Below are 57,671 nucleotides of genomic sequence, written 5' to 3'. Positions count from 1 at the left end.
GCCAGGACGGAGACGTCGTGGCCCTGGCCGATGAGGTGCTCGGCGAGGTCACGCACGTGGAACTGGACCCCACCAGGCACGTCGAACGAGTAGGGGCAGACGATCCCGATCCTCATGGCGTGGCCCCGGGACGTCGCGCGGACGGCACGCCCGATGCCGCCGATGCCGACGCCGACGCGATGGGTGCGCTCGCGGCCGGGGACGCCGGCGCGTCGAGGTCGTCGACGAAGACGCGTTGGAGCATGTGCCAGCTCGAGGTGTGCTCGCGGATCGTCACAGCGATGTGGTCGGCGCACTGCTGGACGAGGTCGGCCGCGCGCACCGCCGTGGTCCCCTCGACGCGCGGTACGAGCCGACCGCTGAACTCGATCCTCGTGCGGTAACCGCCGAGCCCCTCGCCGCGTCGCGCCGGCTCGTACCAGATGCGGGCCGCGTAGAGCGGTGCGCCGGTCATCAGCGACAGGACTGCGGGGCCCTTCGCCATCCGGGCCCGGTGCCCGAGCAGGTCGACCTCGACACCGCCCTGGGTCAGGTCGCGGTCGGCCGCGAGTGCGATGAGCCGCCCCCCGGCCCGCGCCGCGGCGAGCAGACCGTGGAAGGGGTCGGCGCCCCCGGTCAGCGGGATGATGTCCATGTCGATGCTGCGTCGGAAGGCCACGAACCTCTGGTAGACCTCCTCCGGCTTGAGGCGCTCGGCGACCGTCGTGACCGGCATGAGGTTGCCCGCCGACCAGGCCGCGCCGAGGTCGAAGTTGCCGAGGTGCCCCACGAAGACCACGCCTGCCTCGCCGCGGGCGCACAGCTCACGCACCTCCTCGTCACCGCTCGCCACGACGGCCGCGTCGATCTGCGCGCGGCTCAGGGACGGCAGGCGGAACGCCTCGCAGTAGTAGCGCATGTACGAGCGCATCCCCTGGTGCACGAGGGAGTCGAGCTCGCGCTCGTCGAGCTCGGGGCGCACCTTGCGGTAGTTGGAGCGCAGCCGCTCGACACCCGTGCCGCCGCGGCGGACGGCGATGTCGGCCACCCGGTCGAACAGGGCGTATGCCGCCCGCTCGGGCAGGGCGCGTACGGCTGACCAGCCGAGCCTGAAGCCGAGCACGCTCACCGTGTCGGTGGCCCGGCGAGCTAGCCCCGTCACGCGCCCACCTCACCGGAGGCCAGGGCCTGCCGGCGCACGGTCAGCATCCGCTGCAGGACCGTCACGAAGCTCGCCACGGCGAGCAGCCCGAGCACGACGCCGAGGAGCACCGTCGAGCCGAGGAGGTCGGCGAAGAACGCCGCGACGAGCACGGCGACGAGCCGGTCGGCGCGCTCCGCGATGCCGACGTCCGCGGTGTAGCCGAGGCCCTCCGCCCGTGCCTTGGCGTAGGACACGACGCTGCCGAGGATGAGGCAGGCCAGGGCGAGCCCGGCCATGAGCTGGTTGTTGCCCCTGCCGGCGTAGAACAGGACGAGGCCGCCGAAGATCGCGGCGTCGCCCATGCGGTCCAGGGTCGAGTCGAGGTAGGCACCCCACTTGCTCGACCGGCCGGACTCACGCGCCATGATGCCGTCGACGTTGTCGGAGAAGACGAACGCGGTGATGACGAGCACGCCCACCCAGATCTCACCCCGGGGGAAGAAGGCCAGCGCGCCGACGCACACACCCGCCGTGCCCACGATGGTCACGATGTCGGGGCTGATCCCGAGGCGGAGGAACACGTGGGCGATCGGACCGAGGATCTTGGTCATCGACGCGCGCAGGAGTCTGTTGAGCATGGTGGGGACAGCCTACTGACCGGTTGCGCGTGCCCGGTCACGCCGCACGGTCCGGCGAGTCCGTGCCCGGCGGCCCGCCGGCCCGGCGGCCCGTCACGTCCGTCGGTCAGTCGCTGGGCCACGCCGCGACGAGGCGCGAGCGGGTCTCCTCCAGCAGGACGGGCAGGGCCTTGGTCTGGGCGATGATCGGCAGGAAGTTGGAGTCGCCGCTCCAGCGGGGGACGACGTGCTGGTGCAGGTGGGCCGCGACGCCGGCTCCCGCGACGGCCCCCTGGTTCATCCCGAGGTTGAAGCCGTGCGGCTCGGACGCGCCCTGCAGGGCCCGGACGGCCTGCTTGGTCAGGGCGGTGAACTCGCTCGTCTCCTCGTCGGTGAGGTCGACGTAGAGCGAGACGTGGCGGTAGGGGCAGACGAGGACGTGGCCGGGGTTGTACGGGAAGAGGTTCATGACGACGTAGCAGTGCTCGCCGCGGTGGACGATGAGTCCCTCGGCGTCCGGCTTGGAGGGCGCAGAGCAGAACGGGCAGTCGGTGCCGGCGTCGTCGGTGGGCTTGTCCCCGAGGATGTAGGCCATCCGGTGCGGGGTCCACAGCCGCTCGAAGCCGTCCTCGACGCGGGCGAACCCCTCGACGTGCTCCGGTGACGAGGACTCCCCCGTGGACCTGGTGCCACTCGCCTGCGTCGTCATGGTGTCTGATCCTAGGACGCGGGCTCCCCCGGCGAGAGTGCCGGACCCCGGGGGCCGGAGCCGGTTGAATGGGCGCGGCCCTGCGATGTGTGAGATCGCAGGGTCTTCGTCGTCCTGGGAGGCACACGGAACAGCCCTGCGGGTGTGAGAGCCGCAGGGCCGAGGTCCTCGAGCACGCGCGACATCGACCGAAACAGGCGCGTGATGGAAGGTGAAGGCCCGGGAAGTATGAGTTCCCGGGCCTTCGATTCTGCATCGCCGAAGCGATTCAGAAACCGTCCCGCCGAAGCGGTTCGGTAAGGACAGTTCTAGCCCCGTAACCCGCTCGTGACAAGGGGTTCACCAAAGATTCTCTGGAACTCGTCCGGGACTGTCGGCGTGTCCCTGCAGTCGGCGGCGTGTCGACGGCTGCTGCGGCTGGGCTCAGCCCCGCGGATGCGGTTGAATGGTGCGCGAGGACCCCGCGGTGTGTGAGACCACGGGGCCCTCGTACGTTCGGGTGGCCGTCAGCGCAGCGACACGGCATACACCTCGAAACGGGTGTCAGCCGGCAGCGTGACCGACTGCAGCCGGCGGGCGGGGTCCGCCGGCACTGTCGCTCCGAAGAGCTGCACGGGTGGCCCGTCGATGCCCGAGCCGCTTCTGATCCGGTGGTCCATCGCGATGGCGACGGTGTTGCCGTTGTGGCCGCTGCCGGCCGCCCAGTCCGTCAGGGCGATGCGCACGGACTGGACGCTGCCGTCCGTGTAGGTCAGGCGCAGCGCGGTCGTGACGTCGCCGTTGTGGGTGGCCCCGATGACGCGCACCGAGGCGCGGGATCCGGCCTGGACGAGCAGGGTCTGCCCTCGGCCCTCGACGAAGTTCGGTGCGGTGCCCGAGGTCACGGGAGCGGCATACGTGACGCCGTTCCAGTCCCACGTACCGGCAGCAGGCAGCAGCGCCGCGTCGTAGCTCCACCCGCTGCCGTCGAAGTTGCCCTCGCTCGGTGCCGTCACGGTCGCCGTGCCGTCGTGGTTGCGGGCGGGGCCCAGGTCGACGGCACAGGCCTCCCCGTCGCCCACGCAGCCGAGTGCCTCACGGACCTGGACGGCGACCGTACGCGTCACCGGCTCGACGCCGGGTGCGGCCGCTGTGACGACGACCTCGTGGTCGCCCACGCCCAGCCCCGCCGGCAGGCGCAGGGTCACGGGGACGGACGCGCTCGCGGGCACGCCGTCGCTGTGCAGCACTGCGGCGCCCTCACCGTCCGGGCCGACGGTCGCCACCCAACCTCCGGGGACCGCGACCGACACGTCGACCGGCAGGCTCTTCGGCGCCTGACCCACGAGGTCGACGGACACGCGCGCCTCCCGGGCGCCCGTCGGGACGACGACCGGGCTCGGACGCACCGTCATCGACAGGCTGAGGCGCGGGTCACGTCCCGCCTGCACCACCGACGGCGGCACGTCGGCCGGCGTCGTGCCCCAGCCGCTCGGTGTCGTGCCGACCGTGTGGGCGAGCGTGCCACCGCGGCGCAGGTCGTCCCAACCCACCCAGCTCTTCGTGCTGGTGCGGCCGTTGACGGTCAACGTCTGTACGTAGCGCCGCTCGTCGGAGACACCGGGGGCGGTGACCGTCAGGCGACCGCCCTGGCCGGTGCGCACCCTCGACGGCGTCGCCACGTCGATGTCGACGCGCTCGAACTGCGGCGAGGAGACGACGAAGAAGTCGGCGCCGCTCATGGTCGGGTACAGCCCCCACGACGAGAAGACGTACCACGCGGACATGGTGCCGAGGTCGTCGTTGCCGGTCATTCCGTCGGCGCCGTCGGTGAACAGCGTGAACGCGGCGCGGGCGACCGTGGCGATCTTCGCCGGCTCCTGCACCCAGGCGTAGACGTACGGCGCGAAGAGGTCCGGCTCGTTGTTCGGGTTGTAGGTCGGCTTGCTGTAGTAGGCGTACGTCGCCTCGATCCAGTCGGTGCGAGCGGTGCCGGCGGGGTCGGCGAGCAGCTTCGGGTAGGCGAAGAAGTCATCGAGCCGCTGCTCCGTCGCGGCGCGTCCACCCATGAGCTTGACGAGCCCGGCGGGGTCCTGCGGAGCGAGCCACTGGTACTGGTACGAGCCGCCCTCGTGGAACGCGTGCGAGGCCTCGACGGGCTCGTACGGGTCGAGCCACGTGCCGTCGGCGAGGCGCGGTCGGAAGGTCTGCGTGCCGGCGTCCCAGAGGTTCTTGTACCAGCCGCTGCGCTCGGTGAGCATGGCCGCGTCGGCAGTGTGGCCCAGGCCTTCGGCCATGAGGGCGAGCGACGCGTCGGCCGCCGCATACTCCATCGTGGCGGAGGCCGGGTGCGCGCAGTCGTTGTCGCCGCCGTGCGACACGCAGTCGGTGCCGATGCTCAGCCCGAAGGGGATGTAGCCCAGCTTCTCGTACCAGTGCTGGCCGGAGCGGCCGTTGTACTGGCTGTCGGCCGGAGGTCGCTGGGTCGCGTTCTGCCTGAGCAACGCGTACGCCTCCGCCTCGTGCCCGGCGAGGAAGCCCTTGCTCCACCCCTCCACGAGGAACGGCGTCACCGGGTCGCCGGTCATGATGTTCGTCTCGCTGTTGACGAGGGCCCAGCGCGGCAGCCAGCCGCCCTCGCGCCCGATCGCCAGGACCGACAGGTAGGAGTCGCGGGCGACGTCCGGCGCGAGCACCTCGAGCAGCTGGTTCTGCGGGCGGTAGGTGTCCCAGAGGGAGAAGTTCTGCCGCGGCGTGTAGCCCTGCGCGACGTGCACCTTGCCGTCCCAGCCGTGGTAGCGGCCGTCGACGTCCGCGGCGAGGTTCGGGTGCATGAGCGAGTGGTAGAGCGCCGTGTAGTACGCGGTGCGTCGCTCCTCCGTGCCGCCCGTGACCCGCGCGCGACCGAGCTGCTCCTCCCAACGCTCCGTCAGCCGGGCGCGGGTCGCGTCGAAGTCGAACGAGTCGCCCGTCTCGGCCGACAGGTTGGCCCGCGCGCCTTCGGGGCCCGTGTAGCTCAGGGCGACCTTCATCGTCACGGACGTCGTGCCGCCGGGGAAGGTCAGGGCGGCACCGTTGCCGCCGTCGGCCGTCCGCGCCTCGCGGGCGCCAGAGGTGAGCGTCGTGCCGCTCCACGTGCCGAACGAGCTGAAGGGCCGGTCGAACTCGGCCCGGAACCACACCGTGTGCTGGTCCTTGCCGGCGCAGAAGTTGCCGTCGTGGATCCGTCCCTCGACGACGCGGTCACCGACGACGTGCACCTCGGAGTCGAAGACCCGCATGTTCGCCTTGCCGGTGTTGAGCAGGACGTTGGCCTGCTTGTCCGCCGGGAAGGTGAAGCGCTGCCAGCCGGTGCGGTCGGTCGCGGTCAGCTCCGCCTCGACGCCGTAGGTCTGCAGGCCGACGCGGTAGTAGCCGGGGCTCGCCTCCTCGTCGTCGTGCGAGTAGGCCGACCGGTACCGCGACGTGTCGACCGTCGTGATCGCCCCCGTCGTCGGCATGACGGGCAGCTCACCCACGACGGGACAGCCGACACCGGACAGGTGGGTCTGGCTGAAGCCGTAGATCGAGGACTGTGAGTAGTCGTAGCCGCCCTCTCCCCCGGTGTCCGGGCTGACCTGGACCATGCCGAAGGGGGCGCTGGCACCCGGGAAGGTGTTCCCGTTGTCCTGGGTGCCGACGAACGGGTTGACGGACTCGACGAGCGGCTCGGACGCCGCCGCGGTCGGTGGCGCCCCGGAGGGCAGGACCGGGCCGAGGGCGGTGGCGGCGAGGACGACGGTGCCGAGCGAGCGGAGCACGATGCGCATCTGGACGTTCCTTCACGGGCGACGACGATGTCTCGCCCGAGATTCGTGACGTCCGGTCCCCCGGGTCAACCCGTGACCGATGTCCTGTCCGATGGACGCGCGACATCGGACAGGACGGGCGTGTGCCCGGGGTCGGCTCAGACCTGGGTGCGCGACTCGATGGCGGCGACGATCTCGGCGATCGCGTCGTCGATCGGCACACCGTTCTTCTGCGACCCGTCGCGGAACCGGAAGGACACGGCGCCGGCGGCCCGGTCGTCCTCGCCCGCGATGAGGGTGAATGGCACCTTCGACTTGCTGGCGTTGCGGATCTTCTTCGGGAAGCGGTCGTCGCTGTCGTCGAGCTCGACGCGAACTCCCTTCACCTTCAAGCGGTCCAGGACCTCACCGAGATAGTCGGCGTAGTCCTCGGCGACGGGCACACCGAGCACCTGGACCGGGGAGAGCCACGCCGGGAACGCGCCCGCGTAGTGCTCGGTGAGCACCCCGATGAACCGCTCGATCGAGCCGAACTTCGCCGAGTGGATCATGACCGGCTGCTCGCGCGAGCCGTCGGCCGCCTGGTACTCGAGGCCGAACCGCTCGGGCTGGTTGAAGTCGTACTGGATCGTCGACATCTGCCAGGTGCGGCCGATCGCGTCGCGCGCCTGCACCGAGATCTTCGGGCCGTAGTAGGCGGCGCCACCCGGGTCGGGCACGAGGTCGAGCCCGGACGCCGTCGCGACCTCCTCGAGCACCTTGGTCGCTGCCTCCCACTGCTCGTCGCTGCCGATGAACTTGTCCTTGGAGTCGTCACGCGTCGACAGCTCGAGGTAGTAGTCGTCGAGGCCGAAGTCCTTGAGCAGCCCGAGGACGAACTCGAGCAGGTGCTTGACCTCCGCGGCGGCGGTCTCCTTGGTGACGTAGGAGTGCGAGTCGTCCTGGGTGATCATGCGCACCCGGGTCAGGCCCTGGAGCACGCCGGACTTCTCGTCGCGGTAGACGGTGCCGAACTCGAAGAGGCGAAGGGGCAGCTCGCGGTACGAGCGCTGGCGCGCCTTGTAGATGAGGTTGTGCATGGGGCAGCTCATCGCCTTGAGCCGGTAGTGCTGCCCGTCGACGTCCATGGGCGGGAACATGCCCTGCGAGTAGTACGGCAGGTGCCCGGAGGTGAAGAAGAGCTCCTCCTTCGAGATGTGGGGCGTGCCGACGTACTGGAAGCCCTCCTCGATGTGCCGTGCCCGGACGTAGTCCTCCATCTCGCGCTTGAGCACGCCGCCCTTCGGGTGGAAGACGGGCAGGCCGGGACCGAGCTCGGTCGGGAAGGAGAAGAGGTCGAGCTCGGCGCCGAGGCGCCGGTGGTCACGCCGCTCGGCCTCGGCGAGGCGGTCGAGGTACGCCTTGAGGTCGTCCTTGGTCGGCCAGGCGGTGCCGTAGACGCGCTGGAGCTGCGGGTTCTTCTCGGAGCCGCGCCAGTAGGCGGCGGCCGAGCGCATCAGCTTGAACGCGTTGCCGATGAGCTTGGTGTTCGGGATGTGCGGCCCGCGGCACAGGTCGCCCCAGGCGCGCGTGCCGTCGCGGCGGATGTTGTCGTAGATCGTCAGCTCTCCGGCCCCGACCTCGACCCCGGCGCCCTCCGCGGCCTCGTCGGCGTTGCCGCCCTTGAGCCCCACGAGCTCGCACTTGTACGGCTCGTGGGCGAGCTCCTCGAGGGCCTCGGCGTCGGTGACGACGCGGCGCGCGAACGTCTGCCCCTCGTTGATGATCTTCTGCATGGCCTTCTCGAGCGCCTTGAGGTCATCGGGGTGGAAGGGGGTCTCGACGTCGAAGTCGTAGTAGAAGCCGTCGCGGATGGGCGGGCCGATGCCGAGCTTCGCGTCGGCCCGCAGCTGCTGGACGGCCTGGGCGAGCACGTGCGCGGTCGAGTGCCGGAGCACGGCCAGGCCGTCCTCGCTGTCGACGGTCACGGCCTCGACGGCGTCGCCGTCGGCCAGGACGTGGAAGAGGTCGCGCAGCTGACCGTTGACACGTGCGACGACGACGGTGCGGTCACCCTCGAAGAGCTCACCCGCCGTCGTCTGCTCCGCGACCGATCGCTCGCTTCCGGCGACGGTGACGGTGATCTGTGCAGACACGGTTGGTGCTCCTCGTTCGACAGGGACCCGTCGACGGGGCGACGGGTCGGTGGTGGTGCCGCGCGGTGCGGCCGTGCAAGCGTATCGAGCGCGCTCAGCACCCAGCGACACGGATTGCTGCCACGGCCGAGGCGGTCGACCGCGTCGTGCTCACCAGGTGTTCTCGACGACGGCGTGCTCGACCTCACCCTTCGCGTCCTCGAGGACCGACAGCGTGCGCCCGCCCTCGAACGCGGTGCGCAGGCGAACGGTGGACGGGAGCCGCACGGGCTTGCGGAACCACACGCGGCTCGTGAGCCCCGCCCCGGGCAGCCGCGGCCCCAGCGACGCCAGCGTCCTGGCATACGAGTACATGCCGTGCGCGATCGCGGACGGGAAGCCGAGGGGACGCGCCGTGAGCGCGTGGACGTGGATCGGGTTCCAGTCGCCCGACACGGAGGCGTAGGCCCGCCCGGTCCCCTCGCCGAGCCGCCACACCGGGCCGCCACCGACGGAGGCGAGCGGCCCGACCGACGGCGGCTCCGAGACCGGCGCCTCGGGGTGCTCCTGACCACGTGACAGGTACGTGCTGACACCTCTCCACACCACCTCGCCGCGGACACCGACCTCGGACACGAGGTCGACCTGGCGGCCTCGACGGTGCGGCCGCAGGTCCTGCGCCCACACCGACACGTCGAGCGCCTCGTCGGTGCCGACGGGCCTGCGGACCTCGATGCGGTTCTCGACGTGGACGGCACCCATGAGGGGCAACGGGAACCGGTCGCTGCTCATGACGGTCATCTGCAGCGGGAACGCCACGAGGTGCGGGTAGGTGGCCGGCAGGAGCCCGTCGACCGGGAAGCGACAGACGTGGGAGTACGCGACGAGCTCGTCGAGGTCCACGCGTATGCCGGCGCGCGAGACGCGGACGTCGGGGAGCGTGTCGCTCGAGCTGCCCCGGCGCAGGGCCGCGGTCGCGTAGATGCGCCGGAGGTCCGGCGCCGACTCCAGGGTGATCTCCTTCGTCATCGCCTCATCACGCCCCGAGCAGGCTCTGGCCGCAGACGCGCACGACCTGGCCGGTCACCGCGGCAGTGCCCGGTTGGGCGAGCCACGCGATCGTCTCGGCGACGTCCTTCGGGTGGCCGCCCTGCTCGAGGGAGTTCATGCGTCGCCCGATCTCCCTCGTGGCAAAGGGGATGCGCGCCGTCATCTCGGTCTCGATGAAGCCCGGCGCGACGGCGTTGACGGTGATGCCGCGGTCGGCGACCTGGCGCGAGAGTGCCGACACGAGGCCGATGACGCCCGCCTTGCTCGCTCCGTAGTTCGTCTGGCCGCGGTTGCCGGCGATGCCGGCGATCGAGGCGACGCACACGATGCGGCCGCCGTCGGCGAGGCCGCCGTCGCCGAGGATGGCCTCGTTCATGCGCAGGATCGACCGGAGGTTCACCTCCAGGACCGTGCGCCAGCGGTCCTCGTCCATGTTGACGAAGAGCTTGTCGCGGGTGATGCCGGCGTTGTGGACGACGATGTCGAGGCTGCCGTGGCGCGACGTCGCGTGCTCGACGATGCGCCGACCGGCCTCGTCGTCCGTGACGTCGAGCTGCAGGGCGGTGCCCTTGACCTCGTTGGCCACGGCGGCGAGGGCGTCACCGGCGCCCGGGATGTCGACGGCCACGACGGTCGCCCCGTCGCGGGCGAGGACCCGAGCGATCTCGGCCCCGATGCCGCGTGCGGCGCCGGTCACGACCGCCACCTTGCCGGCGAGCGGGCGCAGTGCGTCGGTCTCCCCGCTCGTGGCCTCGTCGACACGGACGACCTGGCCGTCGACGTACGCGGAGCGCCCGGACAGGAAGAACTCGACAGCCGACCGGACTCCGTCGTGCGCATCGCCCTGTGCCAGAACGAGGTTCGCCGTGGCGCCGGTACGCAGCTCCTTGCCGATCGAGCGAACGGCCCCTTCGAGCGCGCGCTGTGTCGTCACCTCGGCGACGTCGGTGAGGGACTGCGGGTCGGTGCCGATGACGACGACCCGGCCGTTGCGCCGGAGCGCCTTGACCGCGGGCGCGCCGAGCAGGCGCAGCCGGTCGAGCTCCACCGGGTCGACGGCGGTGCTGAGGTCGAGGACGACAGCGCCCACCTTCTCCCCCGCGTCAGCCGCCGTCGACACCGTCGCCACGCCGACGCTCGCGAGCCACGACGCGATGCCGTCGGCGAAACGCCCACCGCCCGCGACGAGGACGGGGCCCTCGCACAGCGGGAGGCCGGGTTCGTAGCGACGCAGCCGGGTGGGCTGGGGCACGCCCACCTTCCGGGCGACAGGCGAGGTGACGAGCTTCGTGAACAGGTCGCTCATGGTCAGGCCTCCAGGATCGCGACGACGCCCTGCCCACCGGCGGCGCAGATGGAGATGAGTCCGCGCCCACCGCCGGCCTCCTTGAGCTGCTTGGCGAGCGAGGCGACGATGCGCCCACCGGTCGCGGCGAACGGGTGACCCGCGGCGAGCGACGAGCCGTTGACGTTGAGCCGGCTCCGGTCGATCGAGCCGAGGGGCGCGCTGAGTCCGAGCCGCTCGCGGCAGAAGTCGGGGTCCTCCCACGCCGTGAGCGTCGTCAGCACCGTCGCGGCGAAGGCCTCGTGGATCTCGTAGAAGTCGAAGTCCTGCAGGCTCAGGCCGTTTCGCGTGAGGAGGCGCGGCACGGCATACGCCGGAGCCATGAGGAGCCCCTCCTCGCCGTGGACGTAGTCCACCGCTGCCGTCTCCGCGTCGACGAACCACGCGAGCGGGGTCAGCCGGTGCTCGGCGGCCCACTCCTCGCTCGCGAGGAGCACGGCCGAGGCGCCGTCCGTGAGCGGCGTCGAGTTGCCCGCGGTCATCGTCGCGCCGTCGCCCCGGCCGAAGACCGGCTTGAGGGTCGACAGCTTCTCGACGCTCGAGTCGGGGCGCAGGTTCGTGTCACGAGAGACGCCGAGGTAGGGCGTGACGAGGTCGTCGAAGAACCCCCGGTCGTAGGCGGCGGCCAGCTTCTGGTGGCTTGCGGCGGCCAGCTCGTCCTGCGCCTCACGGGTGATGCCCCACTGCGCTGCCGTGAGCGCCATGTGCTCCCCCATCGACAGGCCGGTCCGCGGCTCGAGGTTCTCAGGGATCGCCGGGACGAGGTGTCCGGGACGAAGGCCGGCGAGCGCCCTGGCACGGTCAGCGGCCGAGCGTGCGCGGTTGGCGGCGAGCAGGGTCTGCCGCAGCCCCTCGCTGACGGCGATGGGTGCGTCGCTCGCGCCGTCGACGCCGCCTGCGATGCCGGCGTCGACCTGGCCGAGCGCGATCTTGTTGGCGACGAGGATCGCGGCCTCGAGGCCGGTGCCACAGGCCTGCTGGATGTCGTACGCGGGGGTCCTCGGGTCGAGCCGCGTGCCGAGCACGGTCTCGCGGGTGAGGTTGAAGTCGCGGCTGTGCTTGAGCACCGCTCCGGCGACGACCTCCCCGAGCCGCTCGCCGGCGAGGCCGTAGCGAGCGACGAGGCCGTCGACCGTGGCTGTGAGCATGTCCTGGTTCGACGCCTTCGCATACGGGCCGTTGGACCGGGCGAAGGGGATGCGGTTGCCCCCGAGGACCGCGACTCGACGCGGCGTGCGCGGGGTGGAGTGGGACGCCATGGATCTCTCCTGCTCTGGATGTCTGGCCTGTCGTTCCGGTCCAAGATAACCGAAACCGGCAGTAGTCGATACAGCCAGTACCTGTTACTTTCGACAGATGGACGATGAGGTCGACCACGCCGGCGTCGCACGCGCCACTCCCCGCGACGGCCGTGACGCACGATGGGAACGACATCGCGAGGAACGGCGAGCCGCGCTCGTCGACGCGACGATCCGCGCGATCCGCAAGCACGGCGCCGCAGTCGGGATGGACGACATCGCGGCCGAGGCCGGCACGTCCAAGACCGTGATCTACCGGCACTTCGACGACAAGGCCGGCCTCTACCGCGCCGTCGCCGCGCGCATCGACGGCCGGGTCGTCGGCAACGTCGGCTCCGCGCTCGGCGGCACGGGCACACCACCCGGCGACACCCGTGAGCTCGTCGCGTCCACGGTCGATGCCTACCTCGCGCTCGTCGAGTCCGACACCGAGGTCTACCGCTTCGTCGTCAACCGGCCGCTCGTCGACCGCCCGCTCCCCGACGACCCGGTCGGCGGCACCGTCGACCAGGTCACCGACCAGCTCACGGGGCTGCTCCTCGCCTCGCTCAGCGGGGCCGCCACCGACCCCACCCGAGCCCGCACGTGGGCCATCGCCCTCGTCGGCTCGGTCCGCGCGGTCGCCGACGACTGGCTGGCGACCGCGGAGTCCGAGCGTGCGTCGCGCGCCGCCGTCGTCGAGGCCCTCACCGACCTCGCCTGGCACGGCCTCGCCCCGATCCTCTCCCCCGACCAGCCAGCCCGGACCCACTGAGGTCCCCGACCACCCAGGAGCCGAGATGTCCACGGCTGCAGACACTCCCACCGCGCCCACTCCCTCCGGTGCCTCCGGTGCCTCCGACACGGTGACCGAGCACGAGCACCTCGAGCCGATCGCCGCCTCCGGGGCGCATGCCGGACCCGACCTGGCCGCGGCGTTGCGCAGCCACCTCGACGGCCCGTTCGCACAGGTGCGAGACCACTGTCGTGCCCTCGACGCCGCCACGTTCGGCGCCCCGGCCGAACCTCTGTCCATGGACGAGCACCGCGCCCGCGTCACGGCCCAGCTCGCCGCGCTCGCCACCCAGCCGTACGCCGCCTACGGCTTCCCCGAGCACCAGGGTGGACAGGCGCGCTTCGGCGAGGCGGTGGCCGCCTTCGAGATGCTCGGCCACACCGACCTCTCGCTCTTCGTCAAGGCCGGGGTGCAGTGGGGCCTGTTCGGTGGTGCGGTGTCGCTCCTCGGCACGCGCCGACACGACCACCTCGTGCCGCGGATCACCTCGGGCGAGCTCCAGGGCTGCTTCGCGATGACCGAGACCGGTCACGGCAGCGACGTGCAGAGCCTGCTGACGACGGCGACCTACGACCGCGGCACCGACGAGCTCGTCGTCCACTCACCAGGGCCCGCGGCGCGCAAGGACTACATCGGCAACGCGGCGCGCGACGGTCAGCTCGCGGCGGTCTTCGCCCAGCTCGTCGTCGGCGACGAGTCGCACGGCGTCCACTGTGTCCTCGTACCGATCCGCGATGCCGACGGCGCGCCCGCGCCCGGCGTCACCATCGAGGACTGCGGCCCCAAGCTCGGCCTCCCCGGTGTCGACAACGGCCGGCTCACCTTCGACCACGTGCGGGTCCCGCGCACCAACCTGCTCGGCCGCTACGGCGACCTCGACGAGACCGGCACGTACTCGAGCCCCATCGACCACCCGGGCCGCCGCTTCTTCACGATGCTCGGCACCCTGGTCCGCGGGCGCATCTCGGTCGCCGGCGGTGCCGGTGCCGCGGCGCGGTCGGCTCTGGCCGTCACTACGGCGTATGCCGCCCGGCGCCGACAGTTCGCCCCGCCCGGCACGGACGTGGAGACCACCGTCCTCGACTACCGCACCTACCAGCGCCGGCTCCTGCCCAGGATCGCGACGGCATACGCCCTGCAGCTCGCCCAGCACGAGCTCGTCTCCGCCATGGATGACGTCCTCGCCGGTCGCGCGACGGGCGAACAGGACCAGCGACGCCTCGAGACGCGGGCCGCCGGCATCAAGGTCCTGACGACCCGGCACGCGACCGACACGATCCAGGAGTGCCGCGAGCTGTGCGGCGGCGCCGGCTACCTGTGGGCCAACCGTCTCGCGGCGCTCAAGGCCGACACCGACATCTTCACGACCTTCGAGGGCGACAACACGGTGCTGCTGCAGCTCGTCGCGAAGTCGCTCCTGACGGAGTACCAGGCGACGTTCGGTGACCTCGACACGGCCGGCATCGTGCGCTTCGGTGCCCGCCTCGCGGCCGGCGCCGTCATCGAGCGCTCGTCGGCGCGCGGCATCATCCAGCGGCTGGTCGACGCCGCGCCGGGCCGCGAGGAGGACGTCACGTTCGCGATCCGCGGCACCCAGCTCCGGCTGCTGCGCGAGCGCGAGGAGCACATGCTCGAGGGGCTCGCCCGACGGCTGCGACGGGCGACCGCTCCGGGCGCCGACGCCTTCGCCGCCTTCAACGCGTGCCAGGACCACCTGGTCGACGCGGCCACCGCGCACGTCGAACGCGTGGTCGCCGAGTCGTTCGCCGCCTCGGTCGAGGCGTGCACCGATCCCGAGGCCAGGGCCGTGCTGGCCCGAGTCTGCGACCTGCACGTCCTCTCGACGATCGAGCGGCACAAGGCCTGGTACCTCGAGCACGACCGGCTGAGCCCGGCGCGGACGAAGGCCCTGACGGCGCTCGTCAACGAGATCTGTGCCGAGCTCAGGCCCCATGCGACGACGCTGGTCGACGCCTTCGGCATCCCCGACGGACTGCTCGTGACGGAGATGTCCGGGACGGCCTGACTCGGCTGCGAGGCACGAGCCCGGGCGTCGCGCCGTCGGTCGGTGGGGGCCGTCAGTCGGTCGGCCGCTGGTAGCGGCCACGGCGGTGGACGAGGGGCACGTCCTCCTCGCCGACGACGGTGTGCTCGATCGTCGCCTCGACGAGCACCGACCAGCCGACGTCGTGCCGGGTCTGCGGGTCGAGACGCACGCCCATCCACGTGGTCGCGCCGACGGGCCGCGGCCCCCACTCCGTCTGCTCCCACTCCGTGAGCCGGAACGGGCCACCCGGGGCGGGCATGACACCGGCGAAGGCGTCGGCGAGCATCTGGTCGCGCCAGCCGAGCAGGGTCACGACCGCGGTTCCGGTCTCCTCGAGCCGCTCGAGCAGGTCGGAGTCGGCGTGCACGAGAGCGACGACGCGAGCCGGGTCACCGGTCGCGACGAGGTAGGACGACACGGTGAGCCCCGCTCGGTCGATGCCCGCGCCCGAGGTCCACAACGAGACGGTCGCCCCGATGCGTCCACGCAGCCGGCGCACCTGGTCGCGCGCGTCGTCGGGCGTCTCGAAGGGGTGCTCGCTGTGGATCGTCACGCCACACTCCCCCAGGACCGCGACGGAGCGCTCACTCGGGCTCGGCCACGAGGAGCGTGTCGTCGACGGCGACGGTGCCGGGCGTGACGACCTCGGCGTAGACGCCCGCGCACTGCGACGGGGTCTGCGTGACGCTCAGCGTGCAGTCGCCGATGCGGACCAGGCGACCGACGAGCTGCTCGAGCACCGAGGACTCCACGTCGAGCACGATGTTCGCCTTGGGATGGGTCTCGACGTAGTCGTCGGCCGACACGAGGTGCACCGCATGCTTCTTGGAGCGGTTGCCCTCCGGGCCGCTCTGCGTCACCTCGACCGACTCGAGCTCCTGCCCCGGCGAGTCGGAGTCGGGGTAGATGAACAGGCTGGAGACCGTCGCGTTCATGGGCGACACGCTAGCCCTTGCCGGGCCCTCGGCGCGCCGGGCCGCAGGGCGAGTCGTGTCAGTCGTGCGGGGTGGACGTGAAGGGACTCGAACCCCTGACCTCTCGCGTGTGAAGCGAACGCTCTAACCAACTGAGCTACACGTCCGGGCACCCCTGTGCCGGCAGGCTGTCGGGGTGACGGAGGGAAACAATAGCCTGTGCCGGACCGGTGGCGGTAATCGCCCCTCAGGTGCGGCCCCACCGGCACGGGTCAGTCGATGCCGGGCAACCGGGTCAGCAGGTCCTCGCCCCACTGCGGCACGAACTGCGGGATGCCGGCCAGGGCGAGGTAGCCCCAGATGACGGCCCACACGATGAGCAGCGTGCCGAGCGCCACGAGAGCGCGCATCCACATCGACTGGTCCATGATCCAGTCGTTCCAGCGGCTGACGTGGCGCTTGCCGAAGTCGAGCCAGCGCTGCGCGAACTCGAACTCGCTCGCGAGGATCAGCAGCCCGAAGAAGACGACGAGCCAGCCCGGTCCCGGCGCCGGCACCATGATGAGGCCGGCGACGGTGACGACCGCTCCGACGACACCGACAGCCGTGCGCCAGACGAGGTGGGTGACGCGGTTCTGCCGCAGCCGGGCCCGCCAGGCCCAGCGGTCCTCAGCGGCGTCGAGGGTGACGTTGCGGTCCGAGTAGTCGACCTCGGGGCCCCGGGTGACACCGGGGGAACCGGAGGCGCCTGGGATGCCTGGCGCGGACTTGTCGTGGTCGCTCACGGGTCGGCGTCCCGTTCGGCGTTGCCGCGGAAGACGGCCTGGAGCTCGGTCGTCACCGGCCGCTCGCTCGACAGCTCGCGCGCGTCGACGCGGTGGATCGGCAGGACGTCCTTCGTCGAGCTCGTGATGAAGACCTCGTCGGCGGTCTGCAGCACCTCGAGCGGCAGGGCCTCCTCACGCACGTCGACCCCGGCGGCACGTCCCCACTCGATGACGAGCTCGCGCGTGATGCCGAGCAGCAGGCCGGAACCGGCCGGAGGCGTCAGCACCACTCCGTCGACGACGACGAAGATGTTGCTGCCCGTGCACTCGCACAGCTCGCCCCGCGTGTTGGCGAAGACGGCCTCCACGGCGCCCGCCTGCTTGGCCCGGGCGAGCGCGACGACGTTCTCGGCATACGACGTCGTCTTGAGGCCGGCCACGGCACTGCGTTCGTTGCGTGTCCAGGGCACGACCGTCAGGGCGCCGCTGACGGGGGGCCGGGCCTGCGGCCCGGCGAGGACGATGTAGGTGAGCGAGGCGTCCGCCCGGTCGGAACCGAGCGGTCCGACGCCGCCCGTGACGCTGTAGCGAAGGCGGCCGAAGTCGATCTCAGGTCCGTCGAGCACGGCCGCGATGCCCTTGTCGAGGAAGGGCAGGTCGAGCGGCGGCAGGCCGAGACCGGCCGCGGAGCGCTCGAGACGGCGGTGGTGACGCGTCAGCGCGAACGGTGCGCCGGCGTCGATCTTCGCGGTCTCGAAGACGCCGTCGCCGACGGTGACCGAGTGGTCGAGGGCGGAGACAGAGGGTCCGGTCGGGTCGACGAGGTCGCCGTTGACCCAGACGCGCGTGGTCGTGCTCATGGTCCCTTTCCTCGTGGCTCGGCGCGTGTCGGGGCGTGTCGGGGCGCGGCGCCGGCGGGTGTCCTCATGGTGTCACAGTGCCGGCGGCCAGCCCGATGAGCCTGGCCGCCTTGAGCTCCGTCTCGGCCCACTCCCCCTCGGGATCCGAGTGCCAGGTGATGCCGGCGCCGGTGCCGAAGCGAAGCCAGCGTCGACCGGCGTCGTCGTGCTCGGCCCAGAAGGTGCGGATGCCGACGGCGAGGTCGGCCTCACGGGCGTCCGCGTCGACCCAGCCGATCGCACCGCAGTACGGCCCGCGTGGCGCCGGCTCGAGGTCGTGGATCGCCGTGAGCGCGCTCGACTTGGGCGCGCCCGACACCGAGCCCGGCGGGTAGGCGGCGGCGAACACGTCCGCCCAGCCGACGTCGGCACGCAGCTGCCCGCTGACCGTCGAGACGAGGTGCACGAGGCCCGGGTGCGGCTCGACCGCGCACAGCTCGTCGACGGAGACGGTTCCCGGTTCGCAGACGCCCGAGATGTCGTTGCGCATGAGGTCCACGATCATGACGTTCTCGGCGTAGTCCTTGGGCAGCATCTCCCAGGCGGTCGGAGCGGTCCCCTTGATCGGCCGGGTGACCAGGCGCCGGCCCCGGCGCGACAGGAAGAGCTCGGGCGAGGCACTGACCACGTCGAGCCCGGCGTCGCCGCAGTGGATCCGAGCCGCATGAGGGGCCGGGTTGCCCTGTCGCAGAATGGCGTCGAGCCCGTCGAGGTCGGCGGCCGCGGGGAGCTCGTGACTGAGGACACGGCATACGTTGACCTGGTACACCGTGCCGGCAGCGATGCGCTCACGGACCTCCCGGACCGCCTCCACGTATGCCGTCCGGTCGAGCGAGCTGCGCCAGCGGCGATCGAGCGGCTGCCAGCCGACCGACGACGTGCTCGCCGCTGTGGGCGCCCGGCGTGCCACCTCGGCGAAGCGGACGGCGGTGACGTCACCCTCGAACGAGGCCACGACGGCCCAGAAGCCCTCGCCGGAGATGGCGGCGAGGGCCGCAGGGCCGTGCCGCACGTCGACGACGCCGTGGGCGTCCCGGTCGGCGAAGCGGGCGTGGTCCACCCGCAGATCGTAGGGCCTAGGAGGCCAGCGCCTTCTCGATGTCGGCGGCGAGGTCGGTGGGCTCGGTCGTCGGTGAGTAGCGAGCGATGACCGTGCCGTCCCGCGCGACGAGGAACTTCGTGAAGTTCCACTTGATCTTCTTACCGAGCAGCCCGCCCGCCTCGGACTTGAGCCAGGTGAAGAGCGGGTGCTCGCCCGAGCCGTTGACCTCGACCTTGGCGAACATGGGGAACGTGACGCCGTAGTTCTTCTGGCAGAAGGCGCCGATCTCCTCGTCGGAACCGGGGTCCTGGCCGCCGAACTGGTTGCACGGGAAGCCGAGGACGGTGAGGCCCTGCGCCCGGTACGTCTCGTAGAGCTCCTCGAGACCACCGAGCTGCGGCGTGTAGCCACACTCGCTGGCGGTGTTGACCACGAGGACGACGTCGCCGGCGTACTCGCCCAGCGACACCTCCGCGCCGTCGATGGCGGTGGCCTTGAAGTCGTGCAGCACGGTCACGGTCTCTCCTCTGTGGGTTACGCGGCAGTAACCCATCTTCGCCCGAGCGACGCCCGAACCGCGAATCGGCCGGGCGCCGCGAGTGCTCACGGCGCGTCCCTGGGGCTGTGGTATCTGCCCGGCCGGTGGGACGCTCTTGTCTCACGAGAGAACGGTCACGCCAAGGCCGTCTGCGAGTCCCTCTCGACGAGGAGGTGTGCGGCATGGCCGACGAGTACGCCGACTTCGACGTCGCCGTCGAGAACAACGGCAGCGCATATGCCGTGCACGTGGCCGGCGCGGGCGGACGCTCCGCCTCCACGGTCTTCACCCTCCCCTTCACGCCGACGGAGCTCGCCGACTTCATGGTCGCGGTCGGTCCGCCGAGGGTGGCCTCGCGCCGGCTCCTGCCCGCCGTCGAACGGGTCACCGACGTCAGGGACTACGGCACGAGGCTCGGTGCGGCGCTGTTCGCCGGAGAGGTCGGCACGGCGTTCACTGCCGCCCTCGACGCCGCCCGCCGCGACGGTCGCGACGTGCGGCTGCGGCTGCGTCTGGACGCAGTCCCCGAGCTCGAGTCGATCCCGTGGGAGTACCTCTACTCGGAGGCCCTGGGCCGCTTCATCACACTCTCGACCCGAACGCCCGTGGTGCGCCTGCTCGACGCCCTCGACCCGCCGCCACCGGTGTCCGTGCGAGCGCCGCTGCGGGTCCTCGTCCTCATCTCCAGCCCGACCGACGTGCCCGAGCTCGCTGTCGACCGCGAGGAGCAGCTGCTGCGCGCGACGACGAGCGACCTCGTGGCTGCGGGCCAGCTCGAGCTCGTCGTGCTCGAGAGGCCGACGCTGGTAGCGCTGCAGCACGCCCTGCTCGAGCCCTTCCACGTCTTCCACTTCATCGGCCACGGCGGTTTCGACCGCGCGAGAGACGAGGGCGTGCTCGTTCTGGAACGTGAGGACCGGACGGCCCACCGGGTGAGCGGCGCTCGCCTCGGCACGCTGCTCCACGACGCGCGGGACCTCCAGCTCGCGGTGCTCAACGCCTGCGAAGGTGCCCGCACATCCGGACGGAACGCGTTCTCCGGCGTCGGGCAGGCCCTCGTGCGTCAGGGGCTGCCCGCGGCCGTGGCCATGCAGACCGAGATCTCGGACCGTGCGGCCATCGTCTTCTGCCACGAGTTCTACTCGTACCTCACACGGGGACTGCCGATCGACGCGGCGATCTGCGAGGTGCGCAAGGCGATGGCGACCTCCGACGAGGCATCGGAGTGGGGCACCGCGGTGCTGCTGCGCTCGGGCGGCGCCCAGCCGTTCAGCTTCGTCCCGACCACCATGGCGACTCCGGTCCCCGAGACGCGGTGGCGCTCGTTGTACGACGCAGCCCAGGGAGCTCTCGCTGCCGACGCGACCGCAACCGCGCTGCCGATGCTCGAGCAGCTGGCCGCCGAACGACCCGACTTCGCGGACGTGACCGACCTGCTCGACCGGGTGCGTCCGTCGCGCACCCCGCTACCGGCACCGACCGGGCCGGCCGAGTCGGCAACCCCGACGCCGTCAGTGAGACCACAGCCCACGGCGCCCATGGGGCCGTCCTCCCCAGCCGCGGCTCCCACGTCAGCCGCCCGGTCACGCCGGCTGGTCGCCGGTGCGGGCGTCGGCGTGCTCGTCCTCGGGGCAGCCGTCGGCATCGCGGTCTGGCGCACCTCGGCGCCGTCGGGCCAGCCGAGCGGCACCACGTCGGCGGTGACGGGGCCCACGTCGGCGTCGACCGCGACGGGTCTCCGCGTCGTCGACCTGCCCACGACGGGCCCGCCCACCGGTGCCCTCGTCCTGCCCTACGCGGTCGACGGCGACTTCCACAGCGCGGCGGGGAGCAACCAGGTCGGCACCGACGGCGACGTCGTCGACGTGCTGCGGCTCCCCGGCGGCAACCGCGTCGTCACGGTCGTGCAGTCGGGGCGTACCCGGATGGCGCTCGAGGACGTCGGAGGCTCGACCCTGGTCGCCTTGGGCGACGCGGCCAGCCACGTCGAGGCCAACCGCGGCACCCGATTCGCCTACGTCGACGCCGAGGGGCGCCTCAGCATCCGCGACGACGCCGGCAGCGAGGTCGCGGCCCTGCCGGACGTCGGCCAGGACGCCCGGGTCGCGGGGTTCGCCGGCCGGGCCGTGTTCTACGCACGCGACGGCTCCACCTTCCGGTGGGACACCACCACGGCACGGACGGCAGAGTGGCGCCAGTCCGAGATGGTGGTCTTCAACGACTCGACGAGGACCGCGGTCGGCGCGACGCCGTCCGGCTGCTTCGCCGTGCTCGACGTCGACACCCCGAGCCAGGTCACGCGCCCGCTCGACTGCAGGGGCCTGCCCGTCACGGGCCTCACCGGCGATGGCCGCTTCGCGATCGCGGTCGGCCGTGCGACGGGCGCCGAGACGACCCAGGTGCTCCTCGTCGACACGAGAACGGGACGTCCGGCCTTCGACGTCCGTGTTCCGGCCGGGTCGATCGTCGTGCAGGCCGGCTACCGCACGGCGCCCACGCCACGGACCCTCGTGCTGAGCACCGTCACGCCCGACGGCCGCAACCGGCTCGTCGGCTGCGCGACCGACGGCGCGACCGACGGCGCGACCGACGGCGCGTGCGCGATCCTCACCGAGCCCCTCGCGACCTCCGGCGATCCGGACGCTCCGCCGCCGTACGTCATCTCTCGCGACTGACCCGTCGCGCGTACCGGGCCGGCCCGCCTCAGGCGCTCGCGTCCTCGGGCTCGGGCGGCACGTCCCGGCCCTCCCGCTCGTCACGCTCGGCCCACTCGAGCAGTGTGCTGAAGTCGAACACGGCGTCGTCGATACCGGCGTGCAGGTCGCCGAGCGCCGCGAAGCGCTCCGGCATCGTCGCGATGGTGAAGTCCTGTGGTTCGGCATCGTCGATCTCGTCCCAGCGCAACGGCGCCGACACGGTGCCCCGCGGGTTGCCACGGACGCTGTACGCCGCAGCGATGGTGTGGTCGCGGGCGTTCTGGTTGTAGTCGACGAACAGGTCGTCGGGCGCCCTGTCGCGCCGCCACCACGTCGTGGTCACCTCGTCGGGCAGGCGTCGCTCGACCTCGCGGGCGAAGGCGAGGGCACCACGCCGCACGTCCTTGAAGCCCCACGTGGGTTCGATGCGGACGTAGACGTGCAAGCCCTTGCCGCCCGAGGTCTTCGGCCAGCCGACGGCTCCGAGCTCGTCGAGGATCTCGTGCGTCACGTGGGCCGCGCGCCGCACCCGGTCGAACGAGCACCTGGGCATCGGGTCGAGGTCGATGCGCCACTCGTCGGGCCTCTCGGTGTCGGAGCGCCGGCTGTTCCACGGGTGGAACTCGACCGTCGACATCTGCACCGCCCAGATGACGTCGGCCAGGCGCGTGACGCACAGCTCGTCGGCGTGCAGCCCGTAGCGCGGGAAGTGCAGGCGCACCGTCTCGACCCAGGGCGGCGCTCCGGCGGGCAGCCGCTTCTGGTGCACCTTCTGGCCGTCGACGCCCTTGGGGAACCGATGCAGCATGCACGGTCGCTCGCGCAGGGCGTTGACGATGCCGGGTCCGACCGACTGGTAGTACTCGACGAGGTCGAGCTTGGTCTCGCCGCGCTCGGAGAAGTAGACGCGGTCCGGGCTCGAGAGGCGCACGGTGAAGTCGCCGACCTCGATCTCCATCGCTGGGCTCTTGCTCGACGCCGCCATGCCGCCAGCCTACGGACCACACGCCCACCGAGGCCGTATGCCGTGTGGTCGACGTCGCGGCGCCACGTGCGGAAGGGCCCGCCGACGCGTGTCGACGGGCCCTTCCTGACGAGCGGACGACCGGGCTCGAACCGGCGACCTCAACCTTGGCAAGGTTGCGCTCTACCAACTGAGCTACGTCCGCCTGCAGCCCTGCCGGGACCGAGGCTCCGTGGGTGCGAGGTAGACCATAGCGGACCGGTGGCCCGGTTGCGAAACCCGCTCTCCGCGTTGCCGTTCCGCTACTTCACGACGACCATCCCGCCGAGCTCGGACCACTCCCCTCCCTCGATCGTCGCCGCGACGATCCCCGACGGCCGGAAAGCGTGTCATGAAACGCGTCCCTCGTCGTCTAGGTAGATGACGGCGCCGACTCGGTGCCCGTCGTCGGCCCAGGGTTCTCGTGGAGGGGTGCCCGGGGTCCGCCCGTCGGGGGACGGGCAAGTCGAAGAGCCCCCGCTCACCTCCAGGCGAGCGGGGGCTCTCTGCTCCTCCCGCACTGCCGCATAGGTTGGTTCGCATGAGGGACCTGTCATTCGCGCATGCGCCGGCAGTCGAGCGTCTTGGCCGGCAGATCAGACAGACGGTGGATGCCGCTGCGTCGCTCACCGACCTGCAGCTGCTGGCTCCCTCCAGGTGCCATGGGTGGAGTGCGCTGGAGGTGGTCGTCCACCTTCGCATGGGTCTGCAGGAGATGGTGGTCGGAGTGGCCCCCAGCGACGACGAACCGGATCATGATGCTGCGTCGTACTGGGCGAGCCACCCTGACGACCGTGACGACGATCCGGTGCCACACATCCTCTGGCTGCGACGGGTCGCCAGCGCCTACGGTCGCCCGTCAGCGGCCGTGAGACATCTCGAAGACGTGGCCGAGGGCGCGTGCGTCGCCGTCCGCACGTTGCAGGAGGGGCAGGTCGAGTTTCAGGGGAAGTACCTGCGCAGCGGTGACTTCCTTGCGACCTGGGTCGTCGAGCTGGCCGTCCACCAGCTCGACCTGGGCATCGACGGTGACGAGCCTGTCGGGCTCGACTGGGCGCGCACAACCGTGGAAGCCGTCGCAGACGCCGACCTGCCCTCGGGGTTGGATGACCGTTCGGCAGTTCTCGTCGGCCTCGGACGCGTCCCGCCTCCGGCCGGCATACGACTGTCCGGCTCCTACCCGGTGTCGCTGTGACGCGGCGCGGCCGCGGCCGTGGCCGTCCTCAGCGCGCAGGGCGCGAGGGGCGCGGTGTTTGGCTGGTCACTCGCTGACGGTGTCACCGTGGCGGTGGGCGACCCGCCACTGCCCGCCTTCGCGGCGATACACCTGGGTGGCCCGCAACGTGTAGGTGCGCGGCTCGCCGCCGACCGAAGCAGTGGTGTGCTCCAGGCCGGCCGTGTAGGCCATGTCGCCCACCACGTCGTAGGACTGCAGCTCGAAGGCATAGGACGTGCAGTCCGAGAAGCTCTTGCCGAGAGCGGTGAAGAGCTCGTCGATCTCCTGCCGGCCGTACGCGCTGCGCCAGGCACCCAGCACGCTGACGGGCTCGTTGCGGGACCAGAGCGCCCGCCGCGGGGCGGGGTCGCCGTTGTGCAGGGCGAGCTCGGCGTCGTACAGAGCGCTCTCGACCCAGGCCCGGAACTCGTCTCGATCGGTCATGCCCTCAGCATGCTCCAGTCGGCTGCCCGTCACCCCCGCAGGATCGCCGTCATCTTCTTCCCCCGCGCCAGCTCGTCGACCAGCTTGTCCATGTAGCGGATCTTCTGCATCAGCGGGTCCTCGATCTCTTCGACCCGGTAGCCGCAGATGACGCCCGTGATGAGGGAGGCATTCGGGTTCATCCCGGGAGCCCCCGCAAAGAACGCCTCGAGGTCCACCTCATCGGCGACGGCCCGCTCCAGACCTGCGGCGTCGTAACCGGTGAGCCACGAGATCACCTGGTCCACCTCTTCCTTGCGGCGGTTCTTCCGCTCTGCCTTGTGCACGTAGAGCGGGTAGATGCTGGCGAAGCTGGTGGCGAAGATCCGGTGTCGCGTCATCGTCTCTCTCCCTCGTGCACGCCTGCCATCCCGCCGAGTGCGGACGCATCCGCACGTGTCACGCCTCGAAGGGTAGCTAGTCGGAGCGTGGGGTGAGGGCTCGCGATCCAAGCGGCTCGGCGAGGGGCACGCGGACCCGGAAGGTCCCGAGCAGCGCCGGGAGGCCGGCGCAGACCGCACCCGGGACCCGACCGGTCCAGACGTCGAGCCGCACGCCGGAGGATGTCTCGTCGACATCGAGGTAGGTCACGACGTCGCACGGTGGGCCACCCGCCTTCACCTCTACGACGACGCTCCGGTCCCGTCCTGCCTCGAGCAGACGCCAGGAGGCCCGGTGCTCGCGCAGTCCGGGTACAGGGGTGACCTCACCCGCGGTGGACGACGGCGTCGGGCCGCCGGACGTGGGTACCGGGCGCTGGCTCGGGGCCCGCGGCGGCGCTGACTGCCCCGGTGTGGCGGCGTCGCCACACGCACCGAGGGCGAGGACGAGGACGACGATCGCTGACCCGGCCGCGAACGCGCCGAGGGGCGCGCCCGGTCGGACCGGGCGCGCCCTTCGTGCTTGCGGTTGGGGCATCTCAGAGGTAGCGGCTGAAGTTGAAGAGGCTCCACGCGTCGTCGTCGAAGTACGGCGACAGCATGATCGTCGGGCCGGAGATGCGGTCGATGCGGCTGTTGACGCCGTTGAGCCAGCCCCAGTCGCCGTTGTAGCCGTTGAGCCAGCCGCCGCCGCTCGAGCCGCGCGTCATGTCGCACGGGATCTTGACGGTCTGGGACCACGTGAACCAGTAGTCCCACTCGGGCGAGGTCGTCCCCTGGCAGCGCATGAGGTTGCCGCCGTCGAAGGGCGTCTCGGCCGGGTAGCCGAACGCGTACTCGTAGACGTTCTTGCCCTTGTTGACGGTGAGTCCCTGGCCGCCGAAGTAGTCGGCGATGTGCCAGCCCCCGAAGTTCGTGTTCATCGTGGCCACACCGAAGTCCTGGGAGAAGTCGGAGCTGCCCGTCCACGCGGTGCGCGCCTGGAGCGATGCCGCGGACCACGTGCCGTACGGCCGCGGGTTGGCCAGGTCATCGTCGTATGCCGGGACGAACGTCCAGTTGCTGTGCCACGTGCCGCCCTGGCCGCCGTGGACGCAGTGACCTGCGGTCCAGACCGAGTCCCTGCCCTCGGTGTTGATGATCGTCCCGGAGCAGACGTAGCCGAGCCCGCCCTTGGTGAAGAACACCTTGCCGGCCGTGTAGGCCGTCGGAACGTAGTAGGGCAGGTTGGGGTTGTACGCCGCCTGCAGGCCGGACGCGAAGAACTTGCTGGGTGCGCCGTCGACGCTGCGGACCGGACCGTCGTTGGTGACGGGCTTCTTGCCCGCCTGGTGCAGCGCCTTCTGCGAGGCGACGTACTTCTCTGCCTTGGCGGCGAAGTCTGCCGAGCCGGCCACCGGGGTCGCGGACCGCATCCGCTCCGGCGTCCAGAAGGCCTCGAGCGCCTGGCTGTCGGTGGCCTTGGCCCCGAACTTGGCCTTTCCGGCGGCCTTGGCCTCGGCGGTGACGGGCACCGTGCTGGATGCGTTGGCGGCCGTCGCGGCCTGCTTGCCGTCCTGCGGCGCAGCGCCTGCGGAGCCGATCGACATGCTGGTTGCTGCGAGCAGGCCGACGCCGACGGCGACGGACTTCGCGCTGAGAGAGCGGAGTGCGCCCATGATGTGAGTTCCTTCCCCGAGCCAGCCGCCCGTTGCGGCCGATCTTCAGGCGTTCAGAGCAGGAACCACGTCTCCTGATACGGACCCGGCGGGACACGACTTCTGGCGACCGTGCAGATGCACGTGGAAAGCCGCTCCACGAACGTGGTCTCGGCGCGACGTGGGGTCAGAGCCTCAGGACGATCAGCGCGATGTCGTCGCGCAGGGCAGAGTGCGGTGGCAGCTCGGCCAGAAGCTGGTCCGCCAAGGACTCGACGTCCAGGTCTCGGAGCCGGACAAGGGTCTCTTCCAGCCGGCGGATCCCCCGGTCGAGGGGCTCACCGCGGCGCTCGACAAGGCCGTCGGTGTACATCACGAGCGTGTCGCCCTTGGACAGGGTCGCCGTGCCGAGGGGCCTGGTACCGATCCGCTGGGTGACGGCCAGCGGCGGCCCGAGTGCCTGGTCCAACGCCTGGACGGTGCCGTCCTCGCGCAGGATCAGCGGCGGTAGGTGGCCGGCGCTGCTGTAGATGGCCAGGTCGAGCTCCGGGTCGATGACGACCTTCACGGCGGTCGTGGCTGTTGCGTCGGGGCTGTGACGCGCCACCTTGTCGAGGGCGGTCATGGCCGCGGCGGGACCGACATCTGCGACGGTCAGTGCACTCAGGGCGCTGCGGAGCTGGCCCATCACTGCCGCCGCGCGCAGCCCATGACCGACGACATCACCGACGGCGCACGCCAGGCGACCCTGACCCAGGTCGGCCACGTCGTACCAGTCTCCGCCGACCTGGAGCGCGTCCGACGCCGGCCGGTAGCGGACGGCCACCTGGACCGCCTGGGTGACGCTCGCGGGAACCTCCGCGGGAAGCATGACTTCCTGGACGGCGACGCCCAGCTGCCGCTGCGCCTCCAGGGCCAGGTCGAACATCTGGCTCTGTTCCGCGACCGCAGTGGCGGCCACGACCGCCGCCCTCGCCTGGAGGCCGCCGAGCTCGAGGGATCCGCTCAGGGCGGCTCCCAGATGTGGCACGAGGGCGGTCACGTCGTGAATGTTGTACAAGACGTCCGTCACCACGCCACCCGGCCCCGGCACGGGCACCGCGGTGCCGATCCAGTAGTGCCGCCCCTCGACGCCTCCCGCGGACCGCTGCCCGTCGACGTCGTAGCGCTGCAGACCGACCACGACCGTCCGACCGGTCGTGAGCGCAGACAGGACAGCGCGGCGAACGGTGTCGACAACCGGCTCAGTCCCGGGTGTCGCCCTGGGCAGCGCTGCGAACAGGTTCCTCCCGACCAGCTCGGTGCGGGTCCGACCGGATACGTCCACGTAGGCGTCATTGCAGTCACGAACCATCAGGTCCGCATCGACCACGACACAGGGGGTCGGTACCGCACGGAACAACGACGGGTAGTCGACGTCCACTGCTGAAGGCGCGCCGACGGAGTGGGGCGCCGACGCCGCAGGTGGCTGGCGCGCCGAGTCGGTTTCATGGGAGGGCACGCGCTCACGGTAGGCGCGGCTCGCGTCCCACGCGGGCCACTTGGCGAAAGACGGGCCCGATTTGGGACGACTCGTCGGCAGCGTGGCACGGCACTGACGTAACCGCCTCACCTCGAGAAGGTAAGCCCCTGGCAAAGGTTGCGCGAGATGCGTAGCTGCCCCCCGTCCCGCTGCCATGCCTTGGCCGCGCTGGGCCTTCGTCGCCGGGCGCGGTTGGCCACCGTCGTCGGACGGGCTTCCGCAAGGATTCGAGTGGAAGGGGCGGGCCCCGGCGGTTCAGGCGACAGCCCCACCTGGTCAGGTCAGGAATCTCGTGCTCCACCTCCGGGTCAGGGGCGAGGGTCAGTTCGACGCAGTGCGCATCGGGTACTCCGACCCGTCGGGTCACTACGTCGGGGACACCACCACGCAGTGCGGTTCCGGACCAGGTGCTTCTGAATGGCTGTGCGTCGCTCGGCCTGGCTCGGCGTCCGGCACGAGCCGGCGGCGCGCTGGTCTCTGCTCGAGACCCCTTCCGTCCTCGCCTTCCTCGGCGGGGCCCAGTGGTCCGGCCGGCTTCAACCGGCCGTTGGGGAACCGGGGTCGAGCAGGGGCTCCCACGCCCGCGTCGCGACACCGATGGCGTTCCAGGCGTTGATGGTGACGATGAGCGACAGAAGGGCGCCGACCTCGTCGGGCGACCAGTGCTCGGCGACGGCGTCGTAGTCAGCGGCCGGCACGCGGGTCTGGGCCGCCAGCGTCACCGACTCCGCGAACGCCAGCGCGGCGCGCTCACGCGCGCTGAAGAACGTCGACTCGTTCCACACCGCGACGGCTGCAATGCGTTGGACGTTCTCCCCCGCGACGACAGCTGCGGTGGTGTGGAGGTCGACGCAGTAGGCGCACCCGTTGAGCTGGGAGGCACGCAACCGCACGAGCTCGCGGAGGCCGGCGGGGAACCCGACTCGGTCCAGCTCGTGCGTGGCCGCGCTGTCGAGGCGGTTCATGGCCGAGGAGAACTGCGGTGTAGCCGAGGAGAAGTCCAGGCGCTCCCGGATGGTCACGGTCGTGCTCTCTGAGGTGGTCATGGGACCATCCTTCGTCATCGTCGTGGACCAGCGACAGAGCCACAACTGACGCATCTGACTAGACCACTGGCGCGCCTACTCCGGGACGCAGGCGACGCGTTCGAGCGTTTGCGGAGATCGCTGGGCACCGGACAGCGGGCCCTTCGCTCGCGTGGCGTGACACTCACGTGAGCAGCTGAGCGGGAACCGCCAGATCATCCCTGTCGAACAGGTGGGCCAAGGCCACGGGATCGCCCTGGGAGCAGACCTCGGCGACCTCGTCGATGAGGTCGTCGTAGTCGGGTCCTGTCCTGCCCTCGTACGCCTCGGTCATCCGGCCCCATTCGTCCCAGTTCAACATCTCCCAACCCGAGAGCGCAGCGAGATCGCGGACGCCGTTGCCGCTGATCTCGGCTGCGCCCCAGGCGTGGTCGACCCCGGCCACCCCGAACATCCGCCCCTCGACCATGCCGCTTCGGTACAGGGACCACGCCTCACCTCCGCTCAAGAACTCCCCCGGAGCAAGGTCCTCAGGGTGCTCGACGTACTGCTTGCCGAGGTGCTCGGTGTCGACGCGGACCCAACGGCGCGCGTCGCCGTCCCAGTACTCGGTGATCCAGTGGTCGACGCCGCGGCCCTCCAGGAAGTAGGTCCCGAAGCCGCACCGCGCCCGGGAGGCGATGCCGCGAGCCCGGAGGAACGCACAGGCGATGGAGGCGAAGTGGCGGCAACAGCCGACCACCCGTGTCTCAGGCGTTCGAGGCAGATGCAACGGAGACGGATCCAGCGCCGTCAGCGCGGCGATCAGCTCGCTGACCGGCCGGATGTCCTTCTCCGCCAGCCGGTCACCCACGATTCCTGACGCGGCGGCATCCGCGGGCTGAATGACGAGACCCTGAGCGGCGGCACAGATGCCGACGGGGTCGTCCGGCAGGTCCTCGATGAGCCGCAGCTGCGCCGCATCCAGGCGCGTGAACGGTCCAGGTTGCGAGTAGTCGAGGAGGGCATGGGCCATGGCCCGGATGGTAGGTGGCGGGTGCGACATCGGGCCCGCGCCCAAGCCTCCTGCGCTTCTACTCACCGACGCCCCTCGCACGTAGGCTCTGGGTGCGCAGGTCGACCAGGGGCGCGCGGGGCTCGTGTCCCTAAATCGGACGAAAGGAGCTTCCGCTGTGCCGCATGCTCAGGAGGCTGAAGTCCTGGCCCGGATCGCCGAGGGGCTTGTCTACACCGAGTCGGAAGCCGCCTTCCAGGGCCCGCGGCGCCGCACCGAGCAGATCTTCGAGTACAACCACACTCCACCGAGCGAAACGGAGAAGCGTCGGTCGCTGCTGGAAGCCATCTTCGGCTCGGTCGGTGAACGCACGGTGCTGCTGCCTCCGTTCCACGCCGGGTTCGGCAGCAACGTCCACATCGGCGACGACTTCTTCGGGAACGTGAACCTCACGTTCGTCGACGACGTGGACATCCGCATTGGCGACGACGTCCTGATCGCGCCCAGTGTGACGCTCACCACGACGGGACACCCGACGCATCCCTCACGACGTGTCGACTTCGGACGGTTCTCGGAACCGATCGTGATCGAGGACAAGGTGTGGATCGGTAGCAACGCGGTGGTCCTGCCCGGCGTTCGCATCGGATACGGGTCGGTCATCGGCGCCGGCAGCGTCGTCAGCCGCAGCATTCCCCCGATGAGCGTCGCAGTCGGCACGCCCTGCCGGGTGGTCCGCCCCATCACGGACGAGGACCTCACCATGCGTACTGCTGGGCACTAGGGGTCTTGGCGGTCATGGCGGCTTTGCGGCCCCCTCGCGCCCCCCACGTCATCGGTCAGACCGGGCAGGTGGCGAGAGGTGGTGAGCAGGTCCCGCGAGTGGTGGGCAGTTCTCGAGGGCTTCGGCACGACCACAGTGGGAGCCGTCGAGCGCATTGTGGAACCTCACGACTGGGACCTCAGCACGTCGACCTCGCAGCCGGGTGAGGTCGGGTCGAAGCCGTGCTCGACGAGCCACCGGATCGCCGTCAGGCTGCGCAGGGACCACCAGGCGCCGATCACGTCGAGATCGACGTCCGCGCCGTAACCAGCGACGACGTCGCTGAGGTGGTCCGGGTGTCCGAGCGTCAGGCTGGCGAGGTCGTACATGGCGTCGCCTCGACCCGCCTCGGACCAGTCGACCACGCCGGTGATCTCGTCACCGTCAACGAACACGTGGGCGACCTGCAGGTCGCCGTGCATGAACACCGGTGTCCACGGTCGGAGCGCAGCCTCGGCAACCCGGCGGTTGCGCGTGACCAGCTCTGCAGGAAGGACGTCGTTCGCCAAGAGCCACGCGCATTCGCTGTCGAGGCTCGATGCCTTCTCGTCGAGGCTCGCCCCGGGCCACGGCGGCAGCGGCGCGTCGTGCAGCACCCGTGCGGTGGCACCCGCCGCGGCCCATGCCGCTGCTGAGGCGGTCGACGGTTCGCCGAGACGGCCGAGCGCCCTCCCCGGAAGGGCGGCCAGCGCCAGCACGTGCGGCTTCCGCCACAGGACTTCCGGCACCGGGATCGGCGCCATCGTCATCGCCTCGAACTCGGCTTCGGTGCGCGCCGGGTCAGCGTCGACCTTCAGGAACACGTCGCCGACGCGCAGGGTCGCGCGCTCGTGATGGGCGACGACGACCTCGACCTTTTCCACGTCGGTCAGTGTCGCGCAGGGACCACGAAAGCCCCATCGATTTGTCGGGCGCGACGTCGAGTCGGGGCTCATCACTCGTGGGACGAGGAACCCCTTGGGATCGGGACGAGCACGTACGTAAGTGATCCCGCGAGCAGAGAGGCCACTGACGCTGCGTTGGGGCTGAAGAGATCCTCACCCTGCGGGGGCTCACCTGCTCCGTGTCGCCGCGGCCACAGAGCCTGCACATTTTGCACACGGCCGCACGAATTGCCCATCCCGAGGGCGGATCAAGCCGTCACGGCCGGCGACACCTTCTTCCGCCCGTTCCAGCCAGTCACGATGTTGAAACTCAGCTTGCCGCCGTTTCGTTCGCGCCCCGGCGCCCCAGGCGCACCTCACCCTGCACGCCAGGAGGCCTTCCTCTCGCGATGTGGTGAACCGTCCAGCGGCTGGAGTCGTGTATGTAACGAGAGTTGTTCCGCCTTGACCGAACCAAACGAAGAGGAGATCACCATGCTCGCCCGAATTCTTGCCGCTTCGACCCTTGCTCTCCTTGGCCTGGCCACGTCAATCGGTGCTGCGCAGGCCAGCACCCAGCCGGCCGATCTTGGGAACGTCCAGAACGTCGACCGCGGCGCTAGCGCTCCCGGCCCCCACTGCCACTACGTGCTCGCGGCGTCAGACAAGGGCCCCTTCGACCTCATCATCACCGGCGCTGCACACCAAGGGCACACCGAGACGGGCCTGCCCACAGGGACCTTCCAAGCGACATCCTGCCCCTAGGTCACCGGCGACCTAACTCCCAGGCCGGCGTCCGACAACCCGGCGGTGGCGGACAGAGGTCCGCGAGAACACCCTGATACCGCCGCGTCAGCTCGGCCGCATGGGCGCCCATTCCGCCCAGATAGACCCGGCATCCTTACCCATGGGCTGCTCGGGACTACCAATAGCCGGATCTAGGCTGGATGGCTTCAGGCGGACCGGACCCGCAGTGCCAAGCGGGCCTTGGACGCTGAGGGCGTCCGCGGCGAGTTGACGGGCCCGTGGGCCGGCAAGTACCTATGCTCCGAGGATTCCGATGGTGTTGGGCGCGACGCGCTAATGTTCCCAAAATGAGATCCGATCGAACACATGTTCGATAGTCTGAGCAGATCCTCAAAGCCGAAGGACGTGGCATGGACATCCTGGAACTAATCCAACGCGGTGAGCAGAACGTGGCGAGCCACGACTACTCGAACTGCTTGCGCGAGGCGGCCGAGAGGTTCCTCGGGGCGTACGCGCCGTTCGAAGGATTCTCCGTCGTCGCGGCGAGCCCTCAGGCCGAGCGCGTTCTAGGCGCAGCGATGATGCTGAAGCCAGACCTTTGCGCAGGAGGGCAGGGCAGAACTGTAGTGCTCGACGTGAACATCGCGAGCGGAACACTCCTCGCCAGAGCCGCTCGCCGGCTCCGTGACCGTGGCAACGAGCAGGTGCTCGTCGCCGTCGCCCTATACACGCTGGCTTCTGATGCTCACGAGTGGGAGGTACCGGACGTCAGCCAAGTCGTAATTGCTGGCAACGACGAGTCTCAGCAATCAGCTCTTTGGGAGTGCGCTGAGACCGGCGACCACTGCGTCGTGCTTGCCGGCTGACAGGGTCTTAGCTATGGCGACTAGAGCATCCTTCTTTTCGCCTGTGAGCTTCGCGAAGGACTGCGGATCGCCGGTTCGAATGGGCTTCCCCAAGTGCTCCCGAAGCACGAACAGGATCGCCCCCTCGGCGTGAGCGCGAGAGAACTGCGCCTTATTTCTTCGCGCCACCGGACCGGCCCCTGCAGTGCGGAGGACGGCGTCCTGGAAGGTCAAACCTGGCAACTTGGCCAGCAGCAGCCGCGCTAGATCGACCGCCTGCTCGGACGCGTCCGTGTCCGTCGCTCGCAGTTCGAACTCATGGTCGAGCACAGGAGCCGCGACAGTGCCGCTGACGAGAACGCCGTATAGCCGAGGCTGCCCGGAGGACGGATTGACCGATATCCCCAAAATGCTCATGGACGACCGTACCCTGTCGTTCATGCCCTCAGTCCCGGTCTACCCACCGGGCACCACGATCAACGACCGCTACGAGCTCCGCCAGAAACTTGGAAGTGACGGGCATGTCTATGAGGCATTCGACAGGACGCTCCAGCGCGTGGTCGCCCTCAAATTGCTGCATCCCGAGAAGTCGGGTCTGGCCCAGCCGTGGGATGAAGCGCAGCGTTTGGAGCACCTTCGCAGTAGGTTCCTGATCGACGTCCTCAACGCCGACGTGATCGTCCAGAGCGACATCCGATACATCGCGACCCCCCTCGTAACCGGCGGAGACCTCGAGGCTGCGGCACGGCCCTGCGGCCTCTGGTTTCACGACGCTGTGCGATTTGCCCAACAGGTCGCTTCGGGCATCGACCGCATCCACGCCGCTGGGATGGTGCATCGCGACATCAAGCCGGCGAACGTGCTCCGGAACGGCGACAACATCTTCGTCTCTGATCTTCAGTTCTGCGAGATTGTGGCTGCCGACGGACGGGCCGAGCGGAACGGCAGTTGGTGCACCCTGGCTCCCGAGACGGCGGCCGACCATGGCTATTGCTCGGTGAAGTCAGATGTCTACTCTCTGGGCGCCACAACCTTTTATCTGCTTAGCGGCGAGTATCCAGTCGATCACCGGCTACCTCTCGGGGAACAAAAGGACCGGATCGAACGAGGAGAGTTAAGAGAGATCCGGATTGTCGCACCTCATGTGTCCCAAGCCGTCGGAACGGTGGTACGCAAGGCGGTGCATTTCGATCCCGATCGTCGGTTCGAGTCAGCGGAAGCCTTCGCGAACGCGTTGGCGCACGCGGCAGGCGACACGCGGAACTGGCGGCGAGTCGAGCATCAGGGCCACGTGCACTGCTGCGAAGGTGACGCACACCGGGGCCGTGCGGCGGTGAGGGTGTGCTGTGTGCCCGCCGGAGATGCGGTGACGGTAGAGGCTCGACAGGCTGAGTCTGGTCGACGAATCGCTAACCTTGCGGACGCGTCCGTGAGCAAGGCCAAACTGGCGAACCACCTGCAGCGGCTGGTCAGGTCTCTTGGATGACTGACTGAGCTTCTACACAATCTCGATACCAGCAAGGTGGTGTAACTCCACTGGCTTCGGGGAGTTGCCGACTCGCGATACGAAAACGATGCGTCACTTCGCGGCGCAAGGCACCCAGTAGGCCGAGCGTCGCAGCACCCCTACCTACGCGGCCCTCACGAGACGTTCCACCCTAGAAGCGGGCTGGCTGTTGGGGTTCTGGCCATTCACCTTGAAATGCAGGCGACCTTCAACGATATCCTCCGCAGCACCGGATCAGGCAAACTTCACCTATGCAGCCGAGCCACGTCGCATCCCCAACTTTTCAAGGATTGCGGACGACCCTGCGCCCGCCCCGGGCTGTCGTGGTGTTCAACGGTGACGGGGCCTGGCTCAGCCACGCTGCCCAAACGCTCTACGAGTGCAGGCGCGTTTGGGGTGGAAGCGGGTTCATCCTGATTCCTCATCACATGGGCAACGTCCTCCCTGCGCTCGTAAGGCTCGCCGCCGCCTACGACCCGGACTACGTGGTGACGGCCCAGACCACCATCGGCCAGCACGAGGCCATGTACCCCGGGGCCTTAAGGGTCAAGGGCGAGGACGGCGAGATGCTGGGCGGGGAGCAACGGACCAATGCACTGCGCTACTCGCTCGACAGCACGATGGGCGACCCGAACGCGCGCGCCGCTCGAGACCTGATCGCCGCCGCCTGCACCCCGCACCGATACATGATGCCGCGCGACGACGGCGGCGAAGAACCGCACGAGCAACTGGAGGTCCTGAGCCTGCGAGACGAACGGTTCGGCGGCCACCAGCCCCTGTCCCGCACGCCGGTGGCGTTGGATGCGGACGCGCGGCTCAATACAGGGGTCCCGGCCGATATTCAGGGCGCCTGGGGGCTTGCCGCGGCTGTGCGCTACGGCTTAGGTGACCCGCCCGTGCTGCCGTTCGAGGACGCATCTCCCATACCGTTCAACACCGCGAAGTCCGTCATGAGGCGTGCTCTCCCCTCTGGGCGGAGGTACGGGCCGTTCAGCGACGAGGGCGACACCTGGACTTCGGCCTGGGAACCGAGCGAGTCCGCCACCGTCCGCGTCCAGCCATGGCAAGCGAGCCGCAAGCAGCACCTCGTAGTTGTCGGCTGTTCCGCCGACGACTTCGCATTAGCTCAGGGCTGGCACGTCCTGTTCGGCAACTCATTCTGGATTCCCGAAGACCCTCCGTTCTCAGAGAAGGTCACCAATCTGGTCCTGTGGGGCTTGGGCCAGGACATGCTCTCGGACATCGAGTACCACCACCGCCAGGCCGTCCTCACGAGCACCACCTTGAACAACGAGCAGGTCCAAGCGGTCGCTGACAACTGGGTAGAACGACGTGTGCGGGTCGTTACTTCCTGGGTGACCGAGGACGGCGAGACCGTCCGCGACGAGTCGGGCGAGAAGGAGTCACCGGTTCCGCGCCTGCTGAGGCCTGACGACCTCGACTTCGCGGACGGCGGTCTCCTGGTCGTGCGCGACCAGTACGACGTTCCGCTCGCCCTCCCAGCGACGACGGACGAGTACGGCCAGATCAAGCTCCTGGTCGATCTCCCACCGTTGGCGCCAGCCCATCCTGACCTCGACGCCATCCCGGAGATCACTTGGCAGATCGATGTGGACACACCAGACTTTCGAGCTCCTCGGATGCGCGGGGTGTCACCACAAGTCCTCCAACACGGGGAGAACTCCCGCGAGTCCTTTGTTCGGTCATCGCGCAACGGGCTGTCCTGCTACTCGGCGAGCTGGGGCCTCGTCATGGCCGGCTCAACGCGCACCCAGGCGATGGCGAAACCTCGCCTCCAGTTCCCAAGCATGGTCACCTGGGCCGGCGCGATGGCCTCTGCCCACGGACTCTCCACTCGCTTCTCCCCCGCCGGTCAGCGGGTTGAGGTTCTGCGCAGACTGTGGGGCAGTCGCCGCCATTTGACGCAAGACTGGTCAGGGCCCCTACGCCCGATGCTTCTGGCCTTTCACACCAAAGTGAAGCGAACTTCCGATGCCTTCCCCGCGCACGATGGCATGGTGCTGCGAACTCCCGACGCCTACCTGTCCTTCGCCGCCATGTCGCGGCTCTGCTGCACAGCCGGCCAAGAGGCCACAGTCGAACTGCGAGGGCACGTCGACCGGCTCTGTGTCCTCGGGGTCTTACGCCGCGGGCTCATACTGCGCTGTGGGTCTTGTTTCGTGTTCAGCTTCATCACGGTGGATGACCTCCGTTCGACCAACGCCTGCCATCGGTGCGGCGCTGCCAACCCGTTGATGCGTGAGAGATGGGGCACGCCACTCGACGAGCCAACTTGGTGGTACGACCTGCACCCCGCCGCGCGGGAATTGCTCGCGGCAGACGCGGGAGTGGGCCTCTTGGCAGCCGAGTACCTAAGGAGTAAGGCGCGCTCGTACGACGACGTGAGCGAACTGGAGTTCGTGCGCGGGATGGATCCGGTAGCCGAGGCCGACCTGCTCGCTGTCGTGGACGGGCGCGTCGTACTCGGGGAGGCCAAGACCACCCCGAAACTAGGTACGCGGAGCGAGCGTGCAGCGAAGGCGAAGAAGCTCGCGACGATCGCCGCTGCCGTGCGTGCCGACGAGCTGCTGCTTTGCACCACGTCGTCGACCTGGTCGGCCGTCGACGTTGCGGCGATCTCGACCGCGCTCGACGAAGCCATCCCCGAGGTGGCGATGCGACCGTCCATCCGAACCATCGTCGGTTTGGGCTCAGTCCCGCTCGAGGAGTGAAGTTCTCGGACGACAGATACGTAGGGCTCCACTCGATGGACTCTCGGGGTGACTCCTTCGCTCATTCAAATGGTGGACCAGGCGCGTCAAACCGCCGCTTGTCGGAGCGCACGGTTGCACCCACATGCCGATGACAGGAAGCGAAGAAAATCCGGGGAAGTCGCGGATAGGGCCTGCTGATACGTGGCAGGCTCCGTGGATGACTGTCACTGTGACGATCCGCCCTAACGGAGTTCGTACTGAAATCAGTGATCTGCCATGGGAAGGCCGGGGTGCGGGCTATCGCATAGTCGGCGCAGCGATTGGCGCCACTCGCGAGGGTCAGGTGCAGCACATCGGCCGCGGCGTCTTCACCGTATCCCGGTCGCACACTCCGCGGCTGATCGAAGCCTTGGCTGGGCGATACGGGCGCATCCGTGTGATCCAGCACGGCGGACAGACGAAATGCGTTGAAGCGTGCTGGAAGAGTCGACATCCTGAGAAGGCCTGGGAGTGCTCGTGCTCGTGTGCGGGCGCCAATCACGGTAGCGGCCAGCCGCTGGATCTGGTCGTCGACGACGCCGGACCCGCCGGGGCACTCTCAGTGTCGAGGGCAGCAGTTCGGGAGTGGTACTACCCGGCATAGCGTCGTTAGCCTACGCCGTAAGGCGGGGGCCGAATGCGAGGTGCTGCCGGGTTGGCGGTGACCAAGAGATTGGCGGAGCCCGTGCCAAGTTCCGGTTTGGCTGTCCTTGGGTCGTGGGTGATTGCGCCAGGACGAGCCTGTCCGCCATGAACCGGGCCCCCGAGAGCGCTGACGTCCTTACCGTTCGCGAAAAAGTCCGAAACGGACCACAGCCCGCATATCCGGTGGTAGGCGTTGACCTGTTGACCGCTGAAGCGCAACGGTCTGTCTCTCGCCGCCAATAGCCCGAGCCCGAGCCCAACATGTCAACGGGGACATCGGCGCCTCGCAGGAACGGCGGCTTTCGCTAACCCTCGCCCTCACCCTGGGCACGCCTGCGCTGTGCTTGTTCGTATGCGTCGGCTGCCGCTTTGTATGCGGCAGCATCCTGCAGGTCGGGGCTCGCCTCGGAGCACGGCAACATGTTCCAGTGATCAGTGACGGGGGCCTCATGCCGAAGCTCCGCCCCGTACTTCCTGGCAACTCCGTGCGCGAACAGCACCGTGCCCGTCAAGTGGGAAAGAAGACCGCTGACGAACAGGTAAAAGGCGCTGAACTGCTCACCCTCGCGCTCTCGGAACAACGTCGGATACAGCGGCAACTCGTCGTCGAACGCGGTGTGGCGAGCCGTCATTGGGTGGCCGGTCTTGGGGTTAGTAGTAGCAAAACTGACGTAGCCCACACCCAGCACGACTAGAGCGTTGACCAAATGGGCCCGGGGAAGCTGGCCGTTGATAGCGACAAAGCGGTGAACCAGATCTTCCAGATCCTCGTCCTTCGCGAGACCGCCTGCGACGATGGCTGTGAACACGCGCGAAGGATCATCGGCGCTGGCAAACGCATCACCGCGATTCTCGACTACCCGGTTGAGCGACGGCGACGGATCGACGTGGAGCCGACTTACGCTCACCAACTTCTGCATCGCGGCCTCTAGAGATCCGGCGCTCAGGCTCTGCTTGGCTTCAAGCACGCCGTACACCCCGTCGATCGGATAGTGCCAGCGCCGAGACTCCCCAGTCGCACCGGCCTTAATGGCTGGAAACCAAGTGGCGTTGTAGATGACCACGTCGCAGTCGCCAGCCGAAAAGCCTACAGAGTCGGAGACCACTCCGGCCCTCACCGAATACCGGTCAGGAAGCAGCCGCGCCACCTCGTCACGCAAGATGTCCTCAAACCCAGGACCGGAGTCGAAGTTGTCGATGTTCATGCGGCGCTCCAGATCCGCACGCAGCATGAGGATGCGTTCAACTCCAAGGCAGCGCTGGAAGAAGGCCTGCTTCAGCGAGTCCTTAGTGAGTGGTCTTGGGAACCAACCCTCAGAGTTGGGATCGCCCAGTGGGGGGTCCCATCCTTCTTGTTCCTCTTGTGCATCTTCCACCATGCAGTCAGCGTAGAAGGCTCGTAGCGATTAGCGGGCTATCTCAACGCCACCTGATTGCGACGAACGGCGCGGTCGTGCCGAAGAGCGCGCCCTACCCAAAGACCCCTGAGACGGCCAAGTTCATCGCCGCCTCCGCAGCCCCGGACGTTGCTGCCGCGAGAGCGCCAACTCCGACCTTGGCACCCAGCGCCTTAAGTCGCTCGCCCTTGGCCTTTACCTCGTCGGCATCCAGCTGGTCCCGGCTCGCAGCCTCCTTGAGGTCGTCCACCGCGTCCAACAACTCTCGGCGGGCGCTCTCATCTTCGACGGCATCGGCGTATGCCTGAACTTTGCCAAGCACGAGGATGACGTCGTTCAGGCTTACCCCCTCCTGCTCCGCCTTCGCGCGTTTGCCGACTGCCACCGGCCCGCTGGGCCCGGCGATGTGTGTGTTGTACGTGTCACCCATATGCATCACCTTCGCGGCGAACGCGGCATCCACCGTCGCACGAGTAGGCAGTTCCGTCAGGGGGACGTCCGAAGTCAACTCGGCGACAAAGTCCACGAGCGTGTTCCGAACCCGACCCAGGATCCCCGCCACGAGGGCCGGTGACAGCGCCCAATACATCCGCAGTACTTCTTGAAACGGGCCGAGCTGTTGGGACCACATTTGAGCGGCAGCCGGCATCATGCCGCTGCTCATGGTGATCGTTTCGTCCTTGACTACCCACGCCTCAAGTTCGTCTACGGGCTGCCGAAGTAGCAGCTCCTCAGGGATGAACTTCCGGACACCCTGAGGAATCTGAAGATACGACAGAGCCTGTTGGGTGCTGTGCCAGCGCCCGCTCACTGAGTCGATCGAAATCGGAACTCTGCCTACGTTCCTGTAGTCCGGCAGGACGTCCTCGTCGCCGTAACCGTTCAACTCACGGCGCGCCCAATCGCGCAGTGCATCAGAGCCGGTCTCCGCACCGAGCACCAAGCACTTCCGGAGGAGACCGGCGAGGGACTGAGACTCGTCTAGCACGTGCCCTCGCAGCGACTGAAGCAACGTGTCCACCATTCGCGCAGGCTACGCCAAGGAAGTGGCACGCAGGCGGGGCCGACGTGGGCACGTCTCAAGCTCAGACGGTGACGCGGGACGTCCGACCCTGCCGCGTTGAGGACGGGACGTCCGACCCTGCCGCGCTGAGGGCGGCTACGCTCGCCCGATCATGCCCCTCCGCGGGTGAGGCTCGCACCCGCGAGTCAGCGTTCGTCGAGATGAAACTGCTCACGCAATGCCTCTGACTGGCTTGCGTCAAAGCACTCGATCCGCATCGATCGGCCATCCCACTTCATCCATCCCTGAGACTAGTCGTTCAACTCGTCGCTCAGAGCTTCGTCGCTAAGCCAGCTGTCCGTCTGAAACCCGTCGCTCATAGCATGTGCAGAATCACGAACTCCTGGGGTTCAGACCAGCGTCGCCACCAGAGGCGGCCAGCGACCAGCCGGCGTTCGCGAGCAACTTGAACAAAGACCCGCATCACTGGCTCACCATTGTCGGAAACCACAGCACCGCGGTCGCGGTAGGGGTCGATGCGGTGATCGACCACCGCTCCGTCGAAGTCCGAGGGCCGCCAGGGCATGCCCGCAGTCTCGCATCGCGGCCGTATCGCTGATGACCGACGAGGAGGCGCGAGAAGAGGGCCGCTCCCATCTTGCGAAGTGTCAAGACGCTCTCGCGATCCCTGAGGGCAGACGCGTTCAACTTGGCTCCATCGACCCGGGGACGACCTGTGTACGAAGACTTCAGCGGGACGCATCGTCGCTTTGACTGTCACCGCAGCACCTACACCGAAGCTGGTGCGCTTCAACGTGATGGTGTGCAACAAGGCCTAAGCCAGTCCTGTCGCCCCTTCAAGTAGCCTCAGCCCATGCCCTTCGCCGCCCACGTCATCAAGGTGTTCATCGCCTCGCCTGGTGACGTCACGCCGTTCCGCGATGCCATCGAGCGCGAGCTGCACGAGTGGAACAGCGAGCACGCCGAGGACTTCGGCATCATGCTCTTGCCCATCCGTTGGGAGATCGACGCCGTGCCCGGCCAGGGCGGAGACGGCCAGATGCAGATCAACCACCAACTGGTCGATGAGGCCGACATCCTCCTCGGCGTTTTTCACGCGCGACTTGGGCAGCCGACCCCTCGCGCGGTGTCGGGAACAGCGGAAGAGATCGAACGCATGGACGCGGCGAAGAAGCCAGTGCACCTGTACTTTTGCAGCGCGCCGCTCCCGAACAACGCTGACGTCAAGCAACTCGCCGGCATGCGAGAGCTCAAGACCAGCTTGCAGGCTACGGGACTGACGTTTGACTTCCCCGACGTAGAAGCGCTCCGCCGACTCGTGCGCAGGACGATGACTAGCGACGCACGTCAGGTGCGGAGGGCAACCCAAGCAAAAGTCGCAGTGGGTGCCAGAGCCGAGCCGAAGCTCTCTCCCGTCAAGCAAGACCTGTTTAACGACCTTCGGCTGCCGGTGCCGGAAGAGCTCGAAACTGATGATGGGAATGAGTTCGAACTCACACTCATCCGTGAGAAGGGTTTTGGGCCAGACGGTTCCCCGCGAATCGAGGCAGAGCTTTTTGTAGCCAATGGCCTCGGCGTTGCAGTTCACGGGCTTCGCGGCACGCTACGTACTCGCCAAGGCAACGAACCATTCATGAGCTTCGAGCTACACCGTCTTGCCGCGCAAACCGCTCACGGCGTGACGCTCGAGTACCGGCCGGAGTTGCGAGACGCGACCGCGGATCTCGTCTGGCATCAAGACGATTCCGTGGGCTGGCACATCGCCGAGAACCTGCCAGTTACTCTCGGCAACTAGGTGCCGTAGTTCCCCGCCGGGCGTCTACCCCAGACTGGCCTTCCAATCGTCACGGCTCTTCAAGACGCATGCCCGCATCGGATTCGTGTTGGCAAGCGCGACGACTCGGTCGCCATCCCGGTGCTCGCACTGCACAGACCAGTCGACATAGTTCTGTCGTCCCTCGCGCCGCATCTGCAGCCCAAAGTCGACATCCGGCCCAGCAGTCTCGATCGGACCGGACGCTGGGACGTCAACTGAGTACAGCGATCCACATCCTCCATACTGTGCCGGTCCGCTCTTCCCCAGACATCCGGACATCAACCGCTAAGCGCGCTAGGCCCGCGATCACGCTCAGGCTGCGTGGGGCGTTGGTGGAGCCGGCATGGGGCAGTTCCAAGGTGCTCAGCACGCCTCGCGACTCGACTCGGTTCGAGCGGCTTTACCACCGCCAGCGCGCGGGCTTCGGTCCACGCCTAACCGATGACGCGTTGACGTGGTCACTGCTGGCCGTTCCAGGTCTCGCCTTCGTCACCGTGACGCTCGTGCGCCCACGACCCCGCGTGCCCGCCTCGCTGCTCTGGTCGGGCCCGTGGTCGCCCCTGCCGAGCCTCGTGATGCGGCTTCTGCGGCCCTACGATCCCGGGTTGGCCGGCGCCGCCAGCATCGCCGCGGCCTACCTCGGGGCTGGCTGGTCACTGCTGCGCGGGGCGGGCCAGGGCCTGGGGCCGCTGCTCATCGGGCCGGACCCGTACGTGGACTGGACACTCCTTGTCCACGGCGTGCGATCAGCGCCCTGTTCGGGTTTCTGGTCGTCCTGGTGGTTGTGCTTCCCCTGGGAGCCGCCCTCGATGCCCGACGGGCCTGGGTGAGCGACCGACTGGAGGCACGCCGGCTGCTCGCCTTCGCGGTCGCGGTGCTCGGCGTCGTAGTGACGATCGCGTCGCTGGTCATGGTCAGCCCAGGCCCCGGTAGGGACGATACTCAGCCAGCCCGGAGCCGCCTGGAGAACATGGCCTGGGCGGCACGCGCTTTCGCGAGCCTGCTCGCAGGGACGTTCGACTCACCCGCTTCCACACCGGCAACGTGGGTTGCACGCGCGGGCTTGGCGCTCTTGCTGGCATCCCTCGCCCTGTACTGGTGGCCAACCCGGAGACGCACGACTTAGGCACGCGCGAAGCGCGGGCTGCGTAGCGATCTGCCACATCGCGCTCATGCGGATCGCGCGAAGCCGGCGGGATCCCTAACTCCAGAGCCGCGGACAAACGCCCCGTGATGCTTGACTCGCCTCGTGGATACCGCGGACCTGGCAAAGCTTGCGCCAGAACTGATGGAGAGGCATCCGGGACACACGTGGTCCGTGCAATCCGCCGGCGGTCCGCGTACGGACCTTCGCGCCGAGGTTCGGCTCATAGCGGACCCGTAGCGAGTTGCTGTCGTGCACGTCCACGCCGGCGCCGAGGTGTACCACGTCGACTTTGAGGGTCACACCGACACGGACTTCGCCTACGAGGACAGTGATCGCATCGAGGCCTTCCAGGGTCGGATCGATCTTGCCGCAGCTGCCACGCGAGGTCCCACACGGGTGACCTTGCGGTTTGCTGACGGCGTCGTGGTGTACTCGCAGCTGGTGCTCGACCCGGACGGACCCAACCGACTCGAGGGACGGACCACCTCCTGGCCTCTGCGGCGCCTGAAGGCACTTGTGCAGGGGCACCGTCTAGCTGAGAAGGTCGTCGACCTACCGGCGGTCCAAGGCTGACGCGCACTACTCATGACGGCATCGCGCGCTCGCGCAGTCTCGCGAGCCACTCCGCTTGCCTGGTCTGCTGGAACGCTTGACCGCCCTCGTGGTCGTTGTACTCGTAGACCACGATTTCCTTCGGCCCGGCGTATGAGTTGAACGCGGCGAAGACCGTCGACGGCGGGCAGGTCTGGTCCATGAGGGCCACCGAGAACAAGGCTGGTGAGGTGGCCTTCCGGGCCAGAACCGCCGCGTCGAAATAGCTGAGCGTCCCGAAGACGCGAGCCGTCCGATCGCGGTGGGCCTTGAGGTAGCGCACGATCTCGCCGTACGGGTCGCCCGGCGCGATCCGTGTCGCCCGCCGGAAGTCGCAGAGGAACGGCACGTCGGGCATCACCGCCATCGGCGTCTTGGCGAGTGCGGCCACGGCCAAGCTGATTCCGCCGCCTTGGCTGCCACCGGTCACCGCGACGCGGTCGCGGTCCACGATCGGCTGTTCGCGCAGCACCTCAAACGCGCGTACTGCATCGACGTACACCCGCCGGTAGTAGTAGTTCGCCGGGTCCTCGATGCCGCGCGTCAGGTGGCCCGGCTGCGACGGTGCCGAGCCCACTGGGTCGGCAGTGTTGCCGACAGCCCAGCCACTTCCTTGCCCGCGCGTGTCCACGACGAGAGTGGCGTAGCCGGCGGAGGCCCAGAAGACGTACTCGTGCGGAAGTCCGCGACCGCCGTTGTAGCCCTGGAACTGCAGAACGGCAGGGAGAGGGGTGTCGTCGCGCAGTGCCGTGGCCGGGAGGTGAAGCCAGGCGTTGACCGTGTGACCACCCCATCCTCGGAAGGAGAAGTCGAACGTCTCGACGGTGACCAGGTTGGACGTTCTGCGCGTCACTGAGGCGTCGAGGTCTTGGTGCCCGGCCTCCGCCAGGGTGTCCTGCCAGAAGGCGTCGAAGTCTTCTGGGACGTGAAGGGGTGGAAGGTAGTTGCGAAGTTCTTCCAGCGGCAGGTCGGTGTGCGGCATCAGCGCTTCGCCCCCGGCGTTGGGGCGCGACGCAAGGACTCGAGTCTGTGGTGGGCCACGACAGCCATCAGCGCCTGCATGTGTCACCGCGAGGCGGTGTCGAGATCGTCGACCGCCCGGTCTTGGACCACGCCGATCTGGAGTACTGCGTCTGGGATTCCCTCGGCTCGAGCGGTCACGGTGACCTGGCCGGCTGCCCCGGTCGCGCGAATGGCCGCGAGGGCGCGCCCCTTGTATGCGGTGGCGGTGCGCCCGAGAAAGCTGTCTTCTGTTGCTGGGGCTCCGGTACCGAATCCCTGGAGGACTGCAGGGCCGTCGACCTCGATCGTGATGCTCCTGTCTCGGTTGGGGTTCGGAACGCCGTGTTCGTCGACGAGCGAGATGTCGACGTAGGCCAGCTGTTGGGGGTCGGGGCGCAGCTCGGTTCGGTCCGCGTCAAGCTGCAGGCGCGTGGGTTCGCCGGCCGTGTGAAGGGCGGAGCGACCGACCTCCTCTCCCCCGCGGTAGGCGACGACTTCCAGGGTGCCGGGCTCGTACGGCACCTCGGCCTCGGCCACGAAGCTCCTTTCCGCACCGATCGGCACGGTCGCGACCGTTGTGCCGTTGAGTCGGAACTCGGCCTCGTCGGCGGCACAGTATGCCTCCACGTGCAGCGGTGATCCCGCCGCGATGTCGAAGGTCCAGCTTGGGACCACGTCGCTCCAGGTCCATGCCTTCGGCCTGATGATGTACCCGTCCTCACGGGGTCGTCGAACGGCGACGTAAGGGTCCCGGCGGAGGCCGTAGACGACCTCCCGGTAGTAGGAGATCGGCTTGCGGTGCCCGGTGATGTCCAGGTCCCCGCACTCCGCGGTGAGCCAGGGGTAGGGGGCGCGGTGTACCTGCTCGTCCTCGGGGTAGATGTGGCGGCCGGTGCCGACTTCGCCGAGGAAGTCCCAGCCGGTCCAGGTGAAGTCGCCGATGACGTGGGCGTTTTCGGTCACGAGCTTCCAGAGCTGGTCGATCTTGGTCGGGAACGTCTCGGAGCCGACGACGACGCGGTTGGGGAAGGCCGCGTGATCCTGGACGTAGCGGCTCTCGCCGTAGTTGAGTCCGACGACGTCGAGCACCGACGCGGGCTCGATGAGCCGCTCGCCCACCACGTCTGACGCCATGAGGGCATCGATGAGGTTGGTCAGCTGGCCGAGGTAGTCATTGAGGCCTCGGATCTCCTGGTGCTGCTGCGTCTGCGCCTTGAGTGCGGGGATCTTGTCGCGGGCGATGTACATGCCTTGCAGCGCATGGGTGACCGGGCGTGTGGGGTCTTGTGCACGTACGCGGTCAGCGAGGCGCCGTCCCCAGCGGGCACCGTGGGAGGTTCCGGCCTCGATGATCTCGTTGCCGATTGAGTACATGATGACGCTGGGATGGTTGAAGTCTTTCGCCACCATCGCGTCGATGTCTCTTTCCCACCACTCGGGGAACCGGCGGGAGTAGTCGTCGGCGGACTTGGCGACGGTCCAGACGTCGAAGGCCTCGTCCATCACGAGCATTCCGAGCCGGTCACACGCATCCAGCATGGCTCGGCTCATCGGGTTGTGGGCCGATCTCAGGGCGTTGAAACCTGCGGCCTTGAGCAGACGCACCCGGCGTTCGGAGGCATCGGCGAAGTCGGCGGCACCCAGGATGCCGTGGTCGTGGTGTACGGCAGCGCCGCGCAGCTTTACCGTCTCGCCGTTGACCCGCAACCCCCGGATGGGGTCGACCGTGACGCTGCGGATGCCGAATGCCGTGGAGGCCTCGTCGCCTGGGTCGGCGTCTTTGTTCAGGTGCACGGATGCCGTGTACAAGGTCGGCGAGTCGACGCTCCACAAGCTGGGGTTGTGGATGTAGGCGCGCTGGCGGGCGGTGATCCGTTCCCCGGGTAGGAGTGTGGCTCGCGACTCGTCTGCAGCGACGACTTCTCCGGCAGCGTCATGGATGTGGAGATTGATCTGCACCGTCCGTACTGCGATGCCCTCGTTGACGATCTCCGTCGCCACGACAACCGTGGCCAGATCCGAGTCGATGTCTGTCGTCGTAACCTTCAGGCCGGCGGGTGCGATGTGGACCAGGTCGCCAACGAGCAGGTGAACCGGTCGGTGGATGCCTCCACCGGAGTACCAGCGGGAGTCCTCGTGCGCCTGGGCATCGACGCGGATCGTGTTGGTTTGGCCGTACGTCAGGTAGGCGTCGGCGCTGATGTAGAAGGTGGAGTACCCATTGGCCCACTGGCCGGCGAAGGCTCCGTTGATGTAGACCATGGCGTCGCGGTAGACGCCTTGGAACTCGAAGGTGACTCGTCGGGTTCTCCAGGCCTGCGGCACCTCGAACTGCTTCTCGTAGGTCCACTTGCCGTCCCGGAAGTAGCCGGTTTGCGGCCCGCCGGAGTGGTCGGCTGATCGACCCGCGCGAAGCATGGCGTCGTGGGGCAGCGTGACGGTTTCCGTCCCGGCGTCCACGACCGCAATGGCTTCGTGTACGGAGGTAAGTGGGCCGACGCGCCAGCCATCGTTGAAGGGTATGCGAATCAATGGACTTCCTTACGTCGTGGTGTGAACGACCCGAGCCTCGATGGCGTGGCGAGGGCAGGCCTAGAGCTCTTTGACGACTTCGGCGAATCGGCGCATGCCTTCTCGCAAGGATGCCTCGTCCGTGGCGAACGAGAGCCGGACGTGCCCCTCACCCGAGGGGCCGAACTCGGAGCCTGCGCGTACGAGGACGCCGCCTTCGGCAAAGCGGCCCGCCAGCTGTCCCGACGTCAGGCCGCTGTCGATTCGGGGAAACGCATAGAAGGCACCCTGCGGCGGCACGACGCTCACGGTCGGCATCTCGTTCAGAAAGGACATCACCAGATCTCGGCGGCGTTCGTAGGAGCGTGCCAGCTCTTCGAGCTCATCGTCCTCGATGTCGAGGGCGACACGGCCGGCATCCTGCACAAACGTGTTCATCGGCCCGTTCAACGTGCGGTGCACGAGGTTGATGGAGGCGGCCACCGCTGGCGCCGCACACGCAAAGCCGAGCCGCCATCCGGTCATCGCGTACGACTTGGAGAAGGTGCCGACGAGCACGACGCGATCGATCACATCCGTGAGGCTCATTGCCGACGTGAAGGGAACGCCGTCGAACACGATGTCCCGGTAGGCCTCGTCGGAGAGTAGGAAGAGGCCGGGGTTCGATGCGAGGATCGCGCCGAGACCCCGCACGTCGGACTGCCCGAACACGGCTCCGGTGGGGTTTACCGGGTTGCAGAGCACGATCATGCGAGCCTTGGGGGCCTCGGCTGCGATCCGCTCCAGATCCAAGGTTCCGTCCGGCAGATTCGAGATCCACACGGCCTCGGCGCCCACCATGGCGAGGTGGTCGACATACAGCGAGTACGTCGGCTCGGGAACCAGCACTCGATCCCCGGGGCGTACGAGCGCAAGGACAGCGGAGGCCAGGCCCGCGCTACCGCCATGGGTGACGACCACGTTGCGGTCGTCCAGGGCCAGCCCACTCTGCTTCGAGAGCCGCTCCGCGAGTGCTTCACGCAGAGGAGCGGAGCCGGTGATGGCCGCGTACCGGGTTCGGCCATCCGCCAAGGCTTTGACGGCTGCATCGCGAATGCGTGGGGGCGTGCCGGCATCCGGCTCCCCCATCGCCAGGGAGATCGCCCCGCTCACGGTGGCCCCGAGCGAAGGCGGCCGGCGGGACGCGCGTCTGATGCGCTCGGGCAGGGACTCAGGCGGTTGCATTGGGCGAGTTCTCAAGACGGTCTCCACCGTTCGTCATCAAAGGGCAATGTGTCGAGGAAGGAACAGAAATCTCACAGGTGCCGGCACGCTTGATCCGGTGGCCGGTCAGGAACCACGTTGTGCCACGGAGCTTTTGGCCTGGTGTCGCATGTCGTTCTCACGTTGCGCGATCTGCGGGAGCTCGGCGGCGGTCCGCCGGGCCCTTGAAAGGGGCACCACGACGATGCCGTCCGCGTCTGCCACAACGATGTCGCCGGGGTTGACGACCACACCTCCGATGGCCACGGGTGTCGCGACCGCTCCTGGGCCGTTCTTCCACGGCCCCGCAGGGACCACGCCGCGGGACCACACGGGAAAGCCCTGCTTCCGGAGGTCGTCGCGATCCCTGACTGCTCCGTCCACGATGGCCCCGACCGCGCCTCGCTCCGTGAAGTAGTGGGCAAGGATGTCGCCCATGAGTGCTCGACCCTGATATCCGAAGCCGTTGATGACAACAAGGTCGCCGGGTTGAACATGCGCCACGGCCTCGATCACCGCCAGGTCATCTCCTGCGACCGTCAACACTGTCAGGGCGCCGCCGACCGCGCGGCAGCCCTCCCAGATGGGTGAGAGCCCACCATCGGGCATTCCGAGCCTGCCCTGCGCATCACCGACTTGGGCTGTCCCGTACCTTGCGAACTGCTCCACCAGGCCAGCGTCTGGTCGCTGCCACGGGGCACCGATCTCCACGTTGCCTTTTGGGGATCCATCAGCGTCGCCCGTCGTGGTCAGGGCGTAGTCCATGGTCATCATGTTTCACCCTCCTCACGGCAGGCCGCATGAATCTGGTTGCGTGTCATTGCTGCTCCCTTGGTCTTCGGGTCGCCGGACGAGCTGCCCGCGCCCTCTGTCACGCGCTGCTACTTGACGCTTCCTTCGGCCAGGCCAGCACGCCAGAACCGCTGCAGGCTGAGGAACGCGATGATGAGCGGCAGGACTGAGAGGAACGCGCCCGTGATCGTCACGCTGTACGGGATCCCGCCGTTGACCTGGTCTCGCCAGTTCGCCAGACCCACGGTGACCGGCTGCAGTGTGTCGCTGTTCAGCATGATCAGCGGCAAAAGGTAGTTGTTCCAGATGACGACGAACTGGAACAGGAAGATGGTCACCAGCGCAGGCGCCATGACACGGCCCGCGATCTGCCAGAAGATCCGCGCCTCGCTGGCGCCGTCGACACGGCCGGCCTCGAGCAGCTCATCGGGCACCGAGGCAGCGGCGTACACGCGGGCGAGGTAGACCCCAAAGGGACTGACCACGCTGGGCAGAAAGACCGACCAGTACGTGTCGACGAGGTGCAGCTGGCTGAACATGAGGTAGAGCGGTAGGGCGAACAGGATGTGTGGAATCAGTACGGCGCCGAGAACGACATTGAAGATCAGGTCCCGGCCGCGGAAGGCGTACTTCGCGAGTGCGTAGCCGGCCATTGCCGATAGTGCGGTGCTCACTGCGGCGCCGCCGACGCTGTAGAAGATGCTGTTCAACACCCAGCGCGCGTAGATCCCATCCTGCTGGGCAAAGACATCTTGGATGTTCTGCCACAGGTCGAAGTGCGAGAACCACAGGCCGTTCGTGGTGAAGAGGTAGCTCCTGTTCTTCGTTGAAGCCACGAGCAGCCACCAGACGGGCACGAGCGTGTAGAGCGCAAAGAGGCCCATGACCGCCAACGCGACTGGTCGACTAGCAGCGACGGCGACACGTTCTCGTCTGGGCAAGCTCACACGCCGAGCAAGCGGGTCCGTGGAAACCTGGGATGTCATGTGAGCGACCCCTTTCGCTGCGTGATCTTCAAGATCGTGAAGGACAGGGCGAACGTCAGCACAGCGAGGGCGATCGACTGCGCGGCGGCGTAGTTGTAGTTGTTGAGGTCCGCTGCCTCTTTGACGGCCATGATGGGCGTGAAGTGGGCCGTGACGGCCGGGGACACCTTCTGCAGGATCGCTGGATCATTGAAGAGCTGAGCGATGCCGATGATGGAGAACAGCAGGGTCAGGACGAGTGCAGGACGCACCAACGGGATCTTCACGTACCACGCGAACCGCCACCCGGTGCAGCCATCAATCGCGGCAGCGTCGTGAAGCTCACTGGGAATGGCTTGCAATGCGGAATAGAGAATCAGCATGTTGTAGCCGGTGAAACCCCACGTGATCATGTTGCCGATCGAGGCCAGCACCAGCTCGCCGGACAGGAAGTTCACCTCGAGGCCCAGACGCTGCAGCGGCTCGGTGAACGGGCTGGTGCTCCGGGTGTACAGAAACGACCACATGATCGCCGCAATGACGCCGGGCAACGCGTACGGCAGGAAATAGATGAGACGGAACGTGCGCTTGAGCGGCGCGGCCCTCGAGTCCAGCAGGAGAGCGAGCGCCAGGGCCAGGCCCAACATGATTGGCACCTGCACGATGGCCAGCATGAAGACCCGCACGATGGACGACAGGAACTTGTCGTCGTGAAGCGCCGTCGCGTAGTTCTCCAGCCCAGCAAAGACGTCTGTCGGTTCCTCGAGCCCCAGTCCGCTGCGCTGCAGCTTGAACAAGCTCTGGTACAGAGCCCATCCGATTGGGGCGAGCATCGTCGCGGCGAACACCAGGCCGAACGGTGTCAGGAACAGAAGCGCGGAGCGTGCGGGCTGCCTCCGTTCAGCGCGTCGCGTCCCTCGCCGAACCGGAGCCGGATGAGGAGCTGTGCCTCGATACAACGTTGTGGCCATGTCCCTTCCCATCATCGAACCGTGGGTCGCGGGCCCGGCCGGCAGAGCCGGCCGGGCAACCGGTCCTCATCGAACGTGTGCGTCACTTGGCGACGGCGAGGCCTTGGCCCGTCATCGTCGTGACGGTGTTCGTCTGCAGCGTGGAGACGGCCTGCTGCATGCTGCCCTGTCCCGCGGCGGCCTTCTTGAGCTCGTCCTTGAAGTCGCTCTGCACCTGCGTCATGGTCGGTCCCCAGCGCCAGTCGGTGCTGATGTTGCCGGCGGCCGCCTTGAACACCTGGTAGATGTCTTGCCCGCCGAAGTACTTTGACGGCTGGTTCGCAGCGGGGAGGTCCATGCCGCTCTTGGCCGCGGGATAGATCCCCGTGTTCTGGATCAGACTGGTCACGCTCTCGGGGTTGCTGTTGAACCAGACGGCGAACTCGGTCGCCTCCTTCGGGTTCTTGCACCCCTTGAGCACAGCAAGGGCCGATCCGCCTCGGTTGCCGGCCGCACTGCTTGCCGCCGTCCACTGTGGCAGCGGCGCGACGGCCCACTTCCCGGCGAGGTCGGGCAGGTTGCTCGAGATCAGCGGGACGGCCCACACGGCGCCGACCAGAGACAGGATCCGGCCCTCCTGGACACCCTTGAACCAGCTCGTGTCGAAGGGCGGCTCAGTCGCGGCGAGCTTCTTGTCGAGCAAGCCCTGCCAGTAGTCCGCGACCTTCTGCGTCTCAGCACTGTCGATCGTGACCTGCCACTGGTCGTTGGCGGTGCCGAACCACTTTCCACCTGCCTGCCAGGTCAACGCCCCCATGTCGTAGGCATCTTGGGGTGTCGCCGCGAGATGCGTCGTCGGGCTGGCGGCGTGGACCTTCTGGGCCGCAGCAGCGAACTCATCCCAGGTCTTCGGTGGGGTGATGCCGAACTTCTTGTAGAGGTCCGCTCGGTAGTACAGGGCCATCGGGCCGATGTCGGTGGGGATGCCGAACACCTTTTCCCCGACGCTGGCCATCTGCCAGGCCCACGGCACGAACTGGTCCTTGCTGGCGTTGGCATACTCCGAGACATCAGCGACGGCGCCCGTCGCCACGAAGGTTGGCATCGTGTCGTACCCGACCTGTCCGAGGCAGGGTGCGTTCCCGGCCTTGACGGCGTTCTGCATCTTCGAGTACCCGCCGGAGCTGCCGGGGGGAATCTGGCTGTACTTGACCTGAACGTTCGGGTGCGACTTGTTCCACAGCGCCACCGACTTGTCGAGCCCGATCGCGGCCCCCCAGAACTCCACGGTCACCTTCTCGCCGCTGGCTGATCCCGCTTCACTGCTGCCTCCACCGCAGGCAGTCACCGAGACCAGCGAGGCGGTCGCCGCGGCCACGCAGGCCGCCTTGCTCCATCGTGAAGCCATTGGAACTCCTTCCGCGGACCGCTGTTGCTCAGCGGTCTGCATTCCTCGAGCACGTCTTTGAGCCGGAATGACACTATGTGCGAGATGAGTCCTACTTAAGCGGCCCAGAACGGCCAGTTCGACGATCCCCCCCAGCGTGCCGCCGCTACGAGAATGAGCTGCCCCGCTGCGGCTAAGTACGACTACGCTCTCACTTTCAGCAACTATGGGCCCACCGCAAGGCCGCTGTCAAGATGTAGTACCGGCATCGGTCTCGCGGCCTGCCCATGCAAAGTCGACCCCCTCGGTGCATGGCCGTCGGGCGGGCGGCATCACGCCGTTGGCATTTCGATCACGGCGAGCGAGTCGTCGGCGCTACGGCACACCGGCAGAACAGTCGAGGGCGCCGGATGTGAAGGGGGCCGCCGCCCGCCTGATTCGCTTTGGCGAGGCGGCTGGCCCCCGGCCGTGGCCTGTCAGCCGTTGCTAGCTGCCGTCGAGATGGCGCCTGCCTTGCGGCGCGCGGCTTTGCCCCCGACTGCCTGGAGGCGCGGTTCGGCCCACCCCTGGAGCGCGCCATAGTAGGCACCGATGAGACGGGCGACAGCCTCGGACTCCTCCATGCCGGAGTCCATCAGGTCAAACAGCTCGCGGGGATCGAAGAGCACGTTGTGCAGGAAGAGCGCTGAGTTGAACTGTTCGTCGCCCAGCTGGAGCTGACGCAGGACTCCGCGGATCGGCCTTTCCCAGGCGTCGCGGACGACACCGATGAGCTCGTCATTGTCCATGAGCCGCCGCAGGAACCCTTTGTGTGACCGCAGCTGAACGATCGCCGGCCCATGAACTGTGAGCGAACGCGCCCAGTAGTCGACGACGTCCTCGAACAGCGCCGCACCGGTCTTGGGGCAGTCATGGCTGTAGTCGCGCAGCTCCACCACGAGCTCTCGGGCGTAGCTCGTGAGCAGTTCCTCGAGCGAGGGGAAGTACCGATACGCGGTGGCCACGGACAGACCAGCCCGCTCGGCCACAAGGGGCATGGTGACCGCTTCGGGTTCAGTGGCGAGAACCTCGCCGACTGCGTCGAGCAACGAGCGCCTATTACGGAGCGCGTCTCGGCGCGGCGTGCGATGCCTACGCCGCACTTCTGCGGGTCCCGAGGGCACCTCAGCGCCCATTACGCCGCCCACAGATCAGAGAGCCCGCTCTCAATACCATGGCATCGAAAGTAGCACGCCACGCGTGCCGAGTCCGCGGCATGGTCGGCCGAGCGAACGCCGGGACGACCAGCGCCAAAGGTTGGGGCGGCCTCTTACTTTGCGCGTACTTTGCGCGCTGCGCCCCGCGCGCGCCACGCGTAGCATCGACTCCTTGGCGCATCGGATCTTCAGCCGGACGCGTGCTCATCCAGCACGACCAGAGCGCCGGCGACGACGCGCAGCTACGTGGTTCCAACACGCATCAGTCCCATAGCTACGATTCCGCCAGCGTCGGTGGGCCGCGCGCGATCGTCGTTCAAGACGCGGGGGCCGGCCGCGTCTTTTCGCCGCCTGCCGGGCGACTCGATATGGAAGACCAAGTCACGCAAGAACCCGCTTGATTGCAGAGCCTGACGCGGCCCGTGGTCCTCGCCGGCGACGGGCGCGCGCGGCCTTGACAGCGTGGGGACCAAGGAACACTGAACGTCCGCAATCGGGAGTACCTTGCCGACATGTCCGACTACACGATCAGGGCACTCACGCCGGAGACCTTCGGCGACTTCGCCGCTCTCGTCGAGCGAAACAAGGGCATGTTCGCCAGCTGCTGGTGCACCTGGTTCCACCCCGAGGACCGGGAGCCGGACAGCACTGCCGAGGACAACCGGGCGTTCAAGAAGCGTCGCGTGGGCGAGGGAATCGCACACGCGGCGCTGGTCTACGAAGGCGACCTCGCCATCGCCTGGGCTGAATACGGAACACCCGAGGAGCTGCCCAACATCCACCACCGCAAGGAGTACCTCGCCACCGCCGAGCGACTCCCCGACTACCGGGTCACGTGCATCCAGGTCGAACGCGCCCATCGAGGTCATGGCCTGGCGGCGGTCGCCCTGCGCGGAGCCGTCGAGCTGATCGCACAGGCCGGCGGAGGACGGGTCGAGGGCTACCCCCATGACACCGGCGGTGTTAGGAAGAAGAACTCGTCGTTTCTCTACAACGGCACCCGCGCGATGTACGAGCGCGAGGGCTTCACCTACGACCGGCCCAAGGGCCTGGGGAACTGCGTGATGGTGCGCGAGGTCGCCCCGAACACAAGGGACTGAAGTGATCCGGCACCCTATGTGGAGACGACTGCTACCCGCCACCGGGCCGTCTCCAAGAGGTGCGCCGCTTCGTCACGATCGCACCTCCGCGTCGGTCGATACAGCTCCTCGCCGCCGTCCGGGCGGTGCGTCGTTTCGCCGCAAGCCGGGCCCCGGCTTCCGGGCGTTGTTTACCGGATCTGCCGAATAGCGGACGTTGCCCTTGGGGACGTGGACGTGGCGGTCGTGCCCATGAGCGCGGGTCGTACCTCATCCGTCAAACCATTCGGAGACATCTGCCCCATTACGCAACGATCAACGCGGACACCTTGTCTATCAGGCATGCTGCGTGTCAGTTCAGCTTCAACCGGCAGATCCACGCAGGAGGCCTGAACGGAAATGGTTGTCTGTTCAGGAATCGGCTACGTCGGCGGCCCCATGTACGACGTTGACAACTAAGCCGGCGAAGCTACTGCGGCGACCACCGGCAAGATCGGCCAGTACCGAGAGGAGTGGGTCAGTGAATCGAGGGCTCGGTGTCGCGGCTGTGAGTGGCCTGATCGTAGGTGCCGGTGTCGCGGGGTGCGGGACGTCGGCGGGTGCCGCGCCGGGGTCAACGGCCGGTTCCGTGGTCTGTCCAACTACAGGATCGGTCAAGGCGTCCGATCTGGGCCGGCTTGCCCCGTGCGACCTGTCAGGCATGGAGATCGTGATGGACGTCTGGACGCACGGCCACGTCGGTGGGGCGGTCCAGAACGTCGGCGAATGCAGTTCGGCCAGCGAGGGCACCCCGGTTGTGGTCTGCACCTTCGCGGGGCCCGTCGGCACCGGCGGCTACGTCGGAGCTGGTTCGGCCAAGGTCTGGTTCGGAACAGAAGCAGCCATCACCGAGGTGAAATCCAGCGCCAGGTAAGAGGCCGAATCTCGCTTGGGAACGCCGCCGCGAGTCCCCTCTAGGACCGGTGCAACGGGTACGGCTGCCTTCGCATGGCGACGGCAACGCGCGGACAGGCCGCATACAGCGCGATCCTGCCGATATGCGGTCTTAGGGTCGGGATCCGTCCGGCAGGGCGGTCGCCGGAGCCGCCGGCGGCAGGACGTCCGGGGGGTGTTTCGTCGGGTCCTTGAGCCCGTTTGCGACATGAGCGCTCTGATCTGCCCCCGTTGGCAGCCCCGTGTGTCGCAATCGGTGTCCGACAAATCCGCGCGCCCATCTGCCCCCCGTCCGCCCGGCCGGCGATGCCCAAGACTCGGCGTCTCGGATTGCCATTAGTGGACGGCCACGGACGGCTATGACGGGTCAGTCCGGCCGGCGGAGTTCGGCCTGCAGGCGGGCGGCGAGATTCACCGACGACTCGATCTCAGCACGCCGGATCGAGACGCTCTCGACGTTGAGCCCGAAGGGGACGCCGAGACGTCGGCAGTAGGCAATCAGCTCACGAGCCATCGCCAGCGCTTGCTCGAAGGACGCGTCGAGGGTGTCGTTGGCATGCCGAAGTTCGTTCTGGATCCAGCGCGGTACGTCGACGCCGAGCCAGCTGAGGAACTCGAGTGTCTTCATCGACCCGCACACCGAGAAGGTGAACACGATCGGGACCGGATCCAGGCCTCGAGCGGCACACTCATAGCGATAGTCCGAGACAAGGTTCTTCGCCGCGTTGACGTCGTAGACCACTTGGGTGACAAAGAAGGCGCAGCCGGCTGCCTGCTTGGCGAGCAGTCGCAGATGCTCATCGCCATGGCGCGTGTGGCGCTCAGGGATCGCGACCCCGCCGAGCAAGAGGTCAGGCTTCACCTGGGACCGCAGCTCCTGGGCGCGCCTCAAGGACGTCGCAACCGGCTTGTCGCGTGACGAGGTCCCGACGAAGACCGACATGACCCGATCGGGCTCCTGTGCGTGGAGCCATGATCGGAGCTGGGGCTCGGCGTATTTGCCGACCGCGCGGTAGACAACAACCGGGACGCTCCAGTCGTTGAGGTGCCTGGAGAGGTACTCCGCCGGGTCCATGGTCGGCAGAAACGGGAAGGGCCGCTGCTCTGGGTTTCGGTCGCTCTCGTCGTCGATGTCGTAGAGCACTAGGCCGTCCAGGTCCAGCGCCTGAAGGCGCTTGGCCGTGACGTCGGCGATCTCTTGGCTCTTCTCCGGGGAGGTCGCTCGCCGTGGCGGTGTGAGCGCGAAGAGGAGGAACTCGCCCTGACGTTCGACGATGCGCCGCTGAAGATCCACGCCGCGACCGTAACGGACTGAGCGTTGGCGCCGTCCCGAACCGGACGGACATGCCGCGAGTCGCGCGGTTCGGAAGCCGCGTCATATCGGCTCCCTTCTGTTGTCAACCGGTGGCGTCGAGTGTGTTGATGCGGTCGGTCTTCCGTGGCGTGGGTGCCGGGCGTAGCGTCGGTTGTGCGGGTCCGGGAAGTGGCTGATCCGAAG

At 68.3% G+C, this 57,671-nt stretch carries 48 protein-coding genes, 2 tRNA genes and 1 pseudogene (1 of these 51 running past the window's edge); 13 read left to right on the top strand and 38 right to left on the bottom strand.

Features of this window, described 5'->3' with window-relative positions; translation table 11 throughout:
* The 9 genes from ACFQU3_RS00255 to ACFQU3_RS00215 form a co-directional block, all read right to left on the bottom strand.
* Positions 1–116, bottom strand: the 5' portion of a protein-coding gene (locus tag ACFQU3_RS00255) for a glycosyltransferase family 4 protein (protein WP_385904747.1). Its footprint begins 1,051 nt before the window's first position; the window shows 116 of its 1,167 coding nt (coding positions 1–116); its start codon is at positions 114–116; its stop codon lies off the left edge, out of view.
* On the bottom strand, positions 113–1,141 hold the full coding sequence (locus ACFQU3_RS00250) for a phosphatidylinositol mannoside acyltransferase (protein ID WP_385904745.1): 1,029 nt from the start codon (positions 1,139–1,141) through the stop codon (positions 113–115). Before ACFQU3_RS00250 ends, ACFQU3_RS00255 begins: the two co-directional genes overlap by 4 nt.
* Positions 1,138–1,761: a phosphatidylinositol phosphate synthase gene (pgsA, locus tag ACFQU3_RS00245; RefSeq protein WP_385904742.1), complete on the bottom strand. Its 624-nt coding sequence runs from the start codon at positions 1,759–1,761 to the stop codon at positions 1,138–1,140. Before pgsA ends, ACFQU3_RS00250 begins: the two co-directional genes overlap by 4 nt.
* A gap of 106 nt (positions 1,762–1,867) precedes the next feature.
* Positions 1,868–2,449 carry an HIT family protein gene (locus ACFQU3_RS00240; protein WP_385904739.1) on the bottom strand — a complete coding sequence of 194 codons (582 nt, stop codon included), beginning with the start codon at positions 2,447–2,449 and terminating at the stop codon, positions 1,868–1,870.
* A gap of 506 nt (positions 2,450–2,955) precedes the next feature.
* The gene (locus ACFQU3_RS00235) at positions 2,956–6,237 is read right to left on the bottom strand and encodes a GH92 family glycosyl hydrolase (RefSeq protein WP_385904736.1); all 3,282 of its coding nucleotides are present in this window, start codon (positions 6,235–6,237) and stop codon (positions 2,956–2,958) included.
* Between the two features lie 137 nt (positions 6,238–6,374).
* A complete protein-coding gene (gene thrS / locus ACFQU3_RS00230; RefSeq protein ID WP_385904733.1) occupies positions 6,375–8,351 on the bottom strand; it encodes a threonine--tRNA ligase in 1,977 nt (658 codons plus the stop codon).
* A 150-nt stretch (positions 8,352–8,501) separates the two neighbouring features.
* Positions 8,502–9,359: a MaoC family dehydratase gene (locus tag ACFQU3_RS00225; protein ID WP_385904730.1), complete on the bottom strand. Its 858-nt coding sequence runs from the start codon at positions 9,357–9,359 to the stop codon at positions 8,502–8,504.
* A gap of 7 nt (positions 9,360–9,366) precedes the next feature.
* On the bottom strand, positions 9,367–10,686 hold the full coding sequence (locus ACFQU3_RS00220) for a 3-oxoacyl-ACP reductase (RefSeq protein WP_385904727.1): 1,320 nt from the start codon (positions 10,684–10,686) through the stop codon (positions 9,367–9,369).
* Positions 10,687–10,688: 2 nt separating this feature from the next.
* Positions 10,689–11,984 carry an acetyl-CoA C-acetyltransferase gene (locus tag ACFQU3_RS00215; RefSeq protein ID WP_385904724.1) on the bottom strand — a complete coding sequence of 432 codons (1,296 nt, stop codon included), beginning with the start codon at positions 11,982–11,984 and terminating at the stop codon, positions 10,689–10,691.
* A 97-nt stretch (positions 11,985–12,081) separates the two neighbouring features.
* Here ACFQU3_RS00215 and ACFQU3_RS00210 point away from each other — a divergent pair, with 97 nt between their 5' ends.
* Both ACFQU3_RS00210 and ACFQU3_RS00205 read left to right on the top strand, forming a co-directional pair.
* A complete protein-coding gene (locus ACFQU3_RS00210) occupies positions 12,082–12,777 on the top strand; it encodes a TetR/AcrR family transcriptional regulator (protein WP_385904721.1) in 696 nt (231 codons plus the stop codon).
* A 25-nt stretch (positions 12,778–12,802) separates the two neighbouring features.
* Positions 12,803–14,824, top strand: coding sequence for an acyl-CoA dehydrogenase (locus tag ACFQU3_RS00205; RefSeq protein ID WP_385904718.1), 2,022 nt, complete (start codon positions 12,803–12,805; stop codon positions 14,822–14,824).
* 52 nt (positions 14,825–14,876) lie between these two features.
* Here ACFQU3_RS00205 and ACFQU3_RS00200 read toward each other — a convergent pair whose 3' ends face one another.
* From ACFQU3_RS00200 to ACFQU3_RS00170, 7 genes are all read right to left on the bottom strand, one after another.
* Positions 14,877–15,398, bottom strand: a complete 522-nt coding sequence (locus ACFQU3_RS00200; protein WP_385904715.1) for a flavin reductase family protein — start codon at positions 15,396–15,398, stop codon at positions 14,877–14,879.
* Between the two features lie 31 nt (positions 15,399–15,429).
* Complete coding sequence (locus ACFQU3_RS00195; RefSeq protein ID WP_385904712.1) at positions 15,430–15,780, bottom strand: hypothetical protein; 351 nt, start codon at positions 15,778–15,780, stop codon at positions 15,430–15,432.
* A gap of 72 nt (positions 15,781–15,852) precedes the next feature.
* Positions 15,853–15,926 (bottom strand) — tRNA-Val (locus ACFQU3_RS00190).
* 105 nt (positions 15,927–16,031) lie between these two features.
* Positions 16,032–16,544 (bottom strand): TIGR02611 family protein, encoded by a 513-nt coding sequence (locus ACFQU3_RS00185; protein ID WP_385904709.1) that lies wholly within the window; start codon positions 16,542–16,544, stop codon positions 16,032–16,034.
* Positions 16,541–17,386 (bottom strand): aminotransferase class IV, encoded by an 846-nt coding sequence (locus tag ACFQU3_RS00180; RefSeq protein ID WP_385904706.1) that lies wholly within the window; start codon positions 17,384–17,386, stop codon positions 16,541–16,543. Before ACFQU3_RS00180 ends, ACFQU3_RS00185 begins: the two co-directional genes overlap by 4 nt.
* A 64-nt stretch (positions 17,387–17,450) precedes the next feature.
* Positions 17,451–18,485: an anthranilate synthase component I family protein gene (locus ACFQU3_RS00175; RefSeq protein WP_385904703.1), complete on the bottom strand. Its 1,035-nt coding sequence runs from the start codon at positions 18,483–18,485 to the stop codon at positions 17,451–17,453.
* A gap of 16 nt (positions 18,486–18,501) precedes the next feature.
* Positions 18,502–18,984 (bottom strand): glutathione peroxidase, encoded by a 483-nt coding sequence (locus tag ACFQU3_RS00170; protein ID WP_385904700.1) that lies wholly within the window; start codon positions 18,982–18,984, stop codon positions 18,502–18,504.
* A 203-nt stretch (positions 18,985–19,187) separates the two neighbouring features.
* On the opposite strand from ACFQU3_RS00170, the gene ACFQU3_RS00165 reads away from it, so the two are divergent.
* Positions 19,188–21,680, top strand: coding sequence for a CHAT domain-containing protein (locus ACFQU3_RS00165; protein WP_385904697.1), 2,493 nt, complete (start codon positions 19,188–19,190; stop codon positions 21,678–21,680).
* A gap of 28 nt (positions 21,681–21,708) precedes the next feature.
* Here the strand turns inward: ACFQU3_RS00165 and ligD are convergent, their stop codons facing one another.
* Positions 21,709–22,686, bottom strand: coding sequence for a non-homologous end-joining DNA ligase (gene ligD / locus ACFQU3_RS00160; protein ID WP_385904694.1), 978 nt, complete (start codon positions 22,684–22,686; stop codon positions 21,709–21,711).
* 111 nt (positions 22,687–22,797) lie between these two features.
* Positions 22,798–22,870 (bottom strand) — tRNA-Gly (locus ACFQU3_RS00155).
* Between the two features lie 375 nt (positions 22,871–23,245).
* Here ACFQU3_RS00155 and ACFQU3_RS00150 point away from each other — a divergent pair.
* Entirely contained in the window at positions 23,246–23,899 is a 654-nt protein-coding gene (locus ACFQU3_RS00150; protein WP_385904691.1) for a maleylpyruvate isomerase N-terminal domain-containing protein, read from the top strand.
* 66 nt (positions 23,900–23,965) lie between these two features.
* Here ACFQU3_RS00150 and ACFQU3_RS00145 read toward each other — a convergent pair whose 3' ends face one another.
* The 7 genes from ACFQU3_RS00145 to ACFQU3_RS00115 form a co-directional block, all read right to left on the bottom strand.
* The gene (locus ACFQU3_RS00145; protein WP_385904688.1) at positions 23,966–24,364 is read right to left on the bottom strand and encodes a nuclear transport factor 2 family protein; all 399 of its coding nucleotides are present in this window, start codon (positions 24,362–24,364) and stop codon (positions 23,966–23,968) included.
* 29 nt (positions 24,365–24,393) lie between these two features.
* A complete protein-coding gene (locus tag ACFQU3_RS00140) occupies positions 24,394–24,744 on the bottom strand; it encodes a DUF2200 domain-containing protein (RefSeq protein WP_385904685.1) in 351 nt (116 codons plus the stop codon).
* Between the two features lie 76 nt (positions 24,745–24,820).
* Positions 24,821–25,321, bottom strand: a complete 501-nt coding sequence (locus ACFQU3_RS00135; RefSeq protein WP_385904682.1) for a hypothetical protein — start codon at positions 25,319–25,321, stop codon at positions 24,821–24,823.
* A gap of 1 nt (position 25,322) precedes the next feature.
* On the bottom strand, positions 25,323–26,441 hold the full coding sequence (locus ACFQU3_RS00130) for a trypsin-like serine peptidase (protein WP_385904679.1): 1,119 nt from the start codon (positions 26,439–26,441) through the stop codon (positions 25,323–25,325).
* A 166-nt stretch (positions 26,442–26,607) separates the two neighbouring features.
* On the bottom strand, positions 26,608–28,098 hold the full coding sequence (locus ACFQU3_RS00125) for a SpoIIE family protein phosphatase (RefSeq protein WP_385904676.1): 1,491 nt from the start codon (positions 28,096–28,098) through the stop codon (positions 26,608–26,610).
* 380 nt (positions 28,099–28,478) lie between these two features.
* Entirely contained in the window at positions 28,479–28,988 is a 510-nt protein-coding gene (locus ACFQU3_RS00120; RefSeq protein ID WP_385904673.1) for a carboxymuconolactone decarboxylase family protein, read from the bottom strand.
* A gap of 163 nt (positions 28,989–29,151) precedes the next feature.
* Entirely contained in the window at positions 29,152–29,982 is an 831-nt protein-coding gene (locus ACFQU3_RS00115; RefSeq protein ID WP_385904670.1) for a transglutaminase-like domain-containing protein, read from the bottom strand.
* Positions 29,983–30,139: 157 nt separating this feature from the next.
* Between ACFQU3_RS00115 and ACFQU3_RS00110 the strand changes: the two genes are divergently transcribed.
* Positions 30,140–30,742, top strand: coding sequence for a sugar O-acetyltransferase (locus tag ACFQU3_RS00110; protein ID WP_385904667.1), 603 nt, complete (start codon positions 30,140–30,142; stop codon positions 30,740–30,742).
* Positions 30,743–30,906: 164 nt separating this feature from the next.
* On the opposite strand, the gene ACFQU3_RS00105 is transcribed toward ACFQU3_RS00110, so the two are convergent.
* Positions 30,907–31,644, bottom strand: coding sequence for a phosphotransferase family protein (locus ACFQU3_RS00105; RefSeq protein ID WP_385904664.1), 738 nt, complete (start codon positions 31,642–31,644; stop codon positions 30,907–30,909).
* A gap of 1,157 nt (positions 31,645–32,801) precedes the next feature.
* On the opposite strand from ACFQU3_RS00105, the gene ACFQU3_RS00100 reads away from it, so the two are divergent.
* The 3 genes from ACFQU3_RS00100 (at position 32,802) to ACFQU3_RS00090 (ending at position 37,475) form a co-directional block, all read left to right on the top strand.
* Positions 32,802–33,257 carry a hypothetical protein gene (locus ACFQU3_RS00100; RefSeq protein WP_385904661.1) on the top strand — a complete coding sequence of 152 codons (456 nt, stop codon included), beginning with the start codon at positions 32,802–32,804 and terminating at the stop codon, positions 33,255–33,257.
* A gap of 394 nt (positions 33,258–33,651) precedes the next feature.
* Positions 33,652–34,722 carry a serine/threonine-protein kinase gene (locus ACFQU3_RS00095; protein ID WP_385904658.1) on the top strand — a complete coding sequence of 357 codons (1,071 nt, stop codon included), beginning with the start codon at positions 33,652–33,654 and terminating at the stop codon, positions 34,720–34,722.
* Between the two features lie 449 nt (positions 34,723–35,171).
* Positions 35,172–37,475: a hypothetical protein gene (locus ACFQU3_RS00090; RefSeq protein WP_385904655.1), complete on the top strand. Its 2,304-nt coding sequence runs from the start codon at positions 35,172–35,174 to the stop codon at positions 37,473–37,475.
* Between the two features lie 971 nt (positions 37,476–38,446).
* Here the strand turns inward: ACFQU3_RS00090 and ACFQU3_RS00085 are convergent.
* From ACFQU3_RS00085 to ACFQU3_RS00075, 3 genes are all read right to left on the bottom strand, one after another.
* A complete protein-coding gene (locus ACFQU3_RS00085) occupies positions 38,447–39,520 on the bottom strand; it encodes a DUF6602 domain-containing protein (RefSeq protein ID WP_385904653.1) in 1,074 nt (357 codons plus the stop codon).
* A 91-nt stretch (positions 39,521–39,611) separates the two neighbouring features.
* Complete coding sequence (locus tag ACFQU3_RS00080; RefSeq protein ID WP_385904650.1) at positions 39,612–40,562, bottom strand: hypothetical protein; 951 nt, start codon at positions 40,560–40,562, stop codon at positions 39,612–39,614.
* Positions 40,563–40,917: 355 nt separating this feature from the next.
* A complete protein-coding gene (locus ACFQU3_RS00075) occupies positions 40,918–41,127 on the bottom strand; it encodes a hypothetical protein (protein WP_385904647.1) in 210 nt (69 codons plus the stop codon).
* Positions 41,128–41,415: 288 nt separating this feature from the next.
* Between ACFQU3_RS00075 and ACFQU3_RS00070 the strand changes: the two genes are divergently transcribed.
* The 3 genes and pseudogenes from ACFQU3_RS00070 to ACFQU3_RS00060 form a co-directional block, all read left to right on the top strand.
* Positions 41,416–42,357: a DUF4062 domain-containing protein gene (locus ACFQU3_RS00070; protein WP_385904644.1), complete on the top strand. Its 942-nt coding sequence runs from the start codon at positions 41,416–41,418 to the stop codon at positions 42,355–42,357.
* Between the two features lie 470 nt (positions 42,358–42,827).
* A complete protein-coding gene (locus ACFQU3_RS00065; protein WP_385904641.1) occupies positions 42,828–43,208 on the top strand; it encodes a hypothetical protein in 381 nt (126 codons plus the stop codon).
* A 772-nt stretch (positions 43,209–43,980) separates the two neighbouring features.
* A pseudogene (locus ACFQU3_RS00060) lies at positions 43,981–44,064 on the top strand (hypothetical protein); the annotation flags it as partial.
* A 44-nt stretch (positions 44,065–44,108) separates the two neighbouring features.
* Here the strand turns inward: ACFQU3_RS00060 and ACFQU3_RS00055 are convergent.
* The 8 genes from ACFQU3_RS00055 to ACFQU3_RS00020 all read right to left on the bottom strand — a co-directional run bounded on the left by ACFQU3_RS00055 (position 44,109) and on the right by ACFQU3_RS00020 (position 54,053).
* On the bottom strand, positions 44,109–45,098 hold the full coding sequence (locus ACFQU3_RS00055; protein ID WP_385904639.1) for an acetylxylan esterase: 990 nt from the start codon (positions 45,096–45,098) through the stop codon (positions 44,109–44,111).
* An 83-nt stretch (positions 45,099–45,181) separates the two neighbouring features.
* A complete protein-coding gene (locus tag ACFQU3_RS00050) occupies positions 45,182–47,578 on the bottom strand; it encodes a glycoside hydrolase family 2 TIM barrel-domain containing protein (protein ID WP_385904636.1) in 2,397 nt (798 codons plus the stop codon).
* Between the two features lie 132 nt (positions 47,579–47,710).
* On the bottom strand, positions 47,711–48,781 hold the full coding sequence (locus ACFQU3_RS00045; RefSeq protein WP_385904633.1) for a pyridoxal phosphate-dependent aminotransferase: 1,071 nt from the start codon (positions 48,779–48,781) through the stop codon (positions 47,711–47,713).
* A gap of 177 nt (positions 48,782–48,958) precedes the next feature.
* Positions 48,959–49,645, bottom strand: coding sequence for an RraA family protein (locus tag ACFQU3_RS00040; RefSeq protein WP_385904630.1), 687 nt, complete (start codon positions 49,643–49,645; stop codon positions 48,959–48,961).
* Between the two features lie 107 nt (positions 49,646–49,752).
* Positions 49,753–50,547, bottom strand: coding sequence for a carbohydrate ABC transporter permease (locus ACFQU3_RS00035; protein WP_385904627.1), 795 nt, complete (start codon positions 50,545–50,547; stop codon positions 49,753–49,755).
* Positions 50,548–50,645: 98 nt separating this feature from the next.
* Complete coding sequence (locus ACFQU3_RS00030; RefSeq protein WP_385904624.1) at positions 50,646–51,476, bottom strand: carbohydrate ABC transporter permease; 831 nt, start codon at positions 51,474–51,476, stop codon at positions 50,646–50,648.
* A 205-nt stretch (positions 51,477–51,681) separates the two neighbouring features.
* On the bottom strand, positions 51,682–52,986 hold the full coding sequence (locus ACFQU3_RS00025) for an ABC transporter substrate-binding protein (protein ID WP_385904621.1): 1,305 nt from the start codon (positions 52,984–52,986) through the stop codon (positions 51,682–51,684).
* A gap of 455 nt (positions 52,987–53,441) precedes the next feature.
* On the bottom strand, positions 53,442–54,053 hold the full coding sequence (locus ACFQU3_RS00020) for a TetR/AcrR family transcriptional regulator (protein ID WP_385904618.1): 612 nt from the start codon (positions 54,051–54,053) through the stop codon (positions 53,442–53,444).
* A gap of 620 nt (positions 54,054–54,673) precedes the next feature.
* On the opposite strand from ACFQU3_RS00020, the gene ACFQU3_RS00015 reads away from it, so the two are divergent.
* Both ACFQU3_RS00015 and ACFQU3_RS00010 read left to right on the top strand, forming a co-directional pair.
* Entirely contained in the window at positions 54,674–55,261 is a 588-nt protein-coding gene (locus tag ACFQU3_RS00015) for a GNAT family N-acetyltransferase (RefSeq protein WP_385904615.1), read from the top strand.
* Positions 55,262–55,940: 679 nt separating this feature from the next.
* Positions 55,941–56,153 carry a hypothetical protein gene (locus ACFQU3_RS00010; protein ID WP_385904612.1) on the top strand — a complete coding sequence of 71 codons (213 nt, stop codon included), beginning with the start codon at positions 55,941–55,943 and terminating at the stop codon, positions 56,151–56,153.
* A gap of 387 nt (positions 56,154–56,540) precedes the next feature.
* Here ACFQU3_RS00010 and ACFQU3_RS00005 read toward each other — a convergent pair whose 3' ends face one another.
* Positions 56,541–57,467: a methylenetetrahydrofolate reductase gene (locus tag ACFQU3_RS00005; RefSeq protein WP_385904609.1), complete on the bottom strand. Its 927-nt coding sequence runs from the start codon at positions 57,465–57,467 to the stop codon at positions 56,541–56,543.
* Between the last annotated feature and the right edge of the window lie 204 nt (positions 57,468–57,671).

This window comes from Terrabacter sp. GCM10028922, assembly GCF_042666095.1.
Lineage (GTDB): Bacteria > Actinomycetota > Actinomycetes > Actinomycetales > Dermatophilaceae > Terrabacter.
This window is presented reverse-complemented; position numbering and strand designations above follow the sequence as displayed.

What these genes read in the sequence shown, in the direction of transcription:
- ACFQU3_RS00215 (WP_385904724.1), bottom strand. Translation starts at nt 11,984, where the DNA reads ATGGCGTCCCACTCCACCCCGCGCACGCCGCGTCGAGTCGCGGTCCTC.
- ACFQU3_RS00125 (WP_385904676.1), bottom strand. Translation starts at nt 28,098, where the DNA reads ATGGCAGCGGGACGGGGGGCAGCTACGCATCTCGCGCAACCTTTGCCA.
- ACFQU3_RS00195 (WP_385904712.1), bottom strand. Translation starts at nt 15,780, where the DNA reads ATGAACGCGACGGTCTCCAGCCTGTTCATCTACCCCGACTCCGACTCG.
- ACFQU3_RS00010 (WP_385904612.1), top strand. Translation starts at nt 55,941, where the DNA reads ATGGAGATCGTGATGGACGTCTGGACGCACGGCCACGTCGGTGGGGCG.
- ACFQU3_RS00100 (WP_385904661.1), top strand. Translation starts at nt 32,802, where the DNA reads ATGGACATCCTGGAACTAATCCAACGCGGTGAGCAGAACGTGGCGAGC.
- ACFQU3_RS00220 (WP_385904727.1), bottom strand. Translation starts at nt 10,686, where the DNA reads ATGAGCGACCTGTTCACGAAGCTCGTCACCTCGCCTGTCGCCCGGAAG.
- ACFQU3_RS00075 (WP_385904647.1), bottom strand. Translation starts at nt 41,127, where the DNA reads ATGCCCTGGCGGCCCTCGGACTTCGACGGAGCGGTGGTCGATCACCGC.
- ACFQU3_RS00035 (WP_385904627.1), bottom strand. Translation starts at nt 50,547, where the DNA reads ATGGGCCTCTTTGCGCTCTACACGCTCGTGCCCGTCTGGTGGCTGCTC.
- ACFQU3_RS00080 (WP_385904650.1), bottom strand. Translation starts at nt 40,562, where the DNA reads ATGGTGGACACGTTGCTTCAGTCGCTGCGAGGGCACGTGCTAGACGAG.
- ACFQU3_RS00055 (WP_385904639.1), bottom strand. Translation starts at nt 45,098, where the DNA reads ATGCCGCACACCGACCTGCCGCTGGAAGAACTTCGCAACTACCTTCCA.
- ACFQU3_RS00150 (WP_385904691.1), top strand. Translation starts at nt 23,246, where the DNA reads ATGAGGGACCTGTCATTCGCGCATGCGCCGGCAGTCGAGCGTCTTGGC.
- ACFQU3_RS00205 (WP_385904718.1), top strand. Translation starts at nt 12,803, where the DNA reads ATGTCCACGGCTGCAGACACTCCCACCGCGCCCACTCCCTCCGGTGCC.
- ACFQU3_RS00135 (WP_385904682.1), bottom strand. Translation starts at nt 25,321, where the DNA reads ATGCCCCAACCGCAAGCACGAAGGGCGCGCCCGGTCCGACCGGGCGCG.
- ACFQU3_RS00180 (WP_385904706.1), bottom strand. Translation starts at nt 17,386, where the DNA reads ATGAGCACGACCACGCGCGTCTGGGTCAACGGCGACCTCGTCGACCCG.
- ACFQU3_RS00090 (WP_385904655.1), top strand. Translation starts at nt 35,172, where the DNA reads ATGGGCAACGTCCTCCCTGCGCTCGTAAGGCTCGCCGCCGCCTACGAC.
- ACFQU3_RS00115 (WP_385904670.1), bottom strand. Translation starts at nt 29,982, where the DNA reads ATGGCCCATGCCCTCCTCGACTACTCGCAACCTGGACCGTTCACGCGC.
- ACFQU3_RS00070 (WP_385904644.1), top strand. Translation starts at nt 41,416, where the DNA reads ATGCCCTTCGCCGCCCACGTCATCAAGGTGTTCATCGCCTCGCCTGGT.
- ACFQU3_RS00225 (WP_385904730.1), bottom strand. Translation starts at nt 9,359, where the DNA reads ATGACGAAGGAGATCACCCTGGAGTCGGCGCCGGACCTCCGGCGCATC.
- ACFQU3_RS00015 (WP_385904615.1), top strand. Translation starts at nt 54,674, where the DNA reads ATGTCCGACTACACGATCAGGGCACTCACGCCGGAGACCTTCGGCGAC.
- ACFQU3_RS00165 (WP_385904697.1), top strand. Translation starts at nt 19,188, where the DNA reads ATGGCCGACGAGTACGCCGACTTCGACGTCGCCGTCGAGAACAACGGC.
- ACFQU3_RS00210 (WP_385904721.1), top strand. Translation starts at nt 12,082, where the DNA reads ATGGACGATGAGGTCGACCACGCCGGCGTCGCACGCGCCACTCCCCGC.
- ligD (WP_385904694.1), bottom strand. Translation starts at nt 22,686, where the DNA reads ATGGCGGCGTCGAGCAAGAGCCCAGCGATGGAGATCGAGGTCGGCGAC.
- ACFQU3_RS00040 (WP_385904630.1), bottom strand. Translation starts at nt 49,645, where the DNA reads ATGATGACCATGGACTACGCCCTGACCACGACGGGCGACGCTGATGGA.
- ACFQU3_RS00095 (WP_385904658.1), top strand. Translation starts at nt 33,652, where the DNA reads ATGGACGACCGTACCCTGTCGTTCATGCCCTCAGTCCCGGTCTACCCA.
- ACFQU3_RS00240 (WP_385904739.1), bottom strand. Translation starts at nt 2,449, where the DNA reads ATGACGACGCAGGCGAGTGGCACCAGGTCCACGGGGGAGTCCTCGTCA.
- ACFQU3_RS00085 (WP_385904653.1), bottom strand. Translation starts at nt 39,520, where the DNA reads ATGGTGGAAGATGCACAAGAGGAACAAGAAGGATGGGACCCCCCACTG.
- pgsA (WP_385904742.1), bottom strand. Translation starts at nt 1,761, where the DNA reads ATGCTCAACAGACTCCTGCGCGCGTCGATGACCAAGATCCTCGGTCCG.
- ACFQU3_RS00025 (WP_385904621.1), bottom strand. Translation starts at nt 52,986, where the DNA reads ATGGCTTCACGATGGAGCAAGGCGGCCTGCGTGGCCGCGGCGACCGCC.
- ACFQU3_RS00145 (WP_385904688.1), bottom strand. Translation starts at nt 24,364, where the DNA reads ATGACCGATCGAGACGAGTTCCGGGCCTGGGTCGAGAGCGCTCTGTAC.
- ACFQU3_RS00140 (WP_385904685.1), bottom strand. Translation starts at nt 24,744, where the DNA reads ATGACGCGACACCGGATCTTCGCCACCAGCTTCGCCAGCATCTACCCG.
- ACFQU3_RS00235 (WP_385904736.1), bottom strand. Translation starts at nt 6,237, where the DNA reads ATGCGCATCGTGCTCCGCTCGCTCGGCACCGTCGTCCTCGCCGCCACC.
- ACFQU3_RS00130 (WP_385904679.1), bottom strand. Translation starts at nt 26,441, where the DNA reads ATGGGCGCACTCCGCTCTCTCAGCGCGAAGTCCGTCGCCGTCGGCGTC.
- ACFQU3_RS00120 (WP_385904673.1), bottom strand. Translation starts at nt 28,988, where the DNA reads ATGACCACCTCAGAGAGCACGACCGTGACCATCCGGGAGCGCCTGGAC.